The 57671-nt window shown below is 39.1% G+C and carries 54 protein-coding genes, 2 pseudogenes and 3 other annotated features (1 of these 59 running past the window's edge); of the genes and pseudogenes, 49 read left to right on the forward strand and 7 right to left on the reverse strand.

Annotated features, from left to right (window positions below; all coding sequences use genetic code 11):
• From GZA11_RS05630 to ysxE, 3 genes are all read left to right on the forward strand, one after another.
• A partial coding sequence (locus GZA11_RS05630; RefSeq protein ID WP_328822032.1) for a group II intron maturase-specific domain-containing protein occupies window positions 1-258 on the forward strand: 258 nt, incomplete at its 5' end.
• A 214-nt stretch (window positions 259-472) separates the two neighbouring features.
• Entirely contained in the window at window positions 473-1621 is a 1149-nt protein-coding gene (gene spoVID / locus GZA11_RS05635; RefSeq protein ID WP_268926755.1) for a stage VI sporulation protein D, read from the forward strand.
• A 97-nt stretch (window positions 1622-1718) separates the two neighbouring features.
• A complete protein-coding gene (gene ysxE / locus GZA11_RS05640) occupies window positions 1719-2771 on the forward strand; it encodes a spore coat protein YsxE (protein ID WP_038536527.1) in 1053 nt (350 codons plus the stop codon).
• Window positions 2772-2792: 21 nt separating this feature from the next.
• Here ysxE and GZA11_RS05645 read toward each other — a convergent pair whose 3' ends face one another.
• On the reverse strand, window positions 2793-2981 hold the full coding sequence (locus GZA11_RS05645) for a hypothetical protein (protein ID WP_038541838.1): 189 nt from the start codon (window positions 2979-2981) through the stop codon (window positions 2793-2795).
• A gap of 154 nt (window positions 2982-3135) precedes the next feature.
• Window positions 3136-3364: a binding site (T-box leader), on the forward strand.
• Between the two features lie 98 nt (window positions 3365-3462).
• On the opposite strand from GZA11_RS05645, the gene GZA11_RS05650 reads away from it, so the two are divergent.
• The 22 genes from GZA11_RS05650 (at window position 3463) to pheA (ending at window position 26055) form a co-directional block, all read left to right on the forward strand.
• Window positions 3463-6108 (forward strand): valine--tRNA ligase, encoded by a 2646-nt coding sequence (locus GZA11_RS05650; RefSeq protein ID WP_163183179.1) that lies wholly within the window; start codon window positions 3463-3465, stop codon window positions 6106-6108.
• A gap of 73 nt (window positions 6109-6181) precedes the next feature.
• Entirely contained in the window at window positions 6182-7504 is a 1323-nt protein-coding gene (locus tag GZA11_RS05655) for a bifunctional folylpolyglutamate synthase/dihydrofolate synthase (protein WP_163183180.1), read from the forward strand.
• Window positions 7505-7577: 73 nt separating this feature from the next.
• The gene (locus GZA11_RS05660; protein WP_328822033.1) at window positions 7578-9308 is read left to right on the forward strand and encodes a sensor domain-containing diguanylate cyclase; all 1731 of its coding nucleotides are present in this window, start codon (window positions 7578-7580) and stop codon (window positions 9306-9308) included.
• Between the two features lie 702 nt (window positions 9309-10010).
• The gene (locus tag GZA11_RS05665; RefSeq protein WP_231314689.1) at window positions 10011-10763 is read left to right on the forward strand and encodes a prepilin peptidase; all 753 of its coding nucleotides are present in this window, start codon (window positions 10011-10013) and stop codon (window positions 10761-10763) included.
• Window positions 10764-11022: 259 nt separating this feature from the next.
• Window positions 11023-12102 carry an SPOR domain-containing protein gene (locus tag GZA11_RS05670; protein ID WP_163183182.1) on the forward strand — a complete coding sequence of 360 codons (1080 nt, stop codon included), beginning with the start codon at window positions 11023-11025 and terminating at the stop codon, window positions 12100-12102.
• 226 nt (window positions 12103-12328) lie between these two features.
• Window positions 12329-12901, forward strand: a complete 573-nt coding sequence (locus GZA11_RS05675) for a Maf family protein (protein ID WP_038541832.1) — start codon at window positions 12329-12331, stop codon at window positions 12899-12901.
• Window positions 12902-12962: 61 nt separating this feature from the next.
• A complete protein-coding gene (gene radC, locus GZA11_RS05680; RefSeq protein WP_038541830.1) occupies window positions 12963-13634 on the forward strand; it encodes a RadC family protein in 672 nt (223 codons plus the stop codon).
• A 178-nt stretch (window positions 13635-13812) separates the two neighbouring features.
• Window positions 13813-14835, forward strand: a complete 1023-nt coding sequence (locus GZA11_RS05685) for a rod shape-determining protein (protein ID WP_038536505.1) — start codon at window positions 13813-13815, stop codon at window positions 14833-14835.
• Between the two features lie 21 nt (window positions 14836-14856).
• On the forward strand, window positions 14857-15738 hold the full coding sequence (gene mreC, locus GZA11_RS05690; RefSeq protein ID WP_038536504.1) for a rod shape-determining protein MreC: 882 nt from the start codon (window positions 14857-14859) through the stop codon (window positions 15736-15738).
• Window positions 15735-16250 carry a rod shape-determining protein MreD gene (mreD, locus tag GZA11_RS05695; RefSeq protein WP_038536502.1) on the forward strand — a complete coding sequence of 172 codons (516 nt, stop codon included), beginning with the start codon at window positions 15735-15737 and terminating at the stop codon, window positions 16248-16250. The genes mreC and mreD overlap by 4 nt, the downstream gene beginning before the upstream one ends.
• A gap of 191 nt (window positions 16251-16441) precedes the next feature.
• On the forward strand, window positions 16442-17122 hold the full coding sequence (gene minC / locus GZA11_RS05700; protein ID WP_038536500.1) for a septum site-determining protein MinC: 681 nt from the start codon (window positions 16442-16444) through the stop codon (window positions 17120-17122).
• 1 nt (window position 17123) lies between these two features.
• Entirely contained in the window at window positions 17124-17927 is an 804-nt protein-coding gene (gene minD, locus GZA11_RS05705) for a septum site-determining protein MinD (protein ID WP_038536497.1), read from the forward strand.
• Window positions 17928-18037: 110 nt separating this feature from the next.
• Window positions 18038-18817: a M23 family metallopeptidase gene (locus GZA11_RS05710; protein ID WP_038536495.1), complete on the forward strand. Its 780-nt coding sequence runs from the start codon at window positions 18038-18040 to the stop codon at window positions 18815-18817.
• On the forward strand, window positions 18810-19676 hold the full coding sequence (locus GZA11_RS05715; protein ID WP_163183183.1) for a site-2 protease family protein: 867 nt from the start codon (window positions 18810-18812) through the stop codon (window positions 19674-19676). Before GZA11_RS05710 ends, GZA11_RS05715 begins: the two co-directional genes overlap by 8 nt.
• 94 nt (window positions 19677-19770) lie before the next feature.
• Complete coding sequence (locus GZA11_RS05720) at window positions 19771-21216, forward strand: Rne/Rng family ribonuclease (RefSeq protein WP_163183184.1); 1446 nt, start codon at window positions 19771-19773, stop codon at window positions 21214-21216.
• Between the two features lie 53 nt (window positions 21217-21269).
• Window positions 21270-21350, forward strand: a sequence feature (ribosomal protein L21 leader region).
• 13 nt (window positions 21351-21363) lie between these two features.
• Window positions 21364-21672, forward strand: coding sequence for a 50S ribosomal protein L21 (rplU, locus tag GZA11_RS05725; RefSeq protein WP_038536490.1), 309 nt, complete (start codon window positions 21364-21366; stop codon window positions 21670-21672).
• 17 nt (window positions 21673-21689) lie between these two features.
• Window positions 21690-22031 (forward strand): ribosomal-processing cysteine protease Prp, encoded by a 342-nt coding sequence (locus tag GZA11_RS05730; RefSeq protein ID WP_038536488.1) that lies wholly within the window; start codon window positions 21690-21692, stop codon window positions 22029-22031.
• Window positions 22032-22325 carry a 50S ribosomal protein L27 gene (gene rpmA, locus GZA11_RS05735; RefSeq protein ID WP_038536486.1) on the forward strand — a complete coding sequence of 98 codons (294 nt, stop codon included), beginning with the start codon at window positions 22032-22034 and terminating at the stop codon, window positions 22323-22325.
• Between the two features lie 198 nt (window positions 22326-22523).
• Window positions 22524-23063: a sporulation initiation phosphotransferase B gene (locus tag GZA11_RS05740; RefSeq protein ID WP_038536484.1), complete on the forward strand. Its 540-nt coding sequence runs from the start codon at window positions 22524-22526 to the stop codon at window positions 23061-23063.
• A 77-nt stretch (window positions 23064-23140) separates the two neighbouring features.
• A complete protein-coding gene (gene obgE, locus GZA11_RS05745; protein WP_038536481.1) occupies window positions 23141-24430 on the forward strand; it encodes a GTPase ObgE in 1290 nt (429 codons plus the stop codon).
• 30 nt (window positions 24431-24460) lie between these two features.
• Window positions 24461-24910 carry an ACT domain-containing protein gene (locus GZA11_RS05750; RefSeq protein ID WP_200878222.1) on the forward strand — a complete coding sequence of 150 codons (450 nt, stop codon included), beginning with the start codon at window positions 24461-24463 and terminating at the stop codon, window positions 24908-24910.
• Between the two features lie 287 nt (window positions 24911-25197).
• Entirely contained in the window at window positions 25198-26055 is an 858-nt protein-coding gene (gene pheA / locus GZA11_RS05755; protein ID WP_163183185.1) for a prephenate dehydratase, read from the forward strand.
• Between the two features lie 129 nt (window positions 26056-26184).
• Here pheA and GZA11_RS05760 read toward each other — a convergent pair whose 3' ends face one another.
• On the reverse strand, window positions 26185-26724 hold the full coding sequence (locus GZA11_RS05760; RefSeq protein ID WP_038536475.1) for a transcription repressor NadR: 540 nt from the start codon (window positions 26722-26724) through the stop codon (window positions 26185-26187).
• Window positions 26725-26777: 53 nt separating this feature from the next.
• On the reverse strand, window positions 26778-27926 hold the full coding sequence (locus GZA11_RS05765) for an IscS subfamily cysteine desulfurase (RefSeq protein WP_163183186.1): 1149 nt from the start codon (window positions 27924-27926) through the stop codon (window positions 26778-26780).
• 101 nt (window positions 27927-28027) lie between these two features.
• Between GZA11_RS05765 and nadB the strand changes: the two genes are divergently transcribed.
• From nadB to safA, 4 genes and pseudogenes are all read left to right on the forward strand, one after another.
• The gene (gene nadB, locus GZA11_RS05770) at window positions 28028-29605 is read left to right on the forward strand and encodes an L-aspartate oxidase (RefSeq protein ID WP_163183187.1); all 1578 of its coding nucleotides are present in this window, start codon (window positions 28028-28030) and stop codon (window positions 29603-29605) included.
• The gene (gene nadC / locus GZA11_RS05775) at window positions 29574-30422 is read left to right on the forward strand and encodes a carboxylating nicotinate-nucleotide diphosphorylase (protein WP_038536470.1); all 849 of its coding nucleotides are present in this window, start codon (window positions 29574-29576) and stop codon (window positions 30420-30422) included. The genes nadB and nadC overlap by 32 nt, the downstream gene beginning before the upstream one ends.
• Window position 30423: 1 nt before the next feature.
• Window positions 30424-31527, forward strand: coding sequence for a quinolinate synthase NadA (nadA, locus tag GZA11_RS05780; RefSeq protein WP_163183188.1), 1104 nt, complete (start codon window positions 30424-30426; stop codon window positions 31525-31527).
• 159 nt (window positions 31528-31686) lie between these two features.
• Window positions 31687-31851 (forward strand): annotated as a pseudogene (gene safA, locus GZA11_RS17030) (SafA/ExsA family spore coat assembly protein); the annotation flags it as partial.
• 167 nt (window positions 31852-32018) lie between these two features.
• On the opposite strand, the pseudogene GZA11_RS17035 reads toward safA, so the two are convergent.
• A pseudogene (locus tag GZA11_RS17035) lies at window positions 32019-32288 on the reverse strand (pentapeptide repeat-containing protein); the annotation flags it as partial.
• Between the two features lie 1358 nt (window positions 32289-33646).
• On the opposite strand from GZA11_RS17035, the gene GZA11_RS05790 reads away from it, so the two are divergent.
• The 9 genes from GZA11_RS05790 (at window position 33647) to yajC (ending at window position 40903) form a co-directional block, all read left to right on the forward strand.
• Complete coding sequence (locus GZA11_RS05790; RefSeq protein ID WP_038541826.1) at window positions 33647-34624, forward strand: aminoglycoside phosphotransferase family protein; 978 nt, start codon at window positions 33647-33649, stop codon at window positions 34622-34624.
• Between the two features lie 89 nt (window positions 34625-34713).
• The gene (locus GZA11_RS05795) at window positions 34714-35400 is read left to right on the forward strand and encodes a YhcN/YlaJ family sporulation lipoprotein (RefSeq protein ID WP_081905060.1); all 687 of its coding nucleotides are present in this window, start codon (window positions 34714-34716) and stop codon (window positions 35398-35400) included.
• Between the two features lie 318 nt (window positions 35401-35718).
• Window positions 35719-36255, forward strand: a complete 537-nt coding sequence (locus tag GZA11_RS05800) for a BofC C-terminal domain-containing protein (protein ID WP_038536466.1) — start codon at window positions 35719-35721, stop codon at window positions 36253-36255.
• A 164-nt stretch (window positions 36256-36419) separates the two neighbouring features.
• On the forward strand, window positions 36420-37031 hold the full coding sequence (gene ruvA, locus GZA11_RS05805; protein WP_038536463.1) for a Holliday junction branch migration protein RuvA: 612 nt from the start codon (window positions 36420-36422) through the stop codon (window positions 37029-37031).
• An 8-nt stretch (window positions 37032-37039) separates the two neighbouring features.
• On the forward strand, window positions 37040-38041 hold the full coding sequence (gene ruvB / locus GZA11_RS05810) for a Holliday junction branch migration DNA helicase RuvB (RefSeq protein ID WP_038536460.1): 1002 nt from the start codon (window positions 37040-37042) through the stop codon (window positions 38039-38041).
• Between the two features lie 44 nt (window positions 38042-38085).
• On the forward strand, window positions 38086-38292 hold the full coding sequence (locus tag GZA11_RS05815) for a DUF2905 domain-containing protein (protein WP_038536457.1): 207 nt from the start codon (window positions 38086-38088) through the stop codon (window positions 38290-38292).
• Between the two features lie 17 nt (window positions 38293-38309).
• A complete protein-coding gene (queA, locus tag GZA11_RS05820) occupies window positions 38310-39338 on the forward strand; it encodes a tRNA preQ1(34) S-adenosylmethionine ribosyltransferase-isomerase QueA (protein ID WP_038536455.1) in 1029 nt (342 codons plus the stop codon).
• A 116-nt stretch (window positions 39339-39454) separates the two neighbouring features.
• Entirely contained in the window at window positions 39455-40594 is a 1140-nt protein-coding gene (gene tgt / locus GZA11_RS05825; protein WP_038536453.1) for a tRNA guanosine(34) transglycosylase Tgt, read from the forward strand.
• Window positions 40595-40624: 30 nt separating this feature from the next.
• Window positions 40625-40903 carry a preprotein translocase subunit YajC gene (gene yajC / locus GZA11_RS05830; RefSeq protein WP_038536450.1) on the forward strand — a complete coding sequence of 93 codons (279 nt, stop codon included), beginning with the start codon at window positions 40625-40627 and terminating at the stop codon, window positions 40901-40903.
• Window positions 40904-41363: 460 nt separating this feature from the next.
• On the opposite strand, the gene GZA11_RS05835 is transcribed toward yajC, so the two are convergent.
• Complete coding sequence (locus tag GZA11_RS05835) at window positions 41364-41726, reverse strand: TIGR04086 family membrane protein (protein ID WP_038541822.1); 363 nt, start codon at window positions 41724-41726, stop codon at window positions 41364-41366.
• A gap of 255 nt (window positions 41727-41981) precedes the next feature.
• Here GZA11_RS05835 and GZA11_RS05840 point away from each other — a divergent pair, with 255 nt between their 5' ends.
• Window positions 41982-42653: a DUF421 domain-containing protein gene (locus GZA11_RS05840; protein WP_038536447.1), complete on the forward strand. Its 672-nt coding sequence runs from the start codon at window positions 41982-41984 to the stop codon at window positions 42651-42653.
• A 30-nt stretch (window positions 42654-42683) separates the two neighbouring features.
• Here GZA11_RS05840 and spoVB read toward each other — a convergent pair whose 3' ends face one another.
• Window positions 42684-44237: a stage V sporulation protein B gene (gene spoVB / locus GZA11_RS05845; protein ID WP_038536444.1), complete on the reverse strand. Its 1554-nt coding sequence runs from the start codon at window positions 44235-44237 to the stop codon at window positions 42684-42686.
• 116 nt (window positions 44238-44353) lie between these two features.
• Here spoVB and GZA11_RS05850 point away from each other — a divergent pair, with 116 nt between their 5' ends.
• From GZA11_RS05850 to dtd, 7 genes are all read left to right on the forward strand, one after another.
• Window positions 44354-44650, forward strand: a complete 297-nt coding sequence (locus GZA11_RS05850) for a post-transcriptional regulator (protein ID WP_038536442.1) — start codon at window positions 44354-44356, stop codon at window positions 44648-44650.
• A 161-nt stretch (window positions 44651-44811) separates the two neighbouring features.
• On the forward strand, window positions 44812-47073 hold the full coding sequence (secDF, locus tag GZA11_RS05855) for a protein translocase subunit SecDF (RefSeq protein ID WP_163183190.1): 2262 nt from the start codon (window positions 44812-44814) through the stop codon (window positions 47071-47073).
• A gap of 93 nt (window positions 47074-47166) precedes the next feature.
• Window positions 47167-47502, forward strand: coding sequence for a helix-turn-helix domain-containing protein (locus GZA11_RS05860; protein WP_163183191.1), 336 nt, complete (start codon window positions 47167-47169; stop codon window positions 47500-47502).
• A 162-nt stretch (window positions 47503-47664) separates the two neighbouring features.
• Window positions 47665-50016 carry a single-stranded-DNA-specific exonuclease RecJ gene (gene recJ / locus GZA11_RS05865; protein WP_038536436.1) on the forward strand — a complete coding sequence of 784 codons (2352 nt, stop codon included), beginning with the start codon at window positions 47665-47667 and terminating at the stop codon, window positions 50014-50016.
• A 2-nt stretch (window positions 50017-50018) separates the two neighbouring features.
• A complete protein-coding gene (locus GZA11_RS05870) occupies window positions 50019-50531 on the forward strand; it encodes an adenine phosphoribosyltransferase (RefSeq protein ID WP_038536434.1) in 513 nt (170 codons plus the stop codon).
• A gap of 269 nt (window positions 50532-50800) precedes the next feature.
• Window positions 50801-52996, forward strand: a complete 2196-nt coding sequence (locus tag GZA11_RS05875; RefSeq protein ID WP_038536431.1) for a RelA/SpoT family protein — start codon at window positions 50801-50803, stop codon at window positions 52994-52996.
• A gap of 12 nt (window positions 52997-53008) precedes the next feature.
• Window positions 53009-53455 (forward strand): D-aminoacyl-tRNA deacylase, encoded by a 447-nt coding sequence (dtd, locus tag GZA11_RS05880; protein WP_163183192.1) that lies wholly within the window; start codon window positions 53009-53011, stop codon window positions 53453-53455.
• Window positions 53456-53626: 171 nt separating this feature from the next.
• Here the strand turns inward: dtd and GZA11_RS05885 are convergent, their stop codons facing one another.
• Window positions 53627-55420 (reverse strand): SH3 domain-containing protein, encoded by a 1794-nt coding sequence (locus GZA11_RS05885; RefSeq protein WP_163183193.1) that lies wholly within the window; start codon window positions 55418-55420, stop codon window positions 53627-53629.
• Window positions 55421-55573: 153 nt separating this feature from the next.
• Here GZA11_RS05885 and GZA11_RS05890 point away from each other — a divergent pair, with 153 nt between their 5' ends.
• The 3 genes from GZA11_RS05890 to aspS all read left to right on the forward strand — a co-directional run.
• Complete coding sequence (locus tag GZA11_RS05890) at window positions 55574-55753, forward strand: hypothetical protein (protein ID WP_038536423.1); 180 nt, start codon at window positions 55574-55576, stop codon at window positions 55751-55753.
• Window positions 55754-55814: 61 nt separating this feature from the next.
• Window positions 55815-56059, forward strand: a binding site (T-box leader).
• A 71-nt stretch (window positions 56060-56130) separates the two neighbouring features.
• Window positions 56131-57399: a histidine--tRNA ligase gene (gene hisS, locus GZA11_RS05895; RefSeq protein ID WP_163183194.1), complete on the forward strand. Its 1269-nt coding sequence runs from the start codon at window positions 56131-56133 to the stop codon at window positions 57397-57399.
• Window positions 57400-57414: 15 nt separating this feature from the next.
• On the forward strand, window positions 57415-57671 hold the beginning of the coding sequence (aspS, locus tag GZA11_RS05900) for an aspartate--tRNA ligase (protein ID WP_163183195.1). 1513 nt of this gene lie beyond the right edge of the window; the window shows 257 of its 1770 coding nt (coding positions 1-257); its start codon is at window positions 57415-57417; the stop codon falls past the right edge of the window.

Consider the following 57671-nt stretch of genomic DNA (forward strand, 5'->3'; position numbering starts at 1 on the left):
AAAGAATTTGATGAATGGATTAGACGAAGGCTTCGGATGTGTTTGTGGAAAGAATGGAAAACCCCGAAAACAAGAATTCGGAAACTCAGAGGATTAGGGGTTCCAAGCCATAAAGCATTAGAATGGGGCAATACACGCAAGAAATATTGGCGGATTGCCTGCATTCCCATTCTACACAAAACCCTCGACAACTCCTATTGGAAGAGTCGAGGGTTAAGAAGTCTATTCGAAAGATATCAAGAGCTACGTCAAACTTAATTGAACCGCCGTATACCGAACGGTACGTACGGTGGTGTGAGAGGTCGGGGGTTAGTCACCCCCTCCTAATCGATTTCCTCTTTTCTAATTCCTCTTTTTTATCATAATTAAAAAATTTCCTTCATAGAGTGTAAGTGACATAGTGATTTGTTTAAAGGAAACGAAAGGAGGAGTCGCTTTGTCCCAGGAGAATCAATCGTACCTTCGATTTTCCGTGGAGGAGTCTTTGTGGTTTAGAAAAGGACAGGAAGTCGAAGAGCTCATTTCCATTTCTCTAGACCCTGATATTACCATCCAGGAAAATGATCAGTACGTCACTATACGAGGATCGTTGGAACTAACCGGTGAATATAACTGTTGCAAAGATGTGGAGGAAAGCGCTGAAGAAAAAGGATCTTCCCAAAAATTTGTTGAAAGTGTTTCAGAACGAGAAGAAGATGGGACGTGTGAGTTTACACATCGGTTTCCTGTTGATATAACGATTCCGAACAATCGTATTCAAAGTGTTTATGATATTGATGTCATCGTAGAGTCGTTTGATTATCATTTGCCCGAACGTAGCTGTTTAAAGCTCTCTGCAGAACTCGCGATAACAGGCCTTTATGGAACTGAACAAAAGCAGGAAGAAGAACTTGAACAATTAGAAGTGCTCGCCCGTGAAAGTAAAGAGGAGGAAGCGGAAGAAGTAAGTTATGAGCCGGCAGCCGATACGGCTCAAAGCACCGAAGAACTTCCCCTATTATTTGAGACCGAGGCCAGAAAACAACAAGAAGAAAAACCTGTTACCGAAGTATTTCCTAAATTGCCAACCTTCAGCTATCAACCACCTGATGATGAGGAGGAAGTGAAGGAGGAAGCGAAGGAGGAAGCTCCTCAACCAGCGTGGCTCTTCCAGGAATATCAGCAAACAGAAACACCTCCATCTTGGCAAATCCAAGAGTATGAACCACCAACGAACCCTCCTTCATGGAATCAGCCAGAAGCTAGAGAGAATGAGAATCAGTTTGAAGAAGAAATAGAAGAGTTCACGGAAGAATCAGCCTCCCAATTAGAAGTTGAGGTTGAAGCACAGGAAGACAGTGTGGAAAGTGCCTCTTCAGAGGATTCGCCCAAGCAGGAAAAGAAGAAGTTTGGTAAAAAGAAAACAATGACACTGACGGAATTTTTTGCTAGAAAGGATGAAGGAACATCTAAAACGAGGCTAAGGGTATGTATCGTTCAAAAAGGGGATACAGTAGAAAGCCTTGCTGAACGATATGAAGTTTCTACGCAAAGTCTCCTCCGTGTTAATAATCTCGAACCAACACAGGATGTATATGAAGGCCAGGTATTGTATGTACCAGCAGCTTTAACTAAAAAATAATGTTTCATTGAAGTTGAGCGGGTTTCACGAAGGCCTGCTCAGCTTCATTTATAGGGGAAGCGTCATGGTCTTTCCAAAGAAAGAGAGTTGACTTTAAATGAATACTCATAATCAACTGGAAGCCCTGTCTCCGATTTTAAAAAATTATCATGTGGAACCGCATTTCGTGGAGGACTTTGGAAGTGTCAAAAAAATTTATTCAAGCAAAGGAATCTTTGCTTTGAAAAAAATTATCCCCTCTGTCGGAACTGATTTTATTCGCCATGTTCATGATCTATACCAAAAAGGCTTTAATCGGATCGTTCCGATCTATCCTACAATGGACGGTCGGTATGCTGTCCTTCATGATCAATTTCTTTATTATCTCATGCCTTGGATAGCCAATGAACAAAAAGAGAATCGGCAGCAGCAAAACCAGCAATTATTTCGTGAATTGGCAAGGCTTCATACATTATCCGCAAAAGAAATTCCCATAAATAAAGAAGAGCGCACGGTGCATTATGAAAGTACGATTGGACAGATTGAAAAACATGAGGAATTTTTAGACGGATTTATGGATGTTTGTGAAAGTAAGACATATATGTCACCTTTCGAGCTATTATTTTGCTTGTACTACAATCAGATAAAATTGGCACTTGGCTATTCAAAAACTAAATTAGACGAATGGTATGAATTGACAAAGAATGAAGAAAAGGCTCGTATGGTCGTTGTCCATGGAAAACTGTCCTCTGAGCATTTTTTATATGACGAAAGAGGGTACGGATTTTTTATCAATTTTGAAAATGCTCGATATGGCTCGCCAATACATGACTTGCTTCCATATATATATCGGGCATTAAATACAAATCCGAAACGGAATGATCAAGTGGTTGATTGCATTTGTCATTACTTGAAGTATTTCCCTTTTAAAGATGAAGAAAAATTACTATTCCACAGCTATTTGGCTTATCCGATTCCGATTATTCAAGTGGCTGAAAAATACTACCGAAAGCAAAGACCAAGGAATGAATTGAAGTTTGTCCGTCAACTGCAGCAACGATATTGGCATTTAACAAACACCGAGTTTGTTGTATCACAATTGGCGAAAATTGAGGCTCAGCAGCAAGCTGAGATTCAGGCAGCGGAGGAAGCGAAAGAAGGAGCCCAGTAGCAATAACGTTCAAAAGGGCTCCTAAATCACTTCTAAATAGATCGATGCAGCAATTACAATAAAGACCGTTAATAATAAAACATCAAAGACAGTAGGCAAAAAGAGCGTTCGCAGTAACTGAAAAATGGTAAAAGGAATAATTAATTGAGAGGCCATTTTTCGAAACGTCTGAAACCAGGGACGGTATTTAAATTTATGGAAATGTTTCACTAAAATCCCACCTTCCATTTGCCTATATTTATATGTATATTTCTGCAAATTGTGAACTTCAGTAAAAGGATACATAGTATAAAGTAAAAGAAATTTGGTTATCATGATTGACGTCAATCCCCTTTTTTGGGTACTATATTTGTATAATTAAAAATTACAAGCGAAGACAGGGAAGAGTACGATGCCATCCTGCTTTTAGAGAGGGAAATCAATAGCTGAAAGATTTCCTAAGAGGAACATCGGAAGGTCGCCCATGAGCTTCTTCTGTGAACAGGTTTATGCCCTAATAGCAGAAGACGGATAAAATCCGTTATCTTATTTGAGAGCCAATCATTAGATTGGAAAAAAGGTGGTACCGCGAATCAACTCCATTCGTCCTTTTATGACGACTGGAGTTTTTTTATTTATTTCGAGAAATGCCTAGCGCAAGAATTTCATATTTACTTGGTACCTAGTGTGAAATAAAAGGAGGCAATTTTAGATGGAAACTAAAGAAATAACAATGCCTACCAAATACGACCCGCAATCCATTGAAAGAGGGCGTTATGAATGGTGGCTGCAAGGAAAGTTTTTTGAAGCAAAAGATGATGAAGGAAAACAGCCATATACAGTCGTTATCCCGCCGCCAAACGTTACTGGGAAACTCCACCTTGGTCATGCATGGGATACGACCCTTCAAGACATTATTACTCGCATGAAGCGGATGCAAGGCTATGACGTTCTTTGGCTTCCGGGTATGGATCATGCTGGAATTGCGACACAGGCGAAGGTGGAAGAAAAACTTCGCAAAGAAGGAAAAAGTCGTTATGATCTTGGGCGAGAAAAGTTCGTCGAGGAAACATGGAAATGGAAGGAAGAGTATGCTTCCCATATCCGAGAACAGTGGGCAAAGTTAGGATTGGGACTTGATTACTCCCGTGAGCGATTTACTCTTGATGAAGGCCTATCGAAAGCCGTTCGTGAGGTTTTTGTCACTCTTTATAAAAAAGGGTTGATCTATCGCGGCGAATATATCATTAACTGGGATCCATCCACTAAGACAGCCTTATCTGACATCGAGGTAATATATAAGGATGTTCAAGGTGCTCTCTATCATATGAAATATCCATTAGCGGATGGTTCTGGTTATATAGAAGTAGCAACAACACGTCCGGAAACAATGCTAGGCGATACAGCTGTTGCGGTTCATCCGGAAGATGAGCGCTATAAGCATTTAATTGGAAAGACTGTAAAGCTTCCGATTGTTGGCCGAGAAATCCCGATTGTTGGCGATGATTATGTTGATATGGAATTTGGATCTGGAGCAGTAAAAATCACCCCTGCTCATGACCCGAACGATTTTGAAATTGGGAACCGTCATAATCTTGAGCGTATCATCGTGATGAATGAAGATGGAACAATGAATGCCAATGCCGGTAAATACCAAGGGCTTGACCGTTTTGAATGTCGGAAACAGATCGTTAAGGATCTGCAGGAGCAAGGCATTTTGTTCAAGATTGAAGAGCATCTGCATTCCGTTGGCCATTCAGAGCGAAGTGGAGCGGTAGTTGAACCATATTTATCCACTCAATGGTTCGTTAAAATGAAGCCACTTGCTGAAGAGGCCATTGCCTTGCAGAACAAAGAAAATAAAGTAAACTTTGTTCCTGAGCGATTTGAAAAAACATACTTGCACTGGATGGAAAACATCCGTGACTGGTGTATTTCCAGACAGCTTTGGTGGGGCCACCGAATCCCAGCTTGGTATCATAAGGAAACCGGCGAGATTTATGTGGATCACGAACCACCAAGTGACTTGGAAAATTGGGAGCAGGATAAAGATGTATTGGATACGTGGTTTAGCTCGGCTCTTTGGCCATTCTCGACAATGGGCTGGCCGGATACCGAATCTAGCGATTACAAGCGCTACTTCCCTACAGATGTACTAGTTACAGGATACGACATCATTTTCTTCTGGGTATCAAGAATGATTTTCCAAAGCATTCAATTTACAGGAGAGCGTCCATTTAAAGATGTGTTGATCCATGGGCTTGTACGTGACGCGCAGGGACGCAAAATGAGTAAGTCGCTTGGCAACGGGGTTGACCCGATGGATGTAATCGCTAAATATGGGGCAGATTCACTGCGCTATTTCTTATCTACTGGTACTTCACCAGGTCAGGATTTACGCTATAGCACAGAAAAAGTAGAAGCAACTTGGAACTTTGCCAATAAAATTTGGAACGCTTCTCGTTTTGCCTTGATGAATATGAACGGCCTCACCTATGAGGAAATCGATTTGAGTGGAGAAAAATCAGTAGCAGACAAATGGATTTTAACTCGCTTAAATGAGACGATTGACCATGTCACAAAGCTTTCCGAGCGTTATGAATTCGGTGAAGTGGGTCGCGCTCTCTACAACTTTATTTGGGATGACTTCTGTGATTGGTATATTGAGATGGCAAAACTTCCATTATACGGTGATGATGAGGCTGCGAAGAAGACGACTCGTTCGATTCTCGCTTATGTTCTTGATCAAACTATGCGCTTACTCCATCCATTTATGCCATTTATCACTGAGGAAATTTGGCAAAACCTTCCTCATTCAGGGGAGTCAATTACCGTGGCAAAATGGCCAGAGGTAAGACCAGAATTGTCTGATGAGGAAGCAGCACAGGAAATGAAGCTTCTAATGGAGATGATTCGTTCCGTACGTAATATTCGTGCTGAAGTGAACACACCAATGAGCAAAAAGATTAAAATGCTCGTTAAAGCTAAGGATGAAAAAGTGCTGGCATCTCTTGAAAAGAATCGCAGTTATATTGAGCGTTTCTGTAATCCGGAAGAATTGCAAATGGGCTTAAATATTGAAACACCTGAAAAAGCAATGACTGCGGTAATTACAGGGGTTGAAATTATTCTTCCACTTGAAGGTTTAATTAATATAGAAGAAGAAATAGCCCGTCTAGAAAAAGAATGGGATAAACTTAACAAAGAAGTGGAAAGAGTTCAAAAGAAATTAAGTAACGAAGGCTTTATTAAAAAAGCTCCAGAACATGTTGTTGCAGAAGAACGGGCTAAAGAGAAAGATTATCTTGAAAAGAGAAGCATCGTTGAGGCTCGTATTAAAGAATTAAAAGGGGAATAAGCAAGATTTAAGGCGAATCCGGCATTGGATTCGTCTTCCCTTTATGATTAATAAACCAAATGGGGTGTCATACATGTTTACTACCTATAAGGAAGCCCTTGAATGGATACATGGTAGATTGAGACTCGGTATTAAACCAGGTTTAAAGCGGATGGAGTGGATGATGGATAAGCTCGGGTCTCCGGAAAAAAAGCTTAAAGCGGTTCACATTGGTGGCACAAATGGGAAAGGTTCATCTGTTACTTATCTCCGCTCGATTTTTCAAGCAGGGGGATATACAGTTGGTACTTTTACCTCGCCTTATATCGAACAGTTCAATGAACGAATTAGTGTGAACGGAAGGCCAATCAGTGATCAGGAAATCCTTGACCTTACCAATATTATCTTGCCATTAGCGAATCAATTGGAAGAGAGCGAACTGGGCGGTCCAACAGAATTCGAAGTGATTACGGCGATGTCTTTCTATTATTTTGCCAACGTAAAAAAGGTTGATCTTGTTCTATATGAAGTAGGACTGGGTGGCCGCTTTGATTCTACTAATATCATTCACCCATTAGCATCGATCATTACGAACATTGGACTGGATCATACGAATATTCTCGGTACTACCTATGAGGAAATTGCCTTTGAAAAGGCGGGGATCATTAAAGAAAAGACACCGATTTTTACGGCAGTAAAACATCCAAAAGCAATAAACGTAATTGAACAACAAGCTGCTAAAATGGAGGCACCAATTTATCGCTTCAATAAAAATTTTACGATTCTTGATCATACTTCTCTGCCTAAGGGAGAGGTGTTTACATTACAAACGGAAACGAAAATGTTTGAAAAGCTGGAAATTAGTATGATCGGTCGGCATCAAACAGAAAATGCAGCACTTGCTGTTAGTGTTGCAGATTATTTAAACCAAGCCAACTACTTCGATGTATCCGAACAGACGATTCGTGAGGGCTTGAAAATGTCCTATTGGCCGGGAAGATTTGAAATTCTTTCTGATCAGCCTCTTGTCATTATGGATGGAGCCCATAATGAGGAGGGAGTCCAAGCATTGGTGGAGGAATTAACAAGTCGCTATTCGGATCGATTCATTCATGTGGTATTTGCTGCTTTAAAGGATAAAAAACTAGATGAAATGATTGCCAATCTCGACAAAGTGGCTGATCAAATCTCGTTTGTCAGCTTTGATTTTCCAAGGGCTGCTAAGGCAGAAGAACTCCTGAGAATGAGCCACTCGAAAAATAAAAAAGCAGCGCCGAATTGGCAGTCCTACCTGAAAGAAGTTATCGAGAATCTTCAGAAAGACGCCGTTTTAGTAATTACAGGATCGTTATATTTCATCTCTGAAGCAAAACCAACTGTATGCAAATATTTGAAAAGTAAGACTATTTCGTTGTGACAGGCTTACAAATATTTGATATAATGTTTTTATCTTGAATTAAAAGTAAGTTTCGGGAAAGAGGAGGAGCAAGGTGCAGGTTCATCCATATGTACAGAAACTCATTTATTTAATATGGTTGCTGATGGTACCAGCAGGCTTATGGGTTACATATCAAATCCATCCTCCGAAATTCTCGGGCAATTGGGTCGAACTTTTGGCATTTTTGCTATTAACCATTATTGTTGCTACGATGCCAATTGTCATTAATGAAACGTTTATCTTTCTTATTCAATGGGTGGCCTTGGCTACCTTTTTAAAGTTTGGTTTATTTGTAGAGATCATCTTTGCTCAAATTGCAGTCATTGCTTTAGTGTTAAAGCTAAAAATCTTGCAAAAGGGACAATTTTTTCGCCTGCCATTGAATTTGAACATGTTTTTTCTTGTCTCTTTTATTAGCGGAATGACCTATTATTGGCTTGGCGGTCATACAGGCCCAGAATTGGCTGAAGATTACAGTTCCCTATCTTTGGCAGTGGTATATGGTGGCCTATACTATTTGATCAATCAAGTGATTCTCGTTATTCACTTTAAGTATATTTATAAAAGAAAAGAACCGTTTTTCGGAAGCGATTTTGTTGTTGAAACAATTACGACTTTAATTACTCTTCCAATCGGGTTTATTTTTTATATTTTATTTAATGAAATAGGGCTATTATCTATATTATTTGTTGGTATTCCTTTTATAAGTTTATCTATTATCTTCATCCTCTATTATTCTAGTCAAAAAATAAATGACTACTTACAAAAAGCGGCAGAAATAGGACATCAGCTGGCGGAACGTTTGAATGTAGATGATGTTAAAAATATATTTTTACAAAAAGTGTGTGAAATGCTTCCTGTCGACTATGCCTATATTCTTGAAGTAATGACGCATAAGGATGAAAAGTATCTCCTCCTCTCCGGGGGCATTGAAGAAGGAGAAGTTAGAACTAAACCATTAATTCTGATAAGAAGATACGAGGGAATGAGCGGAAAAGTATGGGCAGAGCAAAATTCTCTTCTTCTAAATACGCGTAAAGAATGGACATACTCCCCATCATCCAGTTATATCCCTGAAGATGCGGAGAGTATGTTATGTGTTCCTATTATAAAAAGTAAAAAGGCCATTGGGGTACTGGTGCTTGCCTCAAAGAAAAAGCATGCCTATGAAAAAAGTCAACTGATGATCATTGAGGTTTTATGTTCTTATTTTGCAGTGGCCATGGAAAATGCGAAAAATTACGAACAAACAAAAATGCAAAGTGAACATTGTGCACTAACTAAGTTATATAATTTTCGTTATTTTCAAAATGTCTTAACGGAAGAATTTCAAAAACTATCTTCTTCCGAATTAAAATTCCTTTCATTAATCATTCTTGACATTGATCATTTTAAAAGCATAAACGATACTTACGGCCATCAAAGTGGAAATGAAATTTTAATAGAAATGGCCCAAAGGATTGAATCCCTTGTTGGTAAAAGGGGAACAGTGGCCCGTTATGGGGGAGAAGAATTTGTTATTTTACTTCCAAATGTTTCTAAAGCAGAGGCCGTTTCTTTGGCTGAGCTTATTCGACAATCTGTTGCTAATTGGCCGTTTATCCTACATCAAACGATTGTTAAAGAACCGCAACAGGTTAAGATCACCACTTCCATCGGTGTGGCAACCGCCCCAGAAGATGCTGAGGATGCTCAGTCATTAATTCGCCATGCGGATAGAGCCCTCTATGTTGGCGCAAAACGCGCTGGTAGGAACCGCGTGGCCGAGTATTCCACTTGTTGAGCGTAATTGCATAGGAAAGGCAGCCTGTTTATTAGGCTGCCTTTGTTTTATGAAATTTTTTCGACTTCAAGAAATGACTAGTACCAGCAATCTAGTTCCACCTTACACTCTTTCAAATGACTAATTTTTAACGATTCCTATTTGAAAATTGAAATGGGAAGGTTTCGGTGTATAAATACTGTATATCTTAAGCTCCATGCGTAGCTGACCAGTTCGAATGCTTCTTCGAACTTTTTTCCTGAATACGACACAAAAATTTAAAATTTTTATATTCCTTCTTCTTTCGTCATGTGCTAGAATACCTATGTGGTTTACTGAGTATTTTAAATTATTTAAAAATATTAATGAAGTATCAGAAAAAGAGAAGAAAATACTAGTAAAAAAATATTAAAATTTAATTAATTTGACTTTAAATAAATTGCTTTTTTTATTTTAGGAATGATTAAGTCGAATGATATTCGAATGTATTTTTTAATTAAGATTAAGCAGTAGATAATGGAGTAATATAAACTAACGTTATCATAAAAGATGCTCCTGCTCCAAAGAGGGAGACGAAGGAAGAGCCTGATTGCCCAAAAGAGATCTTAAAAGAAAGGTAGTTTAGAAGAAATTTTGAAAATAGATTAACTATTTGCTGTCGCGTCATTTTTTTAACTGCGACAGTTTTTTTAGTAATACATTGTTAAGAAGGGGAGGATTTTGTTGATATTTATTGATAGTCTTGTTTTCATCTACGGGCTCGTACTAGGTAGTTTTTTTAATGTAGTTGCGATTCGGTTATTAAATAAAGAATCACTTGCCTTTCCGCCTTCTCATTGCGTTCATTGTCAACACCGATTACATGCTTTAGATTTACTTCCTGTTATCAGTTATTTGTTTTTAAAAGGAAAATGTCGTTATTGTAAAGTATCAATTTCTCCACTATATCCATTCGGCGAGATATTAACAGCCTTCTCCATATTCTTCGTCTATAAATTAGTTGGCATATCATATGAATTGATCCCGTCCTTACTTTTAACAGGATTACTTGTTATTTCTGTTTTAACAGACATCCGTAAACAGCTGATTCTAGATGTGGTCACTTTTCCGATACTTGGAGGATTAGTCATAAGCCGCCTGTTTATTGGAACAGAACCTTTTTGGTATTATCTTCTCGGAGGTTTAGTTGGCTTTACCTTGCTATTATTCATTGCCATTGTCAGTAATGGAGGTATGGGCGGAGGAGATATTAAATTATACGCTGCAATTGGTGTGGCATTAGGTCCGAAGTTGACCTTAATGAGTCTCATCCTTGCGTCCTTTGTGGGAGCAATTGCAGGATTGTTGCTCATGATAATTGGAAAATTAAAACGTGGGCAGCCAATGGCCTTTGGTCCATATATTATGATTGGTTGTTTAATTAGCTATGGTTACGGCAATTTTTTATGGAATTGGTATATGACTTTTTTACTATAGAGATTGGATGATAAATTACTAGAAATTTTGTCAATTTGATAAATGAAAGTGAACTGGTAAAGTTTTGATAATTCTAGATTAATGAGACTATCCATTTCCTATTTGAAAATCCCTTTTATCCTATTGTGAAAATTGGTTCGGAATTAAGAAAAATTTGGCGAAACTCTATACTAACAAGACGACAAAAGTCTTGTTATTTTTTTTTCTTTATATGTTAGGATGAAAAATATTACTGTCGAATGAGAAAGGAGTACGAATGGTGGACAAGCCTAAAAAAGGGCAAACAATCACAATTAAATTAAATGGTGAGGACAAAAAGTTTCGCGAGGAACCTAATGATCATAAGCCAAAACCTATGAGCAAGCCTGCATCAAAAGTGGTAAAAATAAAGACGGATTTAACAGACAACGAAGTAATGAAAGAAACAGCTGCAGCAAAGGATCCTATTGATGATAGTTTTGACTGGATTATTCCTGAGTCAACCGATCATGATATTGAGGAATTTAAAATGACATCCTACCAATCCCCTAAGAAAAACATCAAGAAAAATTCAAAAATATCATTTCTGACCTTCTCCAAAACAAAAAATAGAAAAACAATAGGTGCCGTTTTCATTTCCGCATTTTTTGCTATTCTCATAGGAACTACTATTGGCTTTTTAATGCTGAAACTCGTAATCATCGATTCAGACGAGCAATCGAACCCCCAACCACAATCAACTATTGTAGAAAAGGAAACGGGAGGTAATGAGAATGAGCCAGTAAAGGACGTTTCAGCATCGATTCCAGAGCTTTCTACCTATATTATACAAGGAGGCGTTTTTTCTTCGAAAGAAGGGGCAGAGGAAACAGCGAAGGATATAAAGTCGAAAGGTATCCCTTACTCCATTGTAGAAATGGATGGGAAACATTATTTGTTGCTTGGTGTGGGAGATTCTCTGGAAACGGCGAAAGTAATTGTCTCAAAATATAAGGAAGACGGGGTGGAGGATGCTTTTGCAAAATCGCTATTGATTGATAAAAAGAATGTGTCAGGGATGAATGAAACGGAGCAGTCTTTTATTGAATCCGTCCCGACCATCTATCAAACAATTGCAACTGCTACTACATCCGGTTTCTCTAGTAATACCATTTCAGAAAAAGCTTTCAAAGAAATGACTAGCAAGGAAGAACAACTAAAAAAGAGCAGCATAGAAAACGAAAAGATAAAAAAAATTCAAAGTGAATTATTACGTGCAAATGAAAAAGTGAATGCCTTTCACAAATCAAAGGATACAAAAAATTTAAAAGAAGCAGAACAGCATTTGTTAAATTTCCTTTCTGTCTACTATTCCTTATAAACGAACACTCCAAGTTTCGCTATTTTCCGGGAAATTTATTTCCTAAGGGTCTACCATATTCAGGTGGACCCTTTTGTAATTCAACATTCGTCACTTTTTAATAAAAATTGCATAATTTGACAAATTTCTTCAAAATTTAAGGGTATAAAAATTGTTTGCTAGTCAGTTTTTTGATAGGATTAATTTGTATCTCCCTAATGTGTTACAAAGAAAGTATGGTGATGAAATGCAAAACCTCATATTAGCCTCTTCTTCTCCACGGCGAAAAGAACTTCTAGAAATTCTCCGTCTACCTTTCGCAGTATCAAGCAGTGATGTGGATGAAAGTTTTAACCCGGATCTTCCTCCTGAGGAAGTTGTTATGGAATTAGCGGATCGCAAGGCTCAGGCTGTTTTTCAGCAAAACAGGGATTCCTTTGTGATCGGGGCAGACACCATTGTCGTTAAGGATAACCACATCTTAGGAAAGCCAGCCAATGAGGCAGATGCTATTGAAATGTTGCGAAGTTTATCTGGTTGTCAACATGAAGTTTTTACAGGTGTATCCATTGTGTCTCCAACTAAATCAACAAAGTTTTACGAAAAAACAGAAGTTTGGTTTTGGGAGTTATCGGACGATGAAATACGGTCATATGTAAAAAGTGGCGAACCGTTAGATAAAGCAGGAGCATATGGCATACAACAACTTGGAAGCACGCTTGTCAAAAAAATAAATGGAGACTATTTTGCGGTTGTCGGCCTGCCCATTGCAAGAACAGTAAGAGAACTGAAGCGTCTGGGCTATCATTTACCGTATTAGGTGCGTTTGTTCACGAACTCCCACTAAAAAGGGAGGAAATACAGTGTCCATAAAAACTTTAATGATACGTGATTTCCCTCAGGATGAACGGCCGAGGGAACGTTTTAAGAAACATGGCCCGCAAAGCTTGTCCAATCATGAATTGATCGCCATTCTACTACGCACAGGGACAAAGGATGAATCGGTGCTCGAATTATCAAATCGGTTATTGACCCATTTTGAGGGACTAAGACTATTAAAATCGGCAACATTGGAAGAAATCACAGAAATTAAAGGGATTGGTTTGGCAAAAGCCATACAAATTTTGGCTGCAGTTGAGATCGGAAGAAGAATTGCTAATTTATCTTTTTCCGATCGGTATGTGATCCGATCGCCGGAGGATGGGGCCAATTATGTAATGAATGATATGCGATTTTTAACCCAGGAACATTTTGTATGCTTATATTTAAACACAAAAAACCAAGTCATTCACAAACAGACAGTATTTATTGGAAGTCTTAATGCTTCGATTGTTCACCCGCGTGAAGTGTTTCGCGAGGCATTAAAACGTTCTGCCGCATCAATAATAGCTATTCATAATCATCCCTCCGGAGATCCCACGCCAAGCCGGGAAGATATTGAGGTGACAAAGAGGCTGGCAGAGTGTGGGAAGATCCTTGGAATTGACCTACTCGACCATCTCATCATTGGTGAAAATAAATTTGTTTCTTTAAAAGAAAAAGGATATATATGATGTATTGTTTTTATTTGACGTTACGATATAATATTGTTTATGATTTTTTAGGACTGATTACTCAAAATAACTATAAAACTTATGATTAATTGATACAGAAGTCAACAGTTTATCTTTTTGAACTTAACCTGTTAATGAAGTTAGTGCATTTCGTAGCAAGAAAGGGAGATACAACACTATGTTTGGAATTGGAACAAAGGATCTTGGCATAGATTTGGGAACCGCCAATACGCTAGTATTTGTGAAAGGAAAAGGAATTGTTTTAAGAGAACCATCGGTAGTTGCGCTACAAACAGACACGAAGCAAATTGTGGCTGTTGGAAATGAGGCCAAAAATATGATTGGCCGGACTCCTGGAAATGTTGTTGCTATGCGTCCGATGAAGGATGGCGTCATTGCTGACTTTGAAACAACCGCCATAATGATGAAACACTTAATTAAAGAAGCACAAAAAAATAAGGGATTCTTTTCCGGGAAGCCTTCTATCATGGTCTGTGTTCCATCCGGCATCACTGCGGTAGAGGAACGGGCTGTCATTGATGCGACTCGACAAGCTGGAGCCAAAGATGCGTACACAATTGAAGAACCTTTTGCGGCAGCGATAGGAGCCAATCTTCCTGTGTGGGAGCCAACAGGAAGCATGGTTGTTGACATTGGCGGCGGAACGACAGAGGTCGCAATTATTTCTTTAGGCGGTATTGTAACAAGCCAGTCGATTCGTGTAGCAGGGGACGAAATGGATGAAGCAATCATTCAATATATTCGTAAAAACTATAATTTAATGATTGGGGACCGAACTGCTGAATTGATTAAAATGGAAATTGGTTCCGCTGGTACACCTGAAGGAATCGACAACATGGAAATCCGAGGTCGCGATTTATTAACAGGTCTTCCAAAGACAATTGAAATTACAGCAAAAGAAATTGCAACAGCTTTAAATGATACGGTTTATGCAATTGTGGAAGCTGTAAAGAATACGCTAGAAAAAACACCACCGGAATTGGCAGCAGATATTATGGACCGCGGTATCGTCCTTACTGGGGGCGGCGCGTTATTGCGGAACTTGGATAAGGTTATCAGTGAAGAAACGAAAATGCCTGTGCTCATTGCTGAAAACCCGCTAGATTGCGTGGCCATTGGGACTGGAAAGGCATTAGACCATATTCACTTATTTAAAAACAAAGCAAAAGAATCTCGATAGAAAAAATAGAGGTGTAATATCATGCCACAGTTCTTTTTGAATAAACGTCTGATTATTTTGCTCGTCAGCATTATTGTTCTCGTGGCATTGATTGGGTTTTCTTTAAGGGATAGGAGTAAACTAACTTGGCCGGAGCAGTTTGTTAGGGACACAACCGGCTGGTTTCAATCCCTGGTTTCAAGGCCTGCCAATTATTTAGCAGGCTTTTTTGAAAATCTCCAGGATTTGCAAAATACATATGAAGAGAATGAAGAATTAAAAACACGGGTTGAAAAAATTGCTAGTCTTGAAGCGGAAATTCAAGAATTGAAAAAAGACAATAAGGAATTGCGTGACGTTCTCGATGCAAAACAAACCTTGAGAGATTTTGAACCACTTCCGGCTACAGTAATCGGCAGAAATCCTGATCGTTGGCATGAAATAATGATAATAAATAAGGGTAAAACAGATGGAATAGAGAAAAACATGGCGGTGGTAACAGCCACCGGCTTGGTGGGGAAAGTAAAAAGCGTTAACCAATTCAGCTCCACTGTCCAGCTATTGAGTGCTATGGATCCAAAAAACCGGATCTCAGCTGTCATTCAAGGGGAAAAAGATGTATATGGCTTTGTTCAGGGCTTTGATGCCAAGAAGAAGCTATTGATGGTAAAGGCGATACCATCTAGTGAAAAAATAGAAAAGGGTCAAACCGTTATTACCTCTGGTATGGGCGGCGTGTTTCCGAAAGGGTTGATAATCGGAAAAGTAGAAGAAGTGAAGCCTGACCAGTATGGGCTTAATCAAACGGCACTTATTAAGCCTGGAGCAGATTTTTATGATATTGAAAATGTTATCGTTATTAAACGGTTAATGACACAACCGGATAGGAGTGCCATGAAAGCTGGGAAGGAGGAGGAGCTATGAAAAAATTCCTTCTTCCTCTTTTGTTTTTGTTACTGTTTATTTTAGAAAGTTTGTTTGTTCAGTTTTTACCATCTGACTTATTTGGAAGTCGTGTCCTTGTCCCTCGCTTTTTATTCTCGGCTCTTCTTTTATTAACAATTTATGTGGGGAAGAAACAAGGAATTATTTATGGAGCTATTTTTGGCCTGCTCGTTGACGTTGTCTACATCGAAGTCATCGGTATTTATTTTTTCTTGTTTCCATTTGTTTGCTATTTGATTTCAAAAGTGATGCAAGTTATGCAGTCTAACATCGTCGTTGTCTTTCTTGCCACCTTATTTGGAATTGCCTTGCTTGAAGTGGGCGTATATGAGATGAATTTTCTCATACATGTAACAGCCCTTGATTTTATGACTTTTATTAATTTGCGCTTTTATCCTACTTTGATACTAAATGCCATCTTTATCCTTGTTGCTCTGTACCCATTAAAACGGCAGTTTGAAAAATATGCTGTAGCTTTACGGGATGAATGATATGATGAAAATATAAGCAATCGTCATTTACGATTGCTTTCCTTATCATTCGATCCTTTGAGAAAGCTTTTTTGAAAAAGAGGAGAATGTACGCTTCATGTCGAAATTTATGTAAGATAGCGTGTGTTTTTAAACAGGAATTTGTGAACTATTTAGGAAATGCTTTTTTATTTTGAGGTGAAAAATTCTCCATGAAAAAACGTCAAAATGTTACAATAAAAGGAACAAAGGGCGGCCTTGTTCTTCAACTTGATGACAATTGTTCTTACGAAGAGCTTAAGAAGGAACTAGATCAAAAACTTTCAGCCAATCAGCTGTCAAAAGAGGAGCGGCACTTAATTCCTGTCAGGGTGGATGTCGGCAATCGATATATTACAGAAGAGCAGCGGGAAGAGCTGAAGAATTTAATTCATCAAAAGAAAAATTTAGTTGTTGAAGAAATTGAATCAAATGTGATTACAATAGATGAAGCCCTTCGGCTTAAGCAAGAAACAGAGGTTATTACAGTCTCAAGAATTGTTCGTTCTGGTCAGGTTCTTAGAGTACCTGGAGATTTATTGTTGATCGGCGATGTGAATCCTGGGGGAACGGTTATTGCGGGCGGCAATATTTTTATTATGGGTGTATTAAAGGGAATAGCCCATGCTGGTTGTTTTGGGAATGAGGAGGCTGTCATTGCTGCTTCCAGTATGAAGCCCTCACAGCTTCGTATAGCTGAACAGATCAATCGGGCGCCGGATGAGGTTGTAAAAAAAGAAAACCGCGAGATGGAATGTGCTTACATAGATGAAAACCAACAAATTATCATTGATAGATTACAAGCTTTAATTCAATTAAGGCCTAGTTTAACGAGATTAGAAGGGGGACATTAAAGTGGGAGAAGCAATAGTAATTACATCCGGGAAGGGCGGCGTTGGTAAAACAACAACTTCTGCGAATATTGGTACCGCTCTAGCTCTTCAGGGCAAAAAAGTATGCTTAGTAGATACTGACATCGGCCTTCGAAACTTAGATGTCGTTATGGGGCTTGAGAATAGGATTATTTATGACCTAGTTGATGTGATAGAAAAAAGATGCAAAACTCATCAAGCATTGGTTAAAGATAAGCGCTTTGACGGACTTTTGTACTTGCTTCCCGCAGCCCAAACGGTAGATAAATCTGCAGTAAATGCTGAGCAAATGAAAGAGTTAATTGAAGAATTAAAGCAAGACTATGATTATGTTATTATCGATTGCCCTGCTGGTATAGAACAGGGGTATAAGAATGCAGTTTCTGGGGCGGATAAGGCCATTGTTGTCACAACACCTGAAGTATCTGCTGTCCGGGATGCTGATCGAATCATCGGCCTTCTTGAAAAAGAAAAACATATGGAGCCACCAAAACTAATTGTTAATCGTATTCGCAATCATATGATGAAGAGCGGAGATATGCTTGATCTTGATGAAATTACTCAACACTTGTCCATCGAATTAATTGGAATTGTTGCGGACGATGAAGAGGTTATTAGAGCCTCCAATCACGGTGAACCTATTGCATTAAATCCAAACAGCAAGGCATCCATTGCTTATCGTAATATTGCACGCCGAATTCTTGGTGAATCAATCCCGCTTCAATCATTGGAAAACCAAAATCAAGGTGTGTTTTCAAAATTGAAGAAATTTTTTGGAGTACGATAAACGAATTAGCCTGTTCACTTTATTTGTGGACAGGCCTTTTTCGTATGGAAGTCATACTTTGTCCACCCCGTTCATAAACTTGTACAAACTGTGTGAAAAGGGATGATGGTATGGCTCGGTCTACACCGGAAGAAATAAGGCGTCGAATTGCCAAAAGAAAAAAGGCAAAAGGAACAGCCTCCACAAGTTCAGACAGCCAAATGTTTTGGCCTGATTACGATGAAAAATATGAATTCAATTATGTTCCTCCTTCGGCTGGAGGAGATGATGATGGACACCCCTTATTTAAAAAAGAAGTATTCTTTTTCAAAATTCTTGCCTCGATATTGCTGTTTCTTGTAGTAGCCATCTTGTTTCGTAATCAATCTGAACGTTTAGAGCCAGTGAGGGACGTCATACTCCAAACGATGAATGAGGATTTTAAATTTGCGGCAGTAGCGGAGTGGTACGAAGAAAGATTTGGTAAGCCACTTGCCTTGCTGCCTTTTAATGAGGAAAAGATTTCTGCCGAAAAGGAAGAAAATCAAAAAGGAGCAGTACCGGTATCAGGAAAAATTCTTGAAAATTTTGAGAAAAACGGCCAGGGAATAATGATTGAGACAATAAAAGGATCACCTGTTCATTCCATTAAGGGTGGAATGGTAGAATTTGTTGGGGTAAAAGAGGGGCTTGGTGAAACGGTGATCATTCAGCATGGGGACAAGACCGAAACATGGTATGCAAATCTGGAAAATATCAAGGTAAAACCATATGAATATATTGAAAAGAACACAGAGATTGGTACGGTATCAGATTTAAAAGGGGAAGACAAAACAAAAGGTCAATATTATTTTGCAGTCAAAAAAGGTGATGAATTCATCGACCCGATCCAGGTGATCCGCCTTGAATAAAGCCATTGAGTTGCTTCGTCATGTTCATATACATCCACTGTTATGGATTGTTTTAGGCCTTGCTGTTGTCACAGCGCACTTTGTGGAAGCTTGTTTACTTCTTGCAATCATTTTTATCCATGAGATGGGGCATGCTGCTGCGGCTTCTTTTTTTTCTTGGAGAATCAAAAAAATCACCCTTTTGCCATTTGGTGGCGTTGTCGAAATGGATGAGCATGGGAATCGCCCGTTAAAGGAAGAGGCTATTGTCGTTTTGGCCGGACCACTCCAACATGTATGGCTCGTGGCGATCTCCTACGGTTTAGTTACGTTAAACGTAATGTCGGGGGAATTATTTCAGCTTTTTCTTCAATATAATTTGATGATTTTTATTTTTAATTTGTTTCCAGTTTGGCCGCTTGACGGTGGCAAGTTAGTCTTATTACTACTTTCATTAAAATTCCCCTTTTTAAATGCCCACCAGTTGACACTTATAATCTCGATCATTAGCTTATGCTTGTTTTCGTTATTAGTGTTATTAACTGCACCGGCACATATCAATGTTTGGATCGTTATCGGCTTTTTATCGTTTTCCCTCAATTATGAGTGGAAACAACGACGCTATATTTTTATGCGATTTTTACTGGAAAGATACTATGGCAAAAAATCAAACCCGTCTGCCCTTTTCCCTATCGAGGCAAATGAACAGGATTTGTTGATCCATGTATTGGAAAAATTTCAGCGTGACTGTAAGCATCCAATCATTGTTGAGACAGATGAAAGAGAAAAACGGGTATTGGATGAAAATGAATTACTGCATGCCTTTTTTACAGAGAAACGGCTGACAGACAAAATAGGTGATCTTCTCTTTTTATATTAATTGGTTATAATGGAGATAAAAGCGGAAGCGCTCAGACTAGGGGGCTGAAGCTGGAAAGTGATCATCGTTATTTTATTAAAGTGAGGCCGGCAGTTTGGAAACATTAATCATAAACTATCATTCAACCGAAAAAAGATTTGCCTACCTGCGCAATAACCGAGTAGAAAAGATTGTATTTGACCGGCCAGAAGAACGTTCTCTGGTCGGTAATATTTATTATGGGACGGTAACAAAGGTTTTGCCTGGAATGAATGCGGTTTTCATCGATATTGGAGAAGAAAAAAATGCGTATTTGCATCGTAACCAGATCCCCTCTTACACATTAGCAAAAGAAAAAGGAGGCAATATTTCTTCGTTCGTCCACCAAGGGGAAAAATTGCTCGTACAGGTCGAAAAGGATGCCACTGGTACAAAAGGCCCGAAAGTAACAGGAATTATAGAGATCCAAGGACAAAATCTAATTTATCTACCTAAAGGTCAATATGTGGCAGTATCGAAAAAAATTGCAGATGAATCGAAAAAAACAGCCCTTCGCAACTTGGGAGGACGTTTAAAAACAGAAGAGGAAGGGTTGATTTTTCGAACATCTTCTTTGACGTGTACAGAAGAAGAAATTCAAAAAGAAATCGATCAATTGCGCATTACCTATCAGGATATACTGCATAAAGCAGGCCATTTAAAAAAGCCAGGTGTACTCGTTCAAAAAGACAGTTTTACCGAAATGATTATTAACCAAGTGTTACGTATGTCCTCTGGGGAAGTGATTGTCGATGACTTGTCCATAAAGAAATTACTTGAGGAGAAAAATGCGCGGGTTACATGTAGCTATTATAATGGAAAAGAAAATATTTTTTCGACACACCGAATAGAGCATGAAATCAATAAAGCATTAAAAAGGATTGTCTGGTTAGATCATGGAGCCTATTTGATTTTTGATGAAACAGAGGCATTAACGATCATTGATGTCAATACCGGGAAATTTTCGGGCAAAGCGGATTATCAGGAAACCGTCGTTAGAACGAATCAGCTTGCTGCTCGTGAAATTGTACGTCAACTTCGTCTTCGTGACATCGGTGGAATAGTTTTAATTGATTTTATTGATATGAGCCGTGAAAAGGACAAGCAGCTCATCCTAGACACAATGGCAGCCGAATTGAAAAAAGATGAAAAGCAGACAAAACTGATCGGGTTTACTCCTCTTGGCATTCTTCAACTAACAAGAAAGAAAACGAAAATCACTTTATCTGAAGCCATGCAGGAAAAATGCCCAGTTTGCGAAGGCACCGGACGAATACTAAGCGCAGAGACTGTCGCTTTCCGCCTTGAACGCGAGCTATTGGAACACCGTCATTCTGAATTTGAAGCTGTTTTAGTGGAAACTACCGAAGAAGTGAGGACGGCATTATCGTCCCATAAAGACTTTTTAGAACAATCACTTCAACTAAAAGTATATTTCTTGACTAAGCCTTCTACCCATCACTATTATATCTTGAAACAATTTGGCGATGAGCGGGAAATATCCCAAAAAACATTCGATTAATATTGACATGATTTCTTATAACATGTTAAGATTGTAACGTTATGTTTGTAGCACCTGTGCTACAACCGCACAGACCAGGTTTTAAGATTTATGCCTAGCATAAACGCCTGTGTTTGGCGAGTCTGAGTTTATAAGGAGGTGCAGTTCATGTACGCAATTATCGAAACTGGCGGTAAGCAACTTAAAGTCGAAGAAGGCCAAGCAATCTACATTGAAAAATTAAATGCAGAAGCTGGCGATACAGTTACTTTTGACAAGGTTCTTTTCGTTGGCGGTGAAACTGTAAAGGTAGGAAACCCTGTTGTTGAAGGTGCTACTGTTACAGCGAAAGTTGAAAAACAAGGCCGTCAAAAGAAAATTATCGTTTTCAAGTACAAAGCGAAGAAAAACCAACGTAAAAAGCAAGGTCATCGTCAACCTTACACTAAAGTTGTTATCGAAAAAATCAACGCGTAAGGTAATGGGTTTTATAGATGATCAACGTTACGTTTTATCGGACGGAGTCCCATTCGATTCATTCGTTTGTCATTAGTGGTCATGCCTTTTTTGCCGAGCGGGGCAAGGACATTGTTTGTGCAGGTGTATCTGCTGTGTCCATCGGTACAATCAATGCTGTTCATGCCTTGACTGGTGTGACTCCAGAGATTGAACAAGGCGATGGCTTTCTCCGCTGTGTTCTTCCGAAAGACCTTTCGGAAAACATCCAAGAGAAAGTACAGCTTCTTCTCGAGGGTATGATAGTTTCCTTACAGACGATTGAAGAAGAGTATGGTGAGCACATGAAAATAACCTTCAAAAAGCAGGAGGTGGAATAAATGCTATTAAAATTGGATCTTCAGCTGTTTGCATCTAAAAAGGGAGTAGGTTCTACAAAGAACGGACGTGACTCTATCGCGAAGCGTCTTGGTGCGAAGCGTGCAGATGGTCAGTTCGTTACTGGTGGTTCTATTCTTTATCGTCAACGCGGTACAAAGATTTATCCAGGTGTAAACGTTGGCCGTGGTGGCGACGATACTCTATTTGCTAAGATCGACGGCGTGGTTAAGTTTGAGCGCGTAGGTCGTGATCGTAAGAGAGTAAGTGTTTATCCTGTAGCTCAAGAAGCTTAAGTTGATTGAAAACTCTAACCAAGCTGGTTAGGGTTTTCTTTTTCTGTGATAAAGGAAAAAACTTCCACTAATGCAAGAGTGAATATTTCATAAATGGAGCATTTACCCCTGTAATTATATAAAATTGCTTACTATAGGTTGTTTTTTTGATATACTATCAGCAAACAGTTTTCCGATAATAAATTGGGAGAGTACGGTATGGAGAAAGAATGGGATATGATCGAGATTTTGCGGCACTCGAGGCATGACTGGTTAAACAAGCTGCAGCTCATTAAGGGAAACTTAGATTTAAATCGAATTGAACGGGCAAAAGAAGTCATTAATCAGATTGTGATCGAAGCCCAGCATGAGACGAAGCTCTCAAATTTACCAATGCCGCAATTTGTTACTTTATTGCTGCGAACGAATTGGGAAAACCGCTCCTTTCAACTTGAATACGAGATTTTTGAAGATCCAGAATACATAACTGTAAATGATAAAGCCCTAACGGATTGGACCAGCTCTTTTTTTACTTGTTTGGATCAATCGGTAGAGGTTTTTCAGGAAAACCATTTATCCATCACGATTGAACCGCAATCTGATGGAATTCGTTTCTTTTTTGACTTTAGCGGGATAATAATAAATAGAAAATTGATTGAACAATTCCTTGATCAAACATATGTACCGGATATGGAACTTGAGATCAAAGAATTCACCGAAAATGAACTCACATTAGAGTCCTTTCTACCAGCTTTATAGGCTGGGATATTAAGGCTTTCGAGTCTCTCATTGCAATCATCAGTTATTTTTCCATCCAGACAGGAGGATGAAAGAAAATGTTTGTCGATCAAGTGAAAATTTATGTGAAAGGCGGCGACGGAGGAAATGGGATGGTCGCGTTCCGCCGTGAAAAATATGTCCCAAAGGGAGGTCCTGCTGGAGGTGACGGCGGGAAAGGTGCGGACGTCGTATTTGAAGTGGATGAAGGATTACGGACGTTAATGGATTTCCGTTATCAACGCCATTTTAAAGCACCTCGCGGAGAGCATGGCATGTCCAAGGGCCAGCATGGCCGAGGAGCGAAGGATATGATTGTTAAAGTACCTCCTGGGACAGTTGTTATGGACGCAGAAACAAAAGAGGTTATTGCTGACTTGGTAGAACATGGTCAAAGGGCCGTAATTGCTAAAGGAGGTCGCGGTGGACGAGGAAATATCCGCTTTGCCACACCTGCTAATCCAGCACCAGAAATCGCTGAAAATGGGGAACCAGGTCAGGAGCGGGATGTAATTTTAGAACTAAAATTACTGGCGGATGTCGGACTAGTTGGTTTCCCTAGTGTTGGTAAATCAACCCTATTGTCAGTCGTATCTTCCGCTCGCCCAAAAATTGCTGAGTATCACTTCACTACCATTGTTCCAAACCTAGGCGTGGTAGAAACTGAAGATGGGAGAAGCTTCGTTATGGCCGATCTTCCAGGATTGATTGAAGGGGCACATGCAGGTGTCGGCCTAGGACATCAGTTTTTACGACATATTGAACGGACAAGGGTCATAGTTCATGTTATTGATATGGCTGCCATGGAGGGTAGAGATCCTTACGAGGATTTCTTGACGATTAACCGAGAATTAAAGGAATACAATCTTCGCTTGACGGAGCGCCCGCAAATCATTGTAGCAAATAAGATGGATATGCCAGAGGCAGAAGAGAATTTAAAAAAATTTAAAGAAAAACTTCAAGATGATTATATGATTTTTCCAATTTCTGCAATTTCGAGAAAAGGTTTGCGTGAGCTATTGTTTGCCATTGCTGATAAAATAGAAGAAACGCCGGAATTTCCACTTCAGCATGAAGAGGAAGAATCGGGCGTTCACCGTGTGGTATACAAACATGAGACAGAAACGGAACCATTTACTATTACTCGCGATCCGGACGGCTCTTTTGTTCTTTCTGGTGAAAAATTAGAAAAATTATTCAAAATGACCGATTTTTCAAGAGATGAATCAGTGCGTCGTTTTGCCCGCCAGCTTCGAGGACTTGGAGTGGACGACGCTTTAAGACAAAGAGGGGCAAAAGACGGGGATATTGTAAAGCTGTTAGATTTTGAATTTGAATTTATTGAATAATGCAGGTTCCCTAAGGGTAGGTAGATAAGAATGGATCACACTGAGAAAAAATTTTATTTGGTCCGTGAGGATGTCTTATCCGAAGCAATGAAAAAAACGATTGAAGCTAAGGATTTACTCGAGCGAGGCAAAGCCGAGTCAATTGGAGAAGCAGTTCAAAAGGTTGATTTAAGTAGAAGTGCATTTTATAAATATAGGGACACTGTTTTTTCTTTTTCCGCGGTTACGAAGGAACGGATCATCTCGTTATTTTTCCATTTGGAGGATCGCTCGGGTACCCTATCAAAATTGTTAAGTGTGGTTGCTTTATCAGGCTGCAATATCTTAACAATACACCAAACGATTCCGCTCCAGGGCCGAGCGAACGTAACTCTTTCTTTAAATACGGCAGGAATGACCAATGATATTGATGATTTACTTTCGGAACTGAGAAAACTTGAATTTGTTGAAAAGGTAGAAGTGCTGGGAACAGGCGCATAGTGGACATTTATCCACTTGTGAAGGCTCTCAGCTTTCTTTTTAACGATCAGAAAGATTTTTTCGATTCGCGAATGGTTAGTACAAGTGCCCTGTCGGTAGGATGCCTCCCTATGATTTATAACGAATTACCTCTAGTTCTTCGTTTTTTCTTTATCATTCAGTAGGAGCTCCATAAGGGAGGGTCGATCGTAAAAGCATTAGCTATACACCGTTACAGGGGCACTAGTACTTTTTTGTTTATTTATTTCTGAAAATTTATTTAATTATGGCAAAGGGAGTAGAGAGTTTTGAATGTAGGTTATTTAGGACCAAAGGCAACATTTACAGAATTAGCAGTCAAAAAGGTATTTTCGGGATTTACTCCGTTCCCTTTTCAAACGATTCCAGAGTGTATGGATGCAGTAGTGGAGGGACAAGTGGATTTAGCCGTCGTTCCATTAGAAAATGCTTTAGAGGGTTCGGTTAATATTACCCTTGATTATTTAACACATGTGGTACAAATTCCTATTGTCGGAGAGGTTACTCTTCCTATTAAGCAGCATTTGATGGTGCATCCCGAAAATGCGGAGAACTGGCAACAGGTGTCAAGGGTGTATAGCCATTCCCATGCGATTGCTCAGTGCTATAAATTTTTACATCATCATCTAAAAGGAGTGCCGTTTGAAAGTGTGTCTTCTACCGCGGCAGCTGCACAGCTGGTCAAGGAAACACCGATGCAAAATATTGCGGCCATTGCCAATGAATTGGCTGCAGAAGAGTATGGACTTTCCATTGTCAAAAGAAATATTCATGATTTCGATCATAACCATACTCGGTTTGTAATATTGGCAACTCAAAAGAATTTTGATTTTGCGGCTTTAAGTGGGTCCACACATTGGAAAACGACGTTAATGGTGACACTTCCTTCTAATCAGGCTGGTGCGCTTCATCAGGTGCTTTCTGCATTTGCTTGGAGGAAACTGGACCTTTCGAAAATCGAATCAAGGCCAATGAAAACTGGTATCGGAAATTACTTTTTTATTATTGATCTGGAAATGAAACTGGATGAAGTGTTAATTCCTGGAGCGATTGCTGAACTGGAAGCACTTGGATGTGGTGTCAAGGTACTCGGAAGTTACCCCTCAGTGAATATCGGATTAGATTAAGAATTTGGGAAAATCAATTGTATGTATAATAAACTAAAATCCGGTAAACAAAATTGTACAAATGCAAATTTTGAAGCATAAAAAGGGGGCATACAGACGTCGAAAATACGACTTTCTGGACTGCCCCTTTTAAGATTCCAATAATATGCCGGCTTCCTTAAGTGCAGTTTCAGCCTTATCTAAAACCGACTTATTGCTTGCTGTGATTGTATGAAGATGTACCCCTCCTGTTAATTCAGACAATAAGGAAGCATTTGTTTTCCTGAGTTTTTCCAAAAACTGCTTAACCTCCTGCCTATTTGAAACCATTATGGAAGCAGTAAGATCTCCATAGACGGCATGTTCAATTTTGACATCCTTCACCGTCACTCCATGATCGACAAGAATATTCAGCTCATTTTCAGCTTCATTTGGTGTATGGCGACAGGCAATCGTTTTTTCATATACGAGAGTACCGTTGTTTTGTTTCAAGTACATATACCCCTGGCTTGTGGCAATGATCGGCTCATTTTTTGCCTTCAGCAGTGTAATGTCACCTACAATAACTTGTCTACTTACATTTGTCCTAGAAGCCAGGTCACTTCCTGTAAGCGGGGTGTCGCTCTCCTTTAATAGTTGTAATAGGAAGGCTCTTCTTTCCTCCCCTAAAATTTTCTTTTGCTCTGTCATATAACTCCTCCTAGAACATCTCTGTTATCCTATTCTAACATACATACTGCTTATTAAATAACTACTGAGCCTGGATAATTCTCCACAATTCTGACAATACCATTTGCTAATTTCTTAACATCTTCCTCTGTTGTCATCTGACCAAAAGAAATACGAATAAATTCTTTTGCTTCATTCCTATCTAACCCTAATGCTTTAGTTATCATTGCTGGCGACTGCATCCCAACATGGCAAGCACTTCCTGTCGAAATTTCAAATCCTAAACGATTGCATTCCAACATGATCCATTGCCCCTCAATCCCAGTAACACTCATGCCCAGGATACTAGGAAGCTGATGATTTATAGGGGCCTGGTAAATCTTTACCCGATCTATAATTGGCTCCAGTGCTGTAATAAAGGAGTTTCGTAATTGTATAAATCGGTCATAATCTGATTGAGCTCTTTCGAAAATTTTTTGAGCAGCAACCGTCATTGCCGCAATTCCAGGAACATTTACTGTGCCAGGACGGAATCCTTTTTCATGTGAGGTTCCGGGAAAAAATGGTTTCCAGTCAATGAACGGATCGATGTAAACCCCACCAATACCCTTTGGACCATAAATTTTATGCCCCGAAAAAGAAAAACTGCTTACATATGGCACAATGGAACTTAAATTGATTTTTCCGAATGACTGGACCGCGTCACAATGCAAAAATATATTATGGTTCCGGCAAATTTCTCCGATTTCTTGGATAGGCTGTATGGTACCGATCTCTGAATTTACATGCTGAACGATGGCCAAAACGGTTTCTGGTTGAATGGATTTTTGAAAAACTTCAGGATCAATCAATCCGCTTGAAGTATAAGGTAAATACGTAATTTCATACCCTAGCTCTTTCAACCGTCTTAGAGTTCCATGAATAGAATAATGTTCAGCCATCCCAGCTATGATATGTTTTCCTTTCTTTTTTTCAGAAGATAATAACGCTTCTATTGCTAAAAAATTTCCTTCAGAACCGCCACTAGTAAAATAAAGACTTTGTTTGCGAACCCCTAAAAGTCGGGCTAATTCTGCGCGGCAGTTTTCCAGGATGTCAGCAGCTTGGCCACCTCTATCGTGAAGACTATTGGAATTTCCAAAGAATTCTGTTGAAACCTTTACATATACCTCGGTACAATCCTTATCTAAAGGGGTTGTAGCAGCATAATCAAAATAGACCATATCCATTCTCCAATACTATTTTTCTATTAACCTCTTGTTTTTAGTTTAATTATGTGTAAATATATATGTCAAGACACCTGTAAATTCAGGAGGGCCTACACATGATAAAGGCTGATGTAATCATTATCGGTAGTGGGGTAGCTGCTTTACAGCTAGCTGTTTATTTGAATGAGGATAAAAATGTGAGACTTCTCACAAAATCAAAACTAAGAAGATCGAATTCATACTTGGCTCAAGGTGGGATTGCAGCCGCCATCGGAGTGAATGACCATCCGTCAAAGCACTTAACTGATACGTTGGAGGCAGGCCGGTTCCACAATCAACTTGAAGCTGCTAAACAAATCATATTTGAAGCACCATCATTGATTCAGGATATTTCCGGAAAAGGAAATGTGTTTGATAAGGACTCAAAAGGTGAGCTCTCTTTAGGGATGGAAGGTGCACATAGAGAACACAGGATTGTCCATTCGGGTGGAGATGCAACAGGGAAAAATTTGAGTGAATATTTAATTGAAAAACTTCCGCCAAATTTGAAAGTAGAAGAGGATAGTTTTGCCTATGAATTAGTTTTAAATAGTGAGGGAACCCGTTGCATTGGTGTCAAAGTAAAACGGCAGGACGAAAGCCAGGAGATTTATTATGGGAATCATATTATCTTGGCTAGCGGTGGTTGTGGTCAATTGTACAAATATTCTTCCAATGCCAAAACAGTAACTGGGGATGGGATCGCCTTGGCTTATCTGGCAGGGGCTGAGATCATTGATATGGAGTTTATACAATTCCACCCGACGCTTTTGTTTGTGAATGGAGACACAAAAGGACTTATATCAGAGGCCGTAAGAGGAGAAGGAGCAATCCTAGTGGATGAGAATGGTACACTTATTATGGAAGGTGTCCATCCATTTAAAGACCTTGCTCCGAGGCATATTGTTTCACAAACCATCCACGAATATGTAAAAAAAGGCAGTCAGGTTTATTTGGATATTACTAGTATAAAAAATTTTAAGGATAGGTTCCCACAAATAACGGAACTTTGTGAAAAACATGAAGTGGATTTGACAAAAGGAAAGATTCCAATTGTACCAGGTAGTCATTTCTTGATGGGCGGGATTAAAACCGATTTGATTGGCCGTACGTCGATACCGGGATTATATGCAATCGGGGAAGCTGCTTGTACGGGGTTACATGGTGCCAACCGACTTGCTAGTAATTCGTTGTTAGAAGGATTATATCAAGGGAAAAAATTAGCAGAATGGTTGAATACAGTACAACAAGATCCTATTGAGATTGAGGTTCCTAATCATAAAAAAGGCTGTCAATGGTCACGTAAATTGCCGGACATCCAGGAAATACAAGATTTAATGATGGAACGGGTCGGAATCGTCCGTAGCGAAATGTCTTTGAAAAAACAGAAAAAGTGGCTAGAACAATTCAAACTTGAAGAAATTAGCTCCCTTGATCATTATTCAATTTCTGAATTAACCAAGATTTTTATGTTAATAACTGCCAACCTCATAACTGAAGCGGCGTTAAAGAGGACGGAAAGCCGTGGCGGTCATTACCGCATTGATTTTCCGGCAGAAGATAATGAAAGGTGGTTAAGGAAATCAATTATTCAGCAACAAAAACGGGAAATGGAGAAACGCTATGAACAAATTGAAACTGCGCTCACTACTTGAAAGTTTTTTTATTGAAGACATTGGCGACCAAGATATGACGACAGATTTAATTTTTTCAGACAATACGAGGGGGGAAATTGTTTTTCTAGCAAAGGATAATGGGATTTTTTGTGGTGAAGAAATTATTCATACTGGATTTCAGCTATTAAATTCGGAAATCCAAACGGTAGTACTTGTAAAAGACGGCACACCAATTGAAAATGGCCAGCATATTGCCCGCGTATCGGGGAAAATTAGCGACTTGCTTAAAGGTGAAAGAGTGGTACTAAATCTAATCCAGCGAATGAGCGGCATTGCGACATTAACCCATAGGGCAGTGCAAACTCTTAATAGTGATTTTACTAAAATTTGTGATACGAGAAAAACAACTCCAGGCTTGCGGATGCTTGAAAAGTATGCGGTTCGCTGTGGGGGTGGATATAATCATCGCTTTGGTTTATATGATGGGGTAATGATCAAAGATAACCATATTTCCTTCGCTGGTTCAATTCGCCATGCTGTAGAAACTGTTCGAAAACAGGTAGGCCATATGGTGAAAGTGGAAGTAGAAGTTGAAACGGAGAAACAAACGATTGAAGCAGTACAAGCAGGTGTGGATGTGATCATGTTTGATAACCGGACACCGGATGAAATAAAGGAATTAATCAAATTGGTACCACCAGAAATTATTACCGAGGCATCAGGCGGTATTCAATTAAATAACTTAGCGAATTACCGCGACACCGGGGTAAATTACATTTCACTAGGATTTTTAACTCATTCCTATCAAGCATTGGATATAAGTGTAAAAGTTTTGTGGGAGAAAGGAGAGGAATAGTATGAGCTTGTTGGCAACTTTACAAACCAATAAGATGATTCCTGAAAGATACAAGCAAATGTCACAAAAAAAGCTGGAGGAGCGGGTGGCAGAAGTTAAGGAAAAGCTGGGCAAGCGACTTTATATCCCTGGTCATCACTATCAAAAGGATGAAGTCATCCAGTTTGCTGATGCAACGGGAGATTCATTAAAGCTGGCACAATTGTCTGCTGAAAACAAGGATGCTGAATTTATTGTTTTTTGCGGCGTTCATTTTATGGCAGAAACCGCTGATATATTAACCAGTCAGAATCAAAAGGTTTTCTTGCCTGATATGCGTGCAGGCTGTTCGATGGCAGATATGGCTAATATCCAGCAAACAGAAAGAGCATGGAAAAAACTGCAGGAGATTTTTGGAGACACCATTCTTCCTTTAACTTATGTCAATTCAACAGCTTCTATTAAAGCGTTCGTTGGTTCTCATGGCGGTGCGACGGTAACTTCATCCAATGCAGAAAAAATGGTTACTTGGGCATTCGAACAGAAAGAACGCATACTATTTTTACCTGATCAGCATTTAGGTAGAAATACGGCAGTCAATTTGGGTGTTAGTTTAGATGAAATGGCCATATGGAATCCAATCGAGGACAACCTTGAATATGAGGGAGATATTTCACGGGTTAAAGTGATTCTTTGGAAAGGGCATTGTTCCGTACATGAAAACTTTACCGTCCAAAATGTGTATGATACCCGCCGTAAATATCCGGAGATGAAAATCATTGTCCATCCAGAATGCCGCAGGGAGGTTGTAGAATTAGCAGATCTGTCGGGGTCAACCAGTTATATTATTAATGCCATTGAGAAAGCAGAGCCTGGTTCTTCTTGGGCTATAGGGACGGAGATGAATTTGGTTAACAGACTAATCAAAAATCATCCTGATAAACATATTATTTCATTAAATCCACATATGTGCCCATGTTTAACGATGAATCGGATTGACCTCCCGCATTTAGTTTGGTGTCTGGATTCCATCGAGGAAGGCAACGTACAAAATAGGATCCAGGTAAGTCAAGATATTGCTCGTGATGCAAAATTAGCTCTAGATCGGATGCTTCGAATTTCATAATGAATGATTGCAAAAAGATGTAATCATTTTGATTACATCTATTTTTGTATATAACGACAGGACTAGTCTTTTCCTCCCTAGCCCATACATAATTTTTTAATAAAAAGCATAAGTTTTTATGAAGATTGTTAGCACTTTGCCCATTTCAACATAGACTATATGGACTTATTCCATAGGAGGGAAATCAGAGTGAAGATCCATATCGTACAGAAAGGGGATACTCTTTGGAAGATCGCCAAGAAGTACGGCGTGAATTTTGAGGAGCTGAAAAAGATGAATACACAGCTCAGTAACCCTGATATGATTATGCCCGGTATGAAAATAAAAATCCCAACATCAGGTGGATCGATAAAAAAAGAAAGCCATGTTGGTGCTAATCCGGGTGTAGGAGGGAAAAAAGAAATTCCACTTTCGGAGTACTTTAAGGCTAAAGAAAAGCCAGTAAAAGAAGTACCGACGAAAGAAGCGCCAATTAAAATGGCACCGATCAAAGAAACGCCCAAAAAAGAAGTTCCAATAAAGGAAGTACCGAAAAAAGAAATACCAATGAAAGAGGAACCAAAAAAGGAAGCACCAATAAAAGAAATGCCAACTAAAGAGGTTCCAGCAAAGGAAGTGCCTAAAAAGGAAGCTCCTATTAAGGAGACTCCAAGTAAAGAGGCACCAATAGAAAAAGAACAACCTATCTTAAAGGAAACACCAAAAGAACCGTATACCCCAAAAATGCCCCTAAAAATCGCACCAGAAATAGATATAAGCAATTATTATACAATGAATATGCAGAAAATGAAGGTAGAACAACCGAATATACTCCCTGAAGTTAATGATGTGCCAATGAAAGAAAATCCGGTACCATCTCCGCCGCCAATGATGGAGGCTCCTGCAGAAATGCCAATGCAAGAACAATGTGTCCCTGTTACACCAGTTATGCCTGGGTCTGGTTTTTGTCCTCCATTTGGTGTTTTTCCGATCGTAGGCCATTTTTCAAATCAACATGGCCATATGATGCCAATGGGTCCAGGATATGTACCGGGTTCCCCAGCAGGAGAAATGCCACTGGCTGGAACCCAGGCTGGAGCACCTTCAATGGGTGGAACATCAAATCAGCCTAATATGGATGATGAATCTTCCGCATTTATGCCTCAATTACCAGAAATGAATCCCGGATATAATCCTGGAGCAGTGATGGGAGCGCAAACGCAAGATTCTCAACCAGCAATGCCATATATAGATCCATCCACTTATGGCCAAATGCCAGCGGGATATGGCCAAATGCCAGCGGGATATGGCCAAATGCCAGCGGGATATGGCCAAATGCCAGCGGGATATGGCCAAATGCCAGCGGGATATGGTCAAATGCCAGCGGGATATGGTCAAATGCCAGGAGGATATGGCCAAATGCCAGGAGGATATGGCCAAATGCCAGGAGGATATGGCCAAATGCCAGGAGGGTATGGCCAAATGCCAGCGGGATATGGCCAAATGCCAGGAGGATATGGCCAAATGCCAGGAGGATATGGCCAAATGCCAGGAGGATATGATCAAATGCCAGAAGGCTATGATCAAATGCCAGGAGGATATGACCAAATGTCAGGAGGATATGGCCAAATGCCAGGAGGATATGATCAAATGCCAGGAGGCTATGATCAAATGCCAGGAGGATATGGCCAAATGCCAGGAGGGTATGGCCAAATGCCAGGAGGGTATGGCCAAATGCCAGGGGGATATGACCAAATGCAGGCGGGATATGGCCAAATGCCAGGGGGATATGACCAAATGCAGGCAGGATATGGCCAAATGCCAGCGGGGGATGGTCAAATGCCTTATGAATTTCCACAAATGATGGGACATATGGGACTGGGTTCAACTGAAGGAGGAATGCAGCAAATGATGCAGATGAGCCAGCCTTCACAAGGGATGTCGGTAGGCTCAGGTGCAGGTGGTGACTGCGGATGTGGCAGCAGGAATCCAATGGAGACACAATCGGATCTACAGCAACAAAATTTTGTACCACCAACCCCTCCTATTTATAGCGCACCATTAACAGGATTTGATCATACAATTCAGCCTCCTTTTATGAATCCTTATGGCATGGGACCAATGGGATCAGGTTTTGAAGATGAAAGCAGTTAATAGGGATTACAAGGGAGACGATGCTTATTATGATCGTCTCTTCTCTTATTTAAAAACGAAATTTCTAACGGATAACCTGCAATTAAAACCCATTCGAAAGGATGTCTTCCTTTTAAAGTCCCAAAAAATGACCTGCATTTTAAAAGGATATCGGTCAGATCATAAATTAAAAGTTCATGATGCTTTTACATCTACCCTAAGAAAAGAAGGATTTTTCCACACATACAAATTTTTAAATCCTCCGGGCGGAGAACTGCTTACATTCGAAGGTACTTATTTTGCTTGTATAGAGTATATTTCCCCTAATGAAATAGCGTTTACGTATCAAACTTTCCAAAATCGGAAAGAGGCTTTAAAACTCCTGGAAGAATTTCATCAAATTACCTCTAATTTTGAAGCTCGCTATCGAACTTTACTACCAAAAGCGGAGCTATTAGGAAAATGGATAGAAAGATACAAGATTTTTATAAATAATCTTCCAACGATTTGTTTTTTTATAAAAGAACCGTATATTTCAGAAATAATATCGTGGGCAAGTTGGTCACTAAGTCATTTAGAAAAAAATCAAAATCTGCTTGAACAACAAGCTAAAGTCATTTTACATGGAGATGTTGCTCACCATAATTTTTTACGTGATGAAAGTGGCCGATTATTTTTAATTGATTTTGACCTCATTCAAATAGGGCCACCTGCTTATGACTATTTGCAAATGGCTAACAGATTTTTACCACACTTAAATTGGTCTTTTGAGCGACTTTCTAAATATAAACAAATAAGGAAATATATAATGAATCGGGCGTTTTTATATGCTTTGGCTTACCCTGCTGATATTTTTCGAGAATGGAATCGAATTATTAGAGAAAAAACATATTCTGATCCAAATAAATTAAAATATGTTATTGAATTATCTATCGGGCAATTTAATATCAGGAAACAATTTATTGAGCAATTAAAAAATATTTAGAGGACATACAAGAATGAAACCCCCACAAAAATACCAACCTAAATTTGAGCATAAAAAAATGCTCAGGATGATGTAAGGGGGTTAGTTGCTTGAATAAAAAGCAGTGGATGATTCCTTTTTCTGTTCTTGCACTTATGGGAGCAGCGGGTTGTGCCAATAATACTGACCAAAGTGCTTATAATAATGGTCATAAAAACTCAATAGGTCCGGTAGGGTATTACTCAAATGAAAATCATCCTGATAACAACTATAGGATTATTAGAGATAATGATGGTGCTTTACCGGAATTAATGGATCACACTATTGGGGAAGAGGACCAGGAAATTAATGAAACTAGACGACGAAATCTGCAGGAAAAAGACGAAAATGGACATCCGAAAAATCCATCCACCCCATTAGCCAAGACCGATAGAAATTTTTTTCAGCGGGATAACCGTTTTAGTAGAAGTGATGCGAATTATCATGGCCATTTAAATAAACCAATTGGTACCGGTTCTGTAACGAAGCCAGGATATCAGGAGGATGTAACTGATCAAATTCGTAGCCGGGTTAGAAGGATTGACAATGTACGGAGTATTAGATCTGTAGCTTATGGTAATACTGTCGAGATTTCAGTAAAATTATTTGATAATCGCAAGGCAGCTGAAACGAAAAGAGATATAAAAAATGCGGTAAGAACTTTAACAAACGGCAGACCAGTAAATGTGATAATCGATGAAGGGACTCTGGGACGTGATCGTAATATCAATAATGAAGTACGCCAGCCAGAGCCTTAATAATTAAAAGGGGCTGTCTAAAAAGTCCATTTAAGAGAAAAATGAACCCAAATTAAAAACCCAAGAATGTTGATTTAACAGCATTCTTGGGTTTTGCTTTTATAAAGATTTCGGCTGAAATACCACTTTCCGGACAGCCCCTTTTAATGTGCGCCCGGCATGGTATTTTCTATTTGGTTCAACTTTAATTTAGTCAAAGATGAGAAGTTCGCGGTATTCCTCTTCCTATTCAATTTTCTATGGAGGATAAAAATAGAAATGAAGGCTAAACTAATAGTGGTTAAATTGTTTATTATTTACAAGTAAGAGGTGAATAGCATGAGGTTCAACAGAAAGTCAGCTTCTCGATGTAGTTTGGCTGTCGTATTAGTGCTTTCTTTAGTATTTGGATTGGAAAGGACTAAAACAATGGCTCAATTAGATAAGCAGCCACAGTCAAAAAAGGAACCTCTGCAAATGACAGTTATTTTAGAACGAGAATATTTAGATGGAGAAGTAAGTCAAGAAGTTGTGAAAGAGACAGTTTGGTCCAAGGAAAAATTTTGGGCAAAGTACGATCAGTGGAAAGTGATAAGTAGCGACGAGAAGGCGGTAGTATTTCGCAAACAAATAGATGATATATCCCCATTATTAAAGGCCAATGGATATTTTGGCATTACGGATGATGGGGTGTTAACGATTTTCAATGGAAGGCCTGATCGGTCTAGAATTATCCAATCATTTTTTCAAATTGATGTAAAAAAGCTGGAATTTAAAACCCAAAAAGAACTTCTAGAAGGAATTCCTATAAAAAATAAAGACCGGTATGTGGAGGTTTTAGAGACTTTTAAGCCATATTCGCTGAAAAGAGAATGATTATTGATAAAACAGTCTGGTTTTAATTGAATCAGCCTGTTTTTTTTATGAGATAAGAAAGTATTTTTTCTAGCAGCGATTTTCTTCATCTACTTTTCAATTGTATGTTAGAATGAGGTCATGCGCCCAAAAGGGGCAGCAGGAAAATAGGGGAGAGAGTCGTCTTGTTTGAATTTATTAAAGGAACTATCGAGTTTGTCGGGCCGGAATATATTGTAATTGAAAACAATGGAATTGGTTATCAAATATCCACTCCAAATCCGTTTATCTATTCTGGCAAAATGAACACGATGGTGACTGTTTATACGTATCATTACGTCCGAGAAGACATAATGGCTTTATACGGATTTGAGACACGAGAAGAAAAACGTCTATTTACAAAGCTATTAAATGTCTCGGGGATTGGTCCAAAAGGTGCGCTTGCGATTCTTGCTTCGGGTGAAGTACAGCAGGTGGTTCATGCGATAGAAAATGAAGATGAAAGCTTTTTGGTCAAATTTCCAGGAGTCGGTAAAAAAACCGCACGGCAAATGATTCTGGATTTGAAGGGGAAACTCCAGGATATTGTTCCCGATTATTTCCCGAACCTCTTTAATGCTGATAAACTTCCAGTACATACAGAAACGCACAACACGGCATTGGAAGAGGCTATTCTTGCATTGAAAGCCCTTGGTTATTCCGATAAAGAAATTAAAAAGATTTCACCTGAATTAAGAAAAGAACAGCTGTCCACAGACCAATACATTAAAAAGGCCCTGCAGCGGCTTTTGAAATAGGTGATAAAATGGAAGACCGTATCATATCAAGTGAAGTAAATGAGAGTGAGATCAGCTTTGAACAAAGCCTGAGACCTCAAACATTAAAACAATATATCGGTCAGGAACAGGTGAAGGGTAATTTAGAAATTTTTATTAAAGCGGCCAAGCTTCGGGAGGAAACGTTAGACCATGTGCTTCTTTACGGTCCCCCGGGGCTAGGGAAAACAACGCTTGCAGTAATTATTGCCAACGAAATGAATGTAAATATACGTACAACCTCGGGACCAGCCATTGAAAGGCCAGGTGATTTAGCTGCGATTTTGACAGCCCTTGAACCGGGGGATGTATTGTTTATTGATGAAATACACCGTCTGTCCCGTTCTATTGAAGAAGTATTGTATCCGGCGATGGAGGACTTTTGTCTTGATATTGTGATCGGGAAAGGGCCCACAGCCCGGTCCGTTAGACTGGATTTACCGCCATTTACATTGGTTGGTGCTACAACAAGGGCAGGGGCTTTGTCGGCACCATTTAGGGACCGATTTGGAGTTTTGGGACGTCTCGAGTATTATAAGGAAGAAGAACTAAAAAATATTGTCAAACGAACGGCAGAATTGTTTGAAACCGAAATAGATGATGAATCTGCCGCAGAAATTGCCCGGAGATCTAGGGGAACCCCAAGGATTGCCAATCGCTTGCTTAGAAGAGTGAGGGATTTTGCCCAAGTAAAGGGTGACGGGGAGATTTGTTTGGCACTAGCTAAAGAAGCCCTTGAACTGCTTCAGGTGGATAGTATGGGATTAGATCATATTGACCATAAATTATTAAAAGGAATGATTGAAAAATTCCGAGGTGGACCGGTCGGACTTGATACAATCGCAGCATCCATTGGAGAAGAAGCTGAAACGATTGAAGATGTCTATGAGCCGTATTTACTGCAAATTGGGTTTCTTCAGCGGACACCAAGGGGAAGAATAGTTACCCCAAAAGTGTATCAGCATTTCGGCATGGAGATTCCGGGTCCCTAATGGGGCCGAATAACGATACCATTTTGACATGGAGGTGAAAGAACGTGACAGGCCTTTCAAAAACACTTATGATTATCGGTGCAATTATTTTTTTGATTGGTTTACTCATGCCATTTATTAACCTTGGAAAACTGCCGGGTGATATTGTCATTAAAAAAGGGAATACTACTTTTTATTTCCCTATTGTCACTTCCATTGTCTTAAGTATTGTTTTATCATTGATATTCTATTTTATTGGACGATTCCGTTAATGTAAGGTGTGTTTTACGTGAAGGTAGACTTATTTGATTTTCATTTGCCTGAAGAATTAATTGCTCAAGTTCCGCTAAAAAATCGGATGGATAGCCGATTAATGGTATTGGATAAAAAAACAGGCGAAATTAAGCATGAAGTATTTAAAAATATTACCGAATATTTGCGTGAAGGGGACTGCCTTGTTTTAAACGATACAAAGGTTCTTCCTGCACGCCTTTTTGGGGTAAAAAAGGATACAGGAGCCAAAATTGAAGTGTTGCTATTAAAGCAACTGGAAGAAGATCAGTGGGAAACACTGGTGAAACCTGCGAAGCGCGTGAAGGTAGGTACAGAAATTGAATTCGGCGATGGCCTACTGAAGGCGATTTGTACAGGAACCTCTGATCATGGAGGCCGCGTTTTCAAATTTACCTATGAGGGTATTTTTTATGAAGTTCTTGACCAGCTTGGCGAAATGCCTCTTCCACCATATATTAAGGAACAGCTAGATGACCGAGAACGGTATCAAACGGTGTATGCTCGTGAACCTGGTTCAGCTGCAGCCCCGACAGCAGGGCTTCATTTTACAGAGGAGCTTTTAAATGAGGTCAGGGAGAAAGGTGTTCATATCGCCTTTATCACTTTACATGTTGGGCTGGGAACGTTTCGGCCTGTTAGTGTGGACGATGTCCAAGACCATGAGATGCATGCCGAATTTTATATGGTTACTGAAGGGACTGCGAGACTCCTAAATGAGGTAAGAAACAATGGCGGCCGAATTATTTCTGTTGGAACCACCTCCACTCGGACGTTGGAAACCATCGCTTCTGCAAATAATGGCCGCTTTGTTGAAGGAAGTGGCTGGACGAATATATTTATTTATCCTGGCTATGAATTTAAGGCGATAGATGGAATGATTACTAATTTCCATTTACCTAAATCCACCCTCATCATGCTTGTCAGTGCTTTGGCAGGGCGGGAGAATGTATTGAATGCTTATCATACTGCTGTCGAACAACGCTATCGCTTTTTTAGTTTTGGCGATGCGATGTTGATCATTTAGTGGAAAAGAAGCGGAGCGCTGCACAGAGGAATGTTTTTAGGTATTGGAAACTATAAAAAATATACACTCCTTTTGCATCGCTCTGCTCACACTGCTTTTAGGAAGGAGAAAGTAATTTGACTGCGATTCGCTACGAATTAATTAAAACATGTAAACAAACGGGGGCACGGCTCGGCAAAGTGCATACCCCACATGGATCATTTGATACACCCGCATTTATGCCGGTTGGAACACTTGCAACTGTTAAAACTATGTCTCCTGAAGATCTGAAGGAGATGGGGGCCGGTATAATTTTAAGTAATACATATCATTTGTGGCTCCGTCCCGGTCATGATATTATCAAGGAAGCAGGTGGACTACATAAATTTATGAATTGGGACCGGGCCATTTTAACCGATTCTGGTGGGTTCCAGGTATTTAGTTTAAGTGAATTCCGTAAAATTGAAGAAGAAGGGGTTCACTTCCGTAACCACCTTAGTGGGGAAAAATTATTTCTATCACCGGAAAAGGCCATGGAAATTCAAAATGCTCTAGGTTCCGACATCATGATGGCTTTTGATGAGTGCCCGCCATATCCGGCTACATTTGAATACATGAAAAAATCGGTGGAACGCACCTCAAGGTGGGCGGAGCGCTGTCTAAAGGCGCATCAACGTCCGAATGAACAAGGATTATTTGGTATTGTTCAAGGCGGCGAATATGAGGAACTTAGGAAGCAAAGTGCCCAGGATTTAATTTCTCTTGATTTTCCAGGGTATGCCGTAGGTGGATTATCTGTTGGTGAACCAAAAGATGTAATGAATCGTGTGCTTGAATTTACGACACCGCTCTTGCCAGCCAATAAGCCGCGTTATTTAATGGGTGTCGGCTCTCCTGATTCACTCATTGATGGGGCAATTCGTGGTATTGATATGTTTGACTGCGTATTGCCGACAAGGATTGCTAGAAATGGTACTTTAATGACAAGCAAGGGTCGTCTTGTTGTCAAAAATGCCCAATATGCAAGAGATTACGGTCCACTTGATCCAGCATGTGATTGTTATACATGTCGTAATTACAGCAGAGCTTATATAAGACATTTAATTCGTTGTAATGAGACCTTTGGAATTAGATTAACTTCTTATCATAATCTATATTTTCTGTTAAGATTAATGGAGAAAGTCAGACAAGCCATTAGAGAAGACAGGCTTGGTGATTTCCGAGAAGAATTTTTTGAGCAATATGGTTTTAACAAACCAAATGCGAAAAATTTCTGATAGATGTTGGTTGAAAGGAGGGAAATAGGCATGGAAGGATTAGGTTCTTTAATTCCACTTATATTGATGTTTGTCATTTTTTATTTCTTACTAATCCGCCCGCAGCAAAAGCGTCAAAAAGCAGTGCAGCAAATGCAAAACGAATTGAAAAAAGGTGATAAAATCGTTACAATTGGCGGATTACATGGTTTTATCGATTCGATCGATGAAAATAAAGTTGTCATCAAATGTGGTGACGGTAGTCGTTTAACATATGACCGTACTGCGATCCGCGAGGTTGTTGAACCTGCAAAGACAGCAGAAGTTTAATAGTAAAAAGGAAGCCACCCGGCTTCCTTTTTTTAATAAGCAAAGGATTTATTTAACTTAGAGAACTGTCTAGCTCCAGCGCCCTAGCGTCTAGTGCCCTTCGTTCTCCGCCCTACGATAAGTCAACATCAAATCGCCTATGGCTCATCGTGTTTCCTATATCTTAGTTGGAGGCCACCACAAGGAGGGCTCCGGCAGAATTAGCATCGCACGACCGAAAGCGATGGCTTTTGGGAGGAGGTCATACGCCGCTGCCCAGAGCGCTTCCGCTTTTCCGGTTAGATAAGAAAATATCTTTTTGACTTCGAGAATTGTCTAGCTCCAGCCCCCTAGCGTCTAGTGTCTTTCGGTCTCCGCCCTACGATAAGTCAACATCGGTTCACTTTCGCTCACCGTGTTTCCTATATCTCAGTTGGAGACCTCCAAGCCATACGCCGCTGACCAGGGGGCTTTCGCTTTTCTATACAGAGCGAGTTTTTCCACTAGTGATATTGACCCCCAGGATTCCGCCCATCATGGAGATTAATGTATAACATGTATGATAGATGATCTGCTCGAAGTCAAATAGGCGATCATAACCTAAATATTGGAACAAAAACACAATTAACGAATAAAATAGACCGGTAAGTCCTCCAATTAACCACCCTTTTTCCTTTCGTTTCCTCCCGGACAGAAAACCCCCGCCAAACAATCCGATAAATGACAGGGTTGTAACAACATATTGAAGGGATGATTCCTGAACCGAAGTAAATCTAAGAATAAGGGAAAAAATTAAGCTGGAAAGAACGACAAATGCGAAAATAAAAATCAATCCGTACAGCATAGCTGTACCCAAGCTTTTTGATTCGATGTTTCTCTCCTCCTTCAGTTGCCTGCAGGCCGACATAAGTCATTCCGATTTAATCGTGTCAAGCCTCGGAAAACAGTTTTATTTCTTAGTACAAGCGTATTCATGTATCGTTGAAAGTAGAATTAAAATTTTTTTATTTCATTCAAATAAATTGGAAATTGATTCCGTTCATGATTTTTTTCATTCTGTGGATTCTATAACTGAGTGGAAAAAAAGGAGAGGTAACACGTGGAATATATTTTTACAACGGTGTTTCGGACTATTTTGCTATACGCAGTAATTGTCTTGATATTTCGCCTAATGGGAAAAAGGGAAATAGGAGAATTAAGTATTCTAGACCTTGTCGTTTTTATTATGATTGGTGAATTGGCTGTCCTTGCTATTGAAAGGCCAAAGATTCATATAATTGAAGCTATATTACCAATGTTTTTGTTAATGTTAATCCAGATTATTATGTCCATCGCTTCATTAAAAAGTAAAAGATTTCGTGATTTGGTAGATGGTAAACCAAGCATTATTATTAATAGGGGAAAAGTGGATGAAGAAGCCATGCGCCGTCAGCGCTACAATTTTGATGATTTATTAACTCAATTAAGAGAGAAGGATATTCGGAGCATCACAGACGTTGAGTTTGCCATTTTAGAATCAACAGGAAGTTTATCAGTCATCGAAAAAAAGCAAAAAAATAACAACAAGTCAAATTCAAAAAATCAAGGTGATATTACAATACCATTAATAATGGACGGACAAGTAAATGAGGACCATTTGAAAAAGATTAATAAAACGAATTTATGGCTTCGCCAGGAATTGAAAAAAAGAGGTTACAGAGATATTAAAAAAATTTCGTTTTGCAGCTATGAAAATGGCGAATTTTATATCGACCTTATGGATGAAGAATGAAAGACACGCCTTTATTAGCTCGCGTGTCTTTCATCTGCTTGTAAAAAATTTACCTAGCCAAGGAATTCGTTGCAGCTCTTCATGCTTGATTAGTCTAAGTAAAAGTAGTAGCACTAAATAAGATAACACCATTCCGGCTGCTGATATTAAAACTCTAATAACTAAACGTTCATGCAGGAGGAATTGATCAAATATCCAAAGACCCAATCCGCCTGAGGCCGTCATTACCAAAAAGCCCTTTGCATAATCACGAATTTGAAATGGGAAGGAAATTTTTTTTAAGACTGTTGCAAAATGAAGAATGGTTACTAAAACAAATCCAACAATAATACCTAAGGCGGCACCTGTAATCCCAAAAGATGGCTGGGAGGCAAGTATAAAGATTACGGCTGTTTTTACCACTGCTCCAATTAAACTATTTATCATGGCAGCCCTAGCAAGATTTAAAGCTTGGAGGACAGCTTGAAGCGGGCCTTGGTAATAATAAAACAAGAAGAATGGAGCCATTAGCCGAATAAAATAGGAACCCTTTGTAGAACCGTACATTAACTGCATCAGTGGATCAGCCAAAACATACAATACGATAACAGCCAATCCTCCTGTTAAAAATGTCCACCTCAGTGCCTGCTGTAGCCGATATTCTATCAGTTTATGATGATTCATAGAATTGGCTTCACTAATAGCAGGAACGAGGGAAGTAGCTAACGAGAAGGTTACAAAAGATGGGAGCATTAATAGCGGCAATGCATAGCCTGTTAACGCTCCATATTGTTTGGTTGCATCAACTGCAAGCACACCAGCTAGAGCTAGACTATTTACGACCACAATTGGCTCAAAAAACCAGGCAATACTGCCGATTAGTCTGCTTCCAGTTGTTGGTAAAGCGATTTCCATTAAATCTTTAAACGTTTTCTTCCCTTTATGGATAAATTGAAAAAAGTTTCTTCTCAATTTAAATCGTTTTTTTAATTTAAACGTGGTTAATAGATATATAAGTGCCACGAGTTCGCCGACAACGGAAGCTCCCATTGCGGCGGCTGCTGCATATTCTACTCCATATGGAAGAAAAGCGGCTGTGACAGAGGCAATTAAGGTAATACGAACGATCTGCTCTAAAATTTGCGAGATCGCTGAAGGCCTCATATTTTGTTTTCCTTGAAAATAGCCTCTTAACACGGAAGAAATAGCGATGATTGGAATGGCAGGAGCACAAGCTAATAAAGGAAAAAGAGTTCTGCCATCTGTAAACAGTTTGGTTACAAATATAGGGGCAAGCAGAATCAATGCTGGTGTAATAATAATAGACAATGAAATGGTTGTAGCCAAGGAAACAACAAGAATTTTTTTGATCTCAGCATAATCACCTCTTGCCTCAGCCTCAGCTACATTTTTGGATATGGCTACAGGAAGGCCTAACTGAATAATCGTAACCACGAGAATAAAGGTAGGATAAGCCATCATATATAACCCAACGCCTTCTTCACCAATGCTACGGGCGAGGACAATTCGGTAAATAAAACCAAGGACTCTTGTAATTAAGCCGGCAAGTAAAAGGATAAAAGTCCCTTTTAAAAACTTCGACATTCCACTTCCCACCTTCTCAAAATAGGCGATATCATATACAATTAACTATATGCTAGATGGTGGACAAAGCATGACAAGCATTTATATTTTGAGCACTTTTTCAGGGAGGGATTAGAATGGGGATCATCCACACTGCCGAACAATATCGTACTCAAGTTCAACCTGCTATATTAAGTAAACTTGAGGAATTTCGGTTATTAGGGACTGATTCAGTAACAGAAGATGATCTTTGGGAATTTTTAATGAAGAAAAAGTGGAGAAAAGAGAAAGATGAACTCAAACTCTTTGAAATGATCCAGGATATTCTCTCTGTTAAGGTTAGTGACTATATCAGCTTTGCAACCATTGAGTCTTTTAAAAAGAATGAATTTTCCCTTGATGATAAAAATGAATGGGAAGAGCTGTTAAAATAAGGAAACGTTGATATTATTACTGAAGCTGTGTCCTCCTGATAAAAATTGACAGCTTTTTTTTTATATTTCATAATGTAGGAAGTGAGTTCCCTTGTATATCAATTTCAGATAGTAGAGGGTTGTAACTGTGCCGGGCTTAGATTAAGGAGGATTTATACATAATGGTAAAACGTAGTAGAATTGTGGCTTTCTTTTTAATTTTAGTATTATTAGGAAGCACAATGGGGATAACGATACAAGGAATATTAAACAATATGAAGCTTGGGCTTGACCTTCAGGGAGGGTTTGAGGTTCTCTATGAAGTTCAACCTGCGAAAAAAGGGCAAAAAATTGATAAAGAAGTATTGGCCAGTACAGCAGAGGCATTGGATAAGCGGATTAATGTCCTTGGGGTAAGTGAGCCGAGTATTCAAATCGAAGGGGATAACCGGATTCGTGTTCAACTTGCCGGTGTCGAAGACCAAAACGAAGCGCGTGAAATTTTATCCACTCAGGCAAATTTAACTTTTCGTGATGCTAATGACCGGCTGATGATGGATGGCACGGATTTAAAAGAAGGCGGAGCAAAGCAAACCTTTGATGAAAACGGGAACCCTAGTGTAACTTTGACATTAAAAAGCGCAGACAAGTTTCGGAAAGTTACGGAAGAGATAGTCAATATGAATCCGAATGTCCTCGTGATTTGGATGGATTTTGAAGAAGGAAAGGATTCGTTTAAAGCCGAAGTAACAAAAGAGAATCCGAAATATTTATCTGCTCCAACTGTAAGAGAAGTTTTTAATCAAAATACTGTATCAATTGTAGGTAATTTTACAGCAGAGGAAGCGAAAACATTAGCCTCCCTCCTAAATGCAGGTGCTCTTCCAGTTAAATTAAAAGAAGTTTACTCAACATCCGTCGGAGCTAAATTTGGGGAGCAGGCACTGGATAAAACAATTTTAGCAGGAATTATCGGTATTGCCATCATTTATTTGTTTATGCTTGTGTACTATCGTTTTCCGGGATTTATTGCTACAGTTACCTTATCCATTTATATTTATCTCGTATTATTAATATTTGATTGGATGAACGGAGTGTTAACACTTCCGGGAATTGCCGCCTTGATTCTCGGTGTAGGTATGGCTGTAGATGCAAACATTATTACCTATGAACGGATCAAAGAAGAAATTAAAGTCGGAAAATCCATCAAATCTGCCTTTAAAGCAGGTAGTAAGAATTCCTTTTCTTCGATCCTTGATGCCAATTTAACAACCATTTTAGCTGCTGTCGTTCTTTTCTATTATGGAACGAGTTCTGTTAAAGGATTTGCGACAATGCTATTGGTGAGTATTCTCTTAAGCTTTGTTACAGCAGTATTGCTATCACGTATACTATTGGCATTATGGGTTAACAGTGGCTTTTTGAACAAAAAATTTGGCTGGTTCGGTGTGAAAAAATCCGAAATTAAGGATATTGCTGAGAACTATGATACTTTAGATCTTCCAACAAGATGGGATAAATTAGATTTTGTTAAAACAAGAAAATGGTTTTTTATCATTTCCGGTACACTGATTGCCCTTGGTGTAGTATTGATTACCGTGTTCCGATTAAATCTTTCCATTGATTTTTCAAGTGGTACTCGAATTGAAGTGTTATCAGATAAACCATTAACCACTGAAAAGGTAGATAATGCCTTTGAACAACTAAATATAGAAACGGATGATATCGTCATCTCTGGTGAAAACAAAGAAATGGCATCAGCCCGCTTAAAAGGGGTACTATCGAAAGAACAGATTGCTGAATTAAAATCAGCATTTAAATCGGAATTTGGCCATGAGCCAAACGTTAGTACTGTATCTCCGACCGTAGGGAAAGAGTTGGCGAAAAATGCGTTCATTGCTCTTCTTATCGCTTCCATCGGCATTATTCTTTATACAACTATTCGTTTTGAATGGGCCATGGCGATTGCTGCTATATTATCTTTATTACATGATGCATTTTTCATGGTGGCATTTTTCAGTATGACGAGACTGGAAGTTGACTTAACATTTATCGCTGCAGTTTTAACTATTGTTGGATATTCTATTAATGATACAATTGTCACTTTTGACCGAATGCGCGAAAATCTTCATAAGAAAAAGCGACTTAAAACAAATCAGGATATAGCTGAAGTATTGAATGTAAGTATCCGTCAAACATTGGGTCGTTCCGTAAATACAGTATTAACCGTATTAATAACAGTGGTTGCGCTCATTTTCTTCGGAAGCGAATCCATTCGCAATTTCTCGATTGCCTTGTTTGTTGGATTAGTAGCAGGTGTTTATTCTTCTATTTGTATCGCCGGTCCTCTTTGGTATGTATTCAAGACACGAGAGCTTAAAAAGAAAGGTGTTATCAAAACAGTAAAAGAGAAGAGAAGATACTCTGATCAGCCGCAGGTATAATTAAAAACAAAACCACAGGGCTGATATGATCCCCTTATAGTAGACAGAAAAAAGAAAGCACATGAATCTGTCTACTATGGAGGGGATTTTTCTATGGGGAAAATACGAAAAACATATGATGTAAAGTTTAGAAAGAAAGCTGTGGATCTATATAAAAAAGAGGGCATGGGCTACAAATCGGTGGCTAAAGAGTTAGGGATTGATCATACCATGGTACGTCGATGGGTAGAACACTATGACAAAGAAGGAATGAAAGGTCTGGAGGAAAAACGCGGGAAGGCAAAAGGACCAGGTAAAGGAAGACCGAGAACTCGTCCAGAAGATCCTGAAACGAAAATCAAGCGTTTTGAAGCGGAAGTAGAGATGTTAAAAAAGCTTTGGTTTTGCAAACATCCTTGCAGTAAGTCGCCTTCTCGTCCCTCCATTTGATGAGTCAACTTTGAATCACCTTCTGTTTATCTTGTTTCCATTATCTCTTTTGGGGGAGCTCTAGCTAGACACCATTAAATAGAGAGTTTACGCTTTTCTGATTTATTCATTGAAAGGTCATTCTCGCTCCTGTATAATAAGAAAGTCTGAGGGGTGAAACTAATGTTAAAGTCAAGAACAAGATGGATTGTTCGTAAATCAGATCCGGTTTTAGTAAAGCAATTCGAAAAAGAATTGAAAATTACTCCTCTAGTTGCATCACTCCTTGTCAATCGTGGATTTGATACCGTTGATTCTGCACGGTTTTTTTTATTTGGTAAGGATGAATTTCACGATCCATTTTTGTTAAAAGGCATGGATATTGCGGTTAATAGAATCCGTGAGGCGATCGAAAGGAAGGAACCAATCCTTATTTTTGGTGATTACGATGCCGATGGTGTTAGTAGTACGTCGGTATTAATGAAGACATTAACAGATTTAGGTGCGGATGTACAATTTTATGTTCCCAATCGATTTACAGAAGGCTATGGTCCAAATGAGCCTGCTTTTCGTCGAGCTGCTGAAAATGGGATCAAATTGATTATTACCGTTGATACAGGAATCTCTGCCATTCATGAAGCAAGTGTGGCGAAAGAGCTTGGCCTCGACTTAATTATAACTGACCACCATGAGCCAGGACCTGTATTGCCTGAGGCGCTTGCGATTATTCATCCAAAACTTCCCGATAGTATTTATCCCTTTCGTGATCTAGCTGGGGTTGGAGTAGCGTTCAAATTGGCTCATGCCTTATATGGAAGACTGCCAGAGCATTTGTTGGAATTGGCTCTTATTGGCACAATAGCTGATTTAGTCCCATTAAAAGGGGAAAATCGATTAATTGCCAAAAAAGGTCTTGAAAACATTAAAGTAACTAACAACATTGGCTTGAAAACAATATTTAAATTAGCTGGTGTTGAACCATTATCCATTAACGAAGAAACCATCGCCTTTACACTAGGTCCGAGGATTAATGCTGTAGGCAGGTTAGAAGATGCTACCATGGCAGTCCAATTGCTATTGACCAATGATGAAAACGAGGCAAAAGAATTGGCTGAAGAAATGGAGGCCCTTAATCGAGAAAGACAAGCTATTGTCAACTTGATTACCGAAGAAGCGATCAACGAGGTAGAACGAAATTATCCAATAGAAACGAATAAGGTTCTTGTCCTTGGCAAGGAGGGCTGGAATGCAGGTGTTATTGGAATCGTTGCTTCCAGATTGGTTGAGAAATATTACCGGCCAACGATTGTCTTCAGTTTTGATCGTGAAAAAGGGGTGGCAAAAGGTTCGGCAAGAAGCATTCCTGGATTTGACTTGTTTCAAAATTTATCCACTTGTCGTGATATCTTGCCCCACTTCGGCGGACATCCAATGGCTGCGGGGATGACATTAAGTATAGATGATGTTGGTGAGCTTAGAGAAAGATTAAACGGTCTGGCGAATGACCAACTTACGGATGAAGATTTTATTCCGGTTACCTATCTAGATGAAGAAGTCCAGATCAATGATATTGATTTAGAGTCATTGGATGAATTAAATCTGTTATCACCTTTTGGAGTAGAGAATGCTAAACCAATGGTATTAATCAATGATGTTGATATAACCAGTATTAGGAAAATCGGCAGTGATCAAAATCATTTGAAGATTGTAGTAAACAAGAATGGAAATAGCCTTGATGGAATTGGCTTTGGGTTAGGCTCTTTAGTCGACGAAATTTCACCGGCAGCTCAAATTTCATTAATAGGTGAATTGTCCATTAATGAATGGAATAATATACGAAAACCACAAATATTTGTTCATGATCTATCTGTAGACACTTGGCAGCTGTTTGATTTCCGTGGCCAAAATAGACTAAATAGTATAGAGACCTTGGTACCTAATGAAAATAGGAAGATTATTGTTTTTAATAAAGACAATCTGGATAAAATAAGCGCAACTCTGCATGATGAGGTCTATCTGATTGAAAACAAAGAAGATGCAAAATCGTTTAACGCTCATATGGCAAACATTGTTTTCGCAGATTTCCCTCCTTCAAAAGAATTGATCATTCATTTACTTAGTGGAAAACATCCATCGAGAATTTATACTTATTTTTATAAGGAATCTAGTGATTTCTTTAGCACAATGCCAACACGGGATCATTTTAAATGGTTTTATGCATTTTTAATGCAAAAAGGACCAATTGATTTAAAGCGTTATGGTGCAGACATTGCAAAGCATCGAGGCTGGTCTCAAGAAACGATCACTTTTATGTCGAAGGTGTTTAGTGAACTGGATTTTGTTACAATAAACAATGGTTTTATTACTTTAAAAAGGCAAACACAGAAGCGTGATTTGACCGAGTCAAAAACTTATCAAATAAAACAGGCACAGAATGCCTTAGAGAGAGATTTATTGTTTTCGTCCTTTCAAGAATTAAAGGACTGGTTCGATAAAGTTTTATTTGAGTCGGTCGAACTTGAGGAGGCATTTTAGGAATGGATTTAAAACAATATGTAGCAATTGTAGAGGATTATCCAAAACCAGGAATTAAATTTAAAGATATTACTCCGTTAATGAATAATGGTGAAGCATATAAGTATGCTACCGATCAAATTGTTGCTTATGCAAAAGATAAAAAAATTGATTTAATTGTTGGACCTGAGGCTCGTGGCTTCATTATTGGTTGTCCTGTTGCTTACTCTTTAGGTGTAGGGTTTGCACCTGTCCGCAAAGAAGGAAAGCTTCCAAGGGAAACGATTAAAGTTAGCTATGGATTGGAATATGGTTCTGATGTTTTAACAATTCATAAAGATGCCATTAAACCAGGACAGCGTGTACTAATTACTGATGATTTACTGGCGACAGGCGGAACGATTGAAGCGACCATTAAGTTAGTAGAGCAACTCGGGGGTGTAGTTGCTGGAATTGCTTTTCTTGTAGAATTAACTTATTTGGAAGGTAGAAGCAAGCTTAAAGGGTATGATATTTTAACATTGATGGAGTATTAATTGATGATGAGAGGGCACTCAAAAAAGGGTGCTCTCTTTATATAAGAAGTTGGAAAAAACACATATTTTGTGGAAATTTGTCTTAATCTCTTTACATCTTCGCTTTTTTTTTTGATAATAGTAACAATCATTATAATTTAGTAAATATTTTTCATAGAAAGATTCCTAAAATTAGTAAAACGGGGCAAATAGATTAATATTTGGTTGATAATTGGCCGAATTTGTTCAATATATATAAATAAAATGAGATGGAAAATAAAGGTGATTTCATGGCAAATGATCAAGTGTTAACCGCCGACCAAGTCATCGACAAGACGAGAAAATATTTAAACAGTGAGCATGTGGAATTAGTAAAAAAAGCGTATGAGTTTGCGAAACATGCTCATCGTGATCAATATCGAAAATCCGGAGAGCCTTATATCATTCATCCGATTCAGGTTGCGGGTATATTGGCGGATTTGGAAATGGATCCCGCTACTGTAGCTGCGGGCTTTCTACACGATGTTGTAGAGGATACGGACGTTTCCTTAAAAGATATTGAGGAAGCTTTTAATAGCGAAGTGGCCATGCTTGTCGACGGAGTAACAAAGTTAGGGAAAATTAAATATAAATCACATGAGGAACAGCAGGCAGAGAACCACCGCAAGATGTTTGTGGCGATGGCTCAGGACATTCGGGTTATTCTCATTAAACTAGCTGATCGATTGCATAATATGAGGACACTTAAGCACCTTCCTTTAGAAAAACAGCGTCGGATTTCTAATGAGACACTTGAAATTTTTGCACCTTTAGCCCATCGTCTTGGGATTTCAAAGATAAAGTGGGAGCTTGAGGATACCGCATTAAGATATTTAAATCCACAGCAGTATTATCGGATTGTAAACTTAATGAAAAAGAAGCGTGCGGAACGGGAGCAATATCTCGATGAAGTTATTGAAGAAGTGAGGGAACGACTAACGGAAGTCTCCATTAAAGCAGAGATCTCCGGCCGTCCAAAACATATATACAGCATTTATCGAAAAATGGCACTGCAAAATAAGCAGTTTAGTGAGATTTATGATTTACTAGCTGTACGCATTGTTGTAAATAGTATAAAGGATTGTTATGCAGTATTAGGAATTATTCATACATGCTGGAAACCGATGCCTGGTCGGTTCAAAGATTATATTGCGATGCCAAAGCCGAATATGTATCAATCTCTTCATACAACAGTTATTGGGCCGAAAGGGGATCCTCTTGAAGTCCAGATACGTACGTTTGAAATGCATCGTATCGCAGAATTCGGGATTGCAGCTCACTGGGCTTACAAAGAGGGGAAATCGGTAAGTGATAGTTCATCCTTTGAACAAAAATTAACTTGGTTTAGAGAAATTTTGGAATTCCAAAATGATACAGCTAATGCCGAAGAGTTTATGGAATCGTTGAAAATTGATCTCTTTTCCGATATGGTTTTTGTTTTTACACCAAAAGGGGATGTCATTGAATTGCCTTCCGGTTCTGTCCCAATCGATTTTGCCTATCGAATTCATTCTGAAATCGGAAATAAAACGATTGGAGCAAAAGTGAATGGCAAGATGGTTACACTTGATTACTGCCTAAAAACGGGGGATATCGTTGAAATATTAACCTCCAAGCATTCATATGGACCAAGTCAGGACTGGTTAAAACTTGCGGCAACCTCTCAAGCCAAAAACAAAATTCGTGCCTTCTTTAAAAAGCAGCGTCGCGAAGAAAACATTGAGAAGGGCAGAGAGCTAGTTGAAAAAGAAATCCGCAACATGGATTTTGATGTTAAAGAAATTTTAACACCCGACAATTTGAAAAAAGTAGCTGAGAAGTTTAATTTTTCTAATGAAGAAGATATGTATGCAGCTGTCGGTTACAATGGCGTAACAGCGTTGCAGGTCGCCAACCGTTTAACAGAAAAATGGCGCAAAAAACGTGACCAAGAACAGTCAGCTAGTATTGCGAATGCGATTTCGGAATTAAAAGCATTTCCGACTTCTAAAAAGCGGGAATCCGGAGTACGTGTCCAAGGGATTGATAACCTGTTAATACGTTTATCTAGGTGCTGTAACCCAATTCCTGGTGATGAAATTGTCGGTTATATTACAAAAGGACGCGGAGTTTCTGTTCATCGGGCGGATTGTAATAATATCGACACTAGCGATGCACAACAAAGATTAATTCCAGTTGAATGGGAATCTGCATTAAATGATCGCAAGGAATATAATGTAGATATTGAGATAAACGGTTATGATCGCAGGGGATTATTAAATGAAGTTCTGCAGGCGGTTAATGAGACGAAAACAAACATTTCTGCTGTTACTGGCAAAACAGACCGAAATAAAATGGCGACAATTATTATGTCGATCGCCATTCACAATGTTAGCCATTTACAAAAGGTTGTTGACCGAATTAAACAAATCCCTGATATTTATTCGGTCCGCCGTATGTTGAATTAAGGAGTTTTTTGCATGAAAGTAGTTGTACAGCGTAGTAAAGCGGCAAAAGTTACGGTAAATGGAGAAGTAATTGGACAAATAACTAGCGGATTTGTCCTACTTGTTGGCGTAACACATGATGACAAGGAAGAAGATTGCGCCTATTTGGCAGATAAAATAGCCAATCTTCGAGTTTTCGAAGATGAAAACGGTAAGATGAATCGTTCATTGCTGGATGTGGGGGGACAAATTCTCTCTGTTTCTCAATTTACCCTTTATGGAGACTGTCGAAAAGGTAGAAGACCAAGCTTCATCGAGGCTGCTAGACCAGAGCATGCGATTCAATTATATGAACGGTTTAACCAGCTGCTTCGTGAGAAAGGGATTCACGTAGAAACTGGTGTATTCGGCGCCATGATGGATGTTGAACTTATAAACGATGGGCCAGTTACTCTAATTATTGAAAGCAAGGATGAATAACAGAATATATAATTTAATAGAACTGAATGACTAAAAAGGGGCTGTCTAAAAAGTCCATTTAAGAGAAAAATGAACCCAAATTAAAAACCCAAGAATGTTGATTTAACAGCATTCTTGGGTTTTGCTTTTATAAAGATTTCGGCTGAAATACCACTTTCCGGACAGCCCCTTTTAATTTTCTTTAAAATATTTTGTAAGTCCATCATATATGCCGGAAGCAGCATTTTCTTGGAATCTGCTTGATTTTACGGTCATTTCTTCCTCTGGATTACTAATGAATCCAAGCTCAATTAATACAGCCTTTTGTTTATTTTCACGGATAACATGGTAATTTCCGATGGCTACACCGCGGCTATTTAAATTGGTTTTTCTTATCATTGAAGAATAGAGCTGTTGTGCAAGTGCTTTTTGATAGCTATGATAGTAAAATCCGGTTGAACCGCGTACACTTCGGTCTTCATTACTGTCATAATGCAGGCTAATAAAGGCGTCGGCATTATAGGCATGAGCCTTACTTACCCGGGATTGTAGAGAAATATAGCTGTCATTGTTTCGGGTAAGATAAACCTTTGCTCCAGCTGCTTTGAGTTTGTCGTAAAGGAGCTTTGCCGTCCGAAGTGTAAGATTCTTTTCTAATGTCCCGCTTGCACCAACTGTTCCTCCATCTCCGCCACCATGGCCAGGATCAATTACAATAATTTTATTTTTTATGTAACCTTCTGCTCCCAATTTTTCAATACGCGGTATAGACCCAGATGTGGATACTAACCAGCCTGCTACATAAGCTTTTTTTCCATTTTTTAGTTTAATTTCATACCAATCATTCTTCACTCCAGTTACGGAGAAACGATCGCCTTTATTTGCACGATGTATGACACCTGATTGGGTACTTGGCAATTCACGGATATTCGTTCCGTCTTGGAGGATGGTTATAATGTCTTTTGCGGCTACCTGGACTTGTCCAGAAGTTTCTGTGGCTGTTTGGTAATTGGTTATATTTTCATTGGTTTTTGCTGGTGATTTCTCCAAATACCATCCTGCAACCCAACCAAAACTTCCAGTCTTATATTCTATTTTTGCCCAATTGTTTTTTTCCTCGATAATGGTAAAGCGCTGATTTTTGGATACAGTCCCGATGATTTCAGATTTTGTTGAGGATCCTGCGCGGACACTTAAACTTTCGGCTGTTACGGTTCCTATTATTCCGGTAGTCATTTTATTATTTGTTTCGGAGGTTGTTCTTAGTTGAGTATCAAGATAACTTCCACTGACCCAGCCTATTATGTTTAAGTATTTCACTTTGACCCATTTATTTTCTTTAGATAAGATGGTGACCTTTGTTCCTTTTGCTAATTTACCAACTAACTTACTAGAGGCTGTCGGCTCTTTTCGAACATTTAAAATATTACTCTTGACTGTACCAATTTCTCCATTTTTTGAAACAGAAGCTGTTGAATTCTCCAATTTGGCTGTTTTTAATTCAAGAAATTCTTTAGAAACCCATCCTTCTCCAAATGGAGAGGATATTTTATACCAATTTTCATTTTGGTCCAGAATAGATACTTCTTGTCCCTTGTTAAGGAACCCAATAATTTGAAAGTTTGATCCAGGACCGGAACGAACTCTTAATTGGCTCGTTTTTGCTATAGCAGCAATGTTCCTATTTGTTGATGTAATTTTGGCTGTTTTTGCATCATTTTTTGTCACAAGCCAATTGACTACCCAACCTGTTTTAGCAAAGGATAATTCGATCTCGATCCAATCCCCCTTTTCCTTCACGATCGGATAGGTTTCCCCTCGTTTGGCTTGTTTGATTAATGGATAACTCAGGCCAGGACCGCTTCGGACATTAACAGCATCTGTCGAAATGGTAATGGTTTTGTTCGCTGCCATACTATTACTTTGTGGCAGGAAGATTCCTAAAAGAAAAATAAATAATATGATGACACTAAATTTTTTATGCATTACTCCCTCCTCTTTGTCCCTATTTTATCGTAAATTATATTGAAAATCATTGCTAAATTGTTAATTATGTCCAAATTCTTATTCCTATGAAATATTTCCTCTTAAATTGGAAACAATATACTTTAGAAATTTGCCTTAAGAGGAGGGGGAATAGTGAGAGCTAGTGATAAAAATATGAATGTGCAATCAATAGATGGACGGCTTTTTGGCGTTAATTTTCATGATTTTATTCAAAAAGAACAGCATGCTGATAATATGTTTGAATTAGCATCAGAATTTGGATTGACGATAAGAGATGTTAGAAAGTTAAAAAAACATCTTGAAAGGTCATAAAACCTTCTTGACAATACTGCTGATGCTCCGTATTATTATTAAATAATCAATTGAAATATGAATAAAACCAATGATGGAGCATAGTAGTTAAGGTCAATTTATGGACAGAGAGGAAATGCCTTAGGCTGGAAGCATTTCTGCATAAATCTTAACGAATGAACACTCCGAAGGTTTCTCTCCGAAAAAGGAATTCTCTAGTAGGAATAGAACGTAAACAGGCGTTAACTGTTGAAGAGGAAGCAACTAAAGTTTATTGATCGCTTCAACTAGGGTGGCACCGCGGGAACTAAAACTCTCGTCCCTTGTTTTTACACATGGGATGGGAGTTTTTTATTTTGAATACATATTTCATACATAAAAAAGAGGAGGACGCTGTTATGGCTATCAGTATCCCAAGAGGCACGCAGGACATACTTCCTGGAGAAGTTGAACTGTGGCAGTTAATTGAGCAAAAAGCAAGAGAGCTATGTGAAAAATACCAATACCAAGAAATACGCACTCCTATTTTTGAACATACAGAGCTTTTTTCAAGAGGTGTTGGTGACACAACTGATATCGTTCAAAAGGAAATGTATACATTTGAAGACAGAGGAGGCCGGAGCCTTACACTAAGACCTGAGGGTACGGCTTCTACAGTACGAGCATTTGTTGAGAAAAAATTATTTGGCTCTGCCAATCAGCCAGTCAAGCTTTATTATATGGGCCCGATGTTTCGATATGAACGACCGCAATCGGGAAGATTCCGTCAATTTGTTCAATTTGGTATTGAAGCATTGGGTAGCAATGATCCGGCAATTGATGCGGAAGTGATTTCGCTTGCCATGAACTTATATAAAGAAATGGGTCTTAAGAAGCTAAAGCTGGTTATTAACAGTCTTGGTGACAAAGAAAGTAGAATTGCACATCGAGAAGCTTTGGTTCAACATTTTAAACCAAGAATTCATGAGTTCTGTTCTGATTGTCAGAACCGACTTGAGAAAAATCCATTACGAATTTTAGATTGTAAGCAGGATCGTGAACATGAATTAATGAGTACTGCTCCTTCCATTCTTGAATATTTAAATGATGATTCAAAAGCCTATTTTGAGAAGGTGCAAAAGTATTTAACCCAATTGGAAATTCCTTTCGAAGTGGATGCCAATTTGGTTCGTGGATTGGATTATTATAACCATACTGCCTTTGAAATCATGAGTGATGCAGAGGGATTCGGGGCAATTACTACCCTTGCAGGCGGAGGTCGTTATAACGGATTAGTAGAAGAGATTGGCGGACCAGAAACACCAGGAATTGGCTTTGCTCTAAGTATCGAGCGTTTTATCGCTGCATTGAAGGCTGAAGGGGTAAACATAGAAATTAAACAAGGTATAGACTGTTACCTTGTCACCCTCGGTGAGGAAGCAAAGGATTACTCGGTTGGTTTGTTACAGCAGCTTCGTTTGGCTGGAATTTCTGCAGAACGGGATTATTTAAATCGAAAAATAAAAGCCCAGTTTAAAGTAGCCGATCGCCTTAAAGCTAAGTTTGTAGCAATTCTTGGTGATGAGGAATTAAAAAACAACAAAATCAACGTGAAAAATATGGAGACTGGAGATCAAGTTGAGTTAGATCTCGATTCATTCGTATCGACTTTTCTAGAGATGCAATAATAAAGGGGGATTCACATGTTTGGCAGATCGTATTTTTGCGGAGAGGTACCTGAGTCCGCTGTAGGGGAGAAGGTAATATTAAAAGGATGGGTTCAAAAACGACGTGACCTAGGAGGATTAATTTTTATTGATTTACGTGACCGATCTGGAATTGTTCAGGTTGTTTTTAATCCAGATGTTTCCAAGGAAGCGCTGGAAACAGCAGAAAAAATTCGCAGCGAATATGTATTGGATGTAGAAGGTACAGTCATTGCCCGTGAACCAGGTACTGT

Source organism: Neobacillus sedimentimangrovi (assembly GCF_010614825.1).
GTDB lineage: Bacteria > Bacillota > Bacilli > Bacillales > Cytobacillaceae > Neobacillus > Neobacillus thermocopriae.

Coding starts and splice junctions, on each gene's coding strand:
- GZA11_RS05650 (WP_163183179.1), top strand. CDS start 3,463: ATGGAAACTAAAGAAATAACAATGCCTACCAAATACGACCCGCAATCC.
- GZA11_RS05835 (WP_038541822.1), bottom strand. CDS start 41,726: ATGCTGTACGGATTGATTTTTATTTTCGCATTTGTCGTTCTTTCCAGC.
- GZA11_RS05790 (WP_038541826.1), top strand. CDS start 33,647: ATGAAAGCAGTTAATAGGGATTACAAGGGAGACGATGCTTATTATGAT.
- GZA11_RS05850 (WP_038536442.1), top strand. CDS start 44,354: ATGGGGATCATCCACACTGCCGAACAATATCGTACTCAAGTTCAACCT.
- ysxE (WP_038536527.1), top strand. CDS start 1,719: ATGAATACTCATAATCAACTGGAAGCCCTGTCTCCGATTTTAAAAAAT.
- GZA11_RS05730 (WP_038536488.1), top strand. CDS start 21,690: ATGATCAACGTTACGTTTTATCGGACGGAGTCCCATTCGATTCATTCG.
- secDF (WP_163183190.1), top strand. CDS start 44,812: ATGGTAAAACGTAGTAGAATTGTGGCTTTCTTTTTAATTTTAGTATTA.
- nadA (WP_163183188.1), top strand. CDS start 30,424: ATGAGCTTGTTGGCAACTTTACAAACCAATAAGATGATTCCTGAAAGA.
- dtd (WP_163183192.1), top strand. CDS start 53,009: ATGAAAGTAGTTGTACAGCGTAGTAAAGCGGCAAAAGTTACGGTAAAT.
- GZA11_RS05750 (WP_200878222.1), top strand. CDS start 24,461: ATGGATCACACTGAGAAAAAATTTTATTTGGTCCGTGAGGATGTCTTA.
- recJ (WP_038536436.1), top strand. CDS start 47,665: ATGTTAAAGTCAAGAACAAGATGGATTGTTCGTAAATCAGATCCGGTT.
- GZA11_RS05800 (WP_038536466.1), top strand. CDS start 35,719: ATGAGGTTCAACAGAAAGTCAGCTTCTCGATGTAGTTTGGCTGTCGTA.
- GZA11_RS05875 (WP_038536431.1), top strand. CDS start 50,801: ATGGCAAATGATCAAGTGTTAACCGCCGACCAAGTCATCGACAAGACG.
- GZA11_RS05685 (WP_038536505.1), top strand. CDS start 13,813: ATGTTTGGAATTGGAACAAAGGATCTTGGCATAGATTTGGGAACCGCC.
- rplU (WP_038536490.1), top strand. CDS start 21,364: ATGTACGCAATTATCGAAACTGGCGGTAAGCAACTTAAAGTCGAAGAA.
- hisS (WP_163183194.1), top strand. CDS start 56,131: ATGGCTATCAGTATCCCAAGAGGCACGCAGGACATACTTCCTGGAGAA.
- GZA11_RS05655 (WP_163183180.1), top strand. CDS start 6,182: ATGTTTACTACCTATAAGGAAGCCCTTGAATGGATACATGGTAGATTG.
- spoVB (WP_038536444.1), bottom strand. CDS start 44,237: ATGTCGAAGTTTTTAAAAGGGACTTTTATCCTTTTACTTGCCGGCTTA.
- mreD (WP_038536502.1), top strand. CDS start 15,735: ATGAAAAAATTCCTTCTTCCTCTTTTGTTTTTGTTACTGTTTATTTTA.
- nadB (WP_163183187.1), top strand. CDS start 28,028: ATGATAAAGGCTGATGTAATCATTATCGGTAGTGGGGTAGCTGCTTTA.
- GZA11_RS05870 (WP_038536434.1), top strand. CDS start 50,019: ATGGATTTAAAACAATATGTAGCAATTGTAGAGGATTATCCAAAACCA.
- GZA11_RS05860 (WP_163183191.1), top strand. CDS start 47,167: ATGGGGAAAATACGAAAAACATATGATGTAAAGTTTAGAAAGAAAGCT.
- GZA11_RS05885 (WP_163183193.1), bottom strand. CDS start 55,420: ATGCATAAAAAATTTAGTGTCATCATATTATTTATTTTTCTTTTAGGA.
- mreC (WP_038536504.1), top strand. CDS start 14,857: ATGCCACAGTTCTTTTTGAATAAACGTCTGATTATTTTGCTCGTCAGC.
- GZA11_RS05760 (WP_038536475.1), bottom strand. CDS start 26,724: ATGACAGAGCAAAAGAAAATTTTAGGGGAGGAAAGAAGAGCCTTCCTA.
- radC (WP_038541830.1), top strand. CDS start 12,963: ATGATACGTGATTTCCCTCAGGATGAACGGCCGAGGGAACGTTTTAAG.
- nadC (WP_038536470.1), top strand. CDS start 29,574: ATGAACAAATTGAAACTGCGCTCACTACTTGAAAGTTTTTTTATTGAA.
- GZA11_RS05710 (WP_038536495.1), top strand. CDS start 18,038: ATGGCTCGGTCTACACCGGAAGAAATAAGGCGTCGAATTGCCAAAAGA.
- GZA11_RS05675 (WP_038541832.1), top strand. CDS start 12,329: ATGCAAAACCTCATATTAGCCTCTTCTTCTCCACGGCGAAAAGAACTT.
- minC (WP_038536500.1), top strand. CDS start 16,442: ATGAAAAAACGTCAAAATGTTACAATAAAAGGAACAAAGGGCGGCCTT.
- GZA11_RS05765 (WP_163183186.1), bottom strand. CDS start 27,926: ATGGTCTATTTTGATTATGCTGCTACAACCCCTTTAGATAAGGATTGT.
- ruvB (WP_038536460.1), top strand. CDS start 37,040: ATGGAAGACCGTATCATATCAAGTGAAGTAAATGAGAGTGAGATCAGC.
- rpmA (WP_038536486.1), top strand. CDS start 22,032: ATGCTATTAAAATTGGATCTTCAGCTGTTTGCATCTAAAAAGGGAGTA.
- obgE (WP_038536481.1), top strand. CDS start 23,141: ATGTTTGTCGATCAAGTGAAAATTTATGTGAAAGGCGGCGACGGAGGA.
- GZA11_RS05740 (WP_038536484.1), top strand. CDS start 22,524: ATGGAGAAAGAATGGGATATGATCGAGATTTTGCGGCACTCGAGGCAT.
- yajC (WP_038536450.1), top strand. CDS start 40,625: ATGGAAGGATTAGGTTCTTTAATTCCACTTATATTGATGTTTGTCATT.